This window comes from Nocardioides pacificus, from assembly GCF_054775955.1.
In genome coordinates this window covers 185,065-239,441 of sequence record NZ_BAAHCI010000015.1, presented here as the reverse complement: position 1 = coordinate 239,441, position 54,377 = coordinate 185,065, and the positions used below count along the sequence as shown (strand labels likewise).

Here is a 54,377-nt window from a genome sequence, read left to right as displayed (position 1 = left end):
GCGGTTTCCCCGGTCGACCGGGGAAACCAGATGTTGTCGGCCGAAACTTCGCCCGACAAGTTCAGCGATCCCCGGTCGACCGGGGAAACCGACACCCGCAGCCTCCTCGAACATGCGTTCGATCCGCGCTACGCTGGTCGGGTGGACTTCCAAGGGACACTCTTCGCTGCTGATCCGCAGACCCCGAGCGTGCTGCCGCTGGCGGGCGCCGTCGAGCGTACGGCGCTGAGCCGCGGCGCGTGGGTCGACGTACGACGCGACTGGGTCGCCGGGGCCGACGAGCTCTTCGAGGCGCTCGTCCACGAGGTGCCGTGGCGCGCCGAGCGCCGGGAGATGTACGACCGGGTGGTCGACGTGCCGCGGCTGATCCACACCTACGGGATCGGGGCACCGCTGCCGCACCCGGTGCTGGACGAGGCGCGCGACGCGCTGTCGGACTACTACCGCCCGGAGCTGGGCGAGCCGTTCCTGACCGCGGGCTGCTGCTACTACCGCGACGGGCGCGACTCGGTGGCCTGGCACGGCGACACGTTCGGGCGGGGGCGCACCCAGGACACGATGGTCGCGATCATCTCCGTGGGCGACCCGCGGCGGCTCACGCTGCGTCCGCGCGGCGGGGGCGGCGGCTCCACCGGCTTCACGATGGGCCACGGCGACCTGCTGGTCATGGGTGGCTCGTGCCAGCGCACCTGGGAGCACGCGGTGCCCAAGGTCGCGCATGCCGGACCGCGGTTGTCGGTGCAGTTCCGGCCGCGCCACGTCTTCTGACCCGCCTGGTGCCGACAGCGGCGTCGGGGGTGAGGACCACCCCCGACGCCGGCGTCAGCACGAGCAGCAGCTGGAGCGCCGCCGCTCCCGCCGGCTCAACCAGATCACCAGCCCGATCGCCGCGAGCACGGCGACGCCCTGCTTGGCGTAGGTCCTGGCCAGGATCGGCAGCACCGTCGCGCCCAGGTCGAGGGCCTCGCCCTGCGGTCCGGCGCCCACCTTGTCGGACGCGCGACCGGGGTCGGCCGGCCTGGCCGACGGAGGTGCGGCCGGCGCCGAGGGCGCCGAGGGCGCCGCGGGCGCCGGAGGGGCCACCCCAGCGGGCGGTGCCCCGGCTCCCGCCCCCACGGCCTCCGCCGCCGCTGCAGCCACGGGAGTCTCCGCTCCCGCGCCACTCTCCTGCCCGGCAGGCCCGCCCACCTTGTCCTGGAGGCAGTCCACGAACTGGTGCAGCAGCTTCTCGCTGACCTCCTGGATCACCCCGCGGCCGAACTGCGCCGGCTTGCCGGTGATCGCGAGGTCGGTGACCACGGTGACCTTGGTGCCTGTCCCCTCGCCCGCCATCGTCGCGACGACGTCCGCCCCCGCCGTGCCGTTGCCGCGCTTGTCCTTGCCCTTCGCGGCGATCTTCATGACGTGGGCGGCCTCGTCCTTGTCGACGAAGGTGCCGGTGCCGTTGTAGACGAGGGCGATCGGCCCGAGCTTGACCTTCACCGAGCCGTGGAAGCTGTCGCCCTCCACCGAGGTCACCACCGCGCCGGGGAAGCAGGTCGCCACCGACTCGATGTCGTTGAGCGCGGCCCACGTCTCCTCGACGGACGCCGGGACGGTGAACTCGTGCGTCAGCTCCATCGGCTCACACCCCCGCGGCGGCGAGTACGGCGCGTCGGGTGAGCACCGTGGCCAGGTGGCGGCGGTAGTCGGCGTCGCCGTTGAGGTCGGAGGGCGGGTTGGTGCCCTCGGTCACGGCGGCCGCGGCGCGTCGTACGGCGTCGTCGGTCGCGGGCTGCCCGACCAGCGCCTCCTCCACCGCGCGGGCGCGCAGCGGCGTAGAGCCCATGTTGGTCAGGCCCACCCGCGCCTCGGCGATCGTGCCCCCCTCGGCGCGGACGGTCGCGGCGATCGCCACGATCGGCCACTGGTGGGCGACGCGCACGAACTTCTCGTAGTGCGCCCCCCAGCCGGTGTGCTTGGGCAGCCGGATCTCGGTGAGGATCTCGTCGTCGGCGATGGCCGTGGTCATGAAGTCCTCGAAGAAGTCGTCGGCGCCCACGGTCCGGGTGCCGCTCCCTCCCGCGATCACGAACTGCGCGCCCAGCGCCAGCGCGGGCGCACCGAGGTCGCCGGCCGGGTCGGCGTGGGCGAGCGCCCCGCCGAACGTTCCCCGGTGCCGGATCTGGGCATCGGCCAGGTGCACGATCGCCTTGCTCACCAGCGCGGCGTGCTGGGCGACGAGCGGGTCCTTGCCGACCTGGTCGTGCGTGGTCATCGCACCGATGACGATCGCGTCGCCGTCGTCGCGGACCCCGCGCAGCGACTCGATGCGGCGCAGGTCGATCACCATCTCCGGGGCGTTGAGGCGCATCCGGAGCACCGGGAGCAGGCTCTGCCCCCCGGCGATGATCTTGGCGTCGTCGCCGTGCTCGGCGAGCAGGCCGAGGGCCTCCTCGACGGTGGCGGGGGCGGCGTAGTCGAACTGGGCGGGGATCACTGGCCTGCTCCGTCCGTGCGGTCGGCGGTCCCGGACATGCCGGTTCCCGTGTCGAAGTGAGGCGCTGCCGCCTCGGTGGTCGGGTCCTGCGCCCCGGCCGAGCCCTCCTGGATCGCCCGCCAGACCCGCTCCGGGGTGCAGGGCATCCGGATGTCGCGCACGCCGTACGGCTTGAGGGCGTCGACGACCGCGTTGACGACGGCCGGCGTGGAGGCGATGGTGCCGGCCTCGCCGACCCCCTTGGTGCCGAGCGTGTTGGTCAGCGCCGGCGTGGTGGTGTGGTCGACGTCGAAGCTGATCGTGTCGGCCGCGGTCGGCACGAGGTAGTCCACGAACGACGCGGAGACCAGCGTCCCGGACTCGTCGTGCACGGCCTCCTCCCACAGCGCCTGGGCGATGCCCTGGACCAGTCCCCCGTGCACCTGGCCCTCGACGATCAGCGGGTTGATCACGTTGCCGATGTCGTCGACGCAGGTGTACTTGCGCATCTTCACGGCGCCGGTCTCGGTGTCGACCTCCATCGCGCACAGGTGCGTGCCGTGGGGGTAGTTGAAGTTCTCCGGGTCGAAGGTCGCGTCGCAGTCCAGCGACGGCTCGACGCCGTCGGGCAGGTTGTGCGCGGCGAACGTCGCGAGCGCCACCTCGGCCATCGCCAGCCCCTTGTCGGTGCCGCGCACCGAGAGCCGCCCGTCCTTGAACTCGATGTCGTCGACCGCGGCCTCGAGCAGGTGGGCCGCGATCGGCTTGGCCTTCTCGATCACCTTGTCGGCCGCCCGGACCAGCGCCTCGCCGCCCACGACCAGCGAGCGCGAGCCGTAGGTGTCGAGCCCCTTGTGCGAGACCATCGTGTCGCCGTGCAGCACCTCGACGTCCTCGAACGCCACGCCGAGCCGGTCGGCGACGATCTGGCTGAACGCCGTCTCGTGGCCCTGCCCGTGGGCGGAGGCCCCGGTGGTCACCTCGACCTTGCCCGTCGGCAGCATCCGCACCGAGGCGTGCTCCCAGCCGCCCGCGCCGTAGTCGAGCGAGCCGAGCACCCGCGACGGCGCGAGGCCGCACATCTCGGTGAACGTCGAGACGCCGATGCCGAGCTGGATCGGGTCCTTGGACTCGCGGCGACGGGCCTGCTCGGCGCGCAGCTCGTCGTACCCGAAGTGCTCCTTGGCGAGCGCGGTGGCCTTCTCATAGTTGCCGGAGTCGTACTCCAGCCCGGCGACCGTGGTGAACGGGAAGTCCTCGTGGCGGATCCAGTTCTTCTCCCGGATCTCCAGGGGGTCGACGCCGAGCTCGTCGGCGAGCTCGGTCATGATCCGCTCGATCGCGAACGTCGCCTCGGGCCGGCCCGCGCCGCGGTAGGCGTCGGTCCAGGTCTTGTTGGTCAGCACCGTCTGCACCGCGAAGTGGTAGGCGGGGAACTTGTAGATCGCGTTGAACATGAACGCGCCCAGGACCGGTACGCCGCCGCCGACGAGCGAGACGTGCGAGCCGAGGTCGGCGAGCAGCTCCACCTTGAGGCCGGTGACGCTGCCGTCCTTCTCGGCGGCGAGGGTGATCTTCTGCCACTGGTCGCGGCCGTGGTGGCCGGCCATCAGCGACTCCGAGCGCGTCTCGGTGTACTTCAGCGGCTTGCCCAGGCGCCGGGCCAGGATGAAGGTGATGAACTCCTCCGGCGTGGTCTGCAGCTTGCCGCCGAACCCGCCGCCGACGTCGGGGGCGATCACCCGGATCTTGGCCTCCGACACCCCGGTGACCGCGGCGAGCAGGAAGCGCAGGATGTGCGGGATCTGGGTGGCCGACCACATCGTGGTCTGCTCGCCGGTCGGGTCGACGACCACCGAGCGCGGCTCCATGAAGGCGGGGATCAGCCGCTGCTGGCGGTACTCCCGCTCGAGCACGATGCCGTCGGTGCGCGCCTTGGCGATCGCCTCGTCGGCGGAGCTGCCGGTGCCGGCCTCGGCGGAGTCGAAGACCCACAGCGCGGACTTGTTGGTGCCGAGGTCGGGGTGGGCCAGCGCACCGCCGTTCTCGGGGGTCGCCGCCGCGGCCGCCTTGAGCTCGAGCGCCGCGGGCAGCTCCTCGTAGTCGACGTCCACCAGCTCCGCGGCGTCGCGCGCCTCGGCCGCCGTACGCGCCACGATCACCGCGACGATCTCGCCGGCGAAGGTCACCCGGTCGACCGCGACCGGCGGGTGGTCGGGGGTGACCTGGTCGGGCGTGATCGGCCAGGCGTTGGGCAGCGAGCCCTGCTCGTCGGCGACGTCGCGGCCGGTGATCACCGTGACCACGTTGGGCGCGGCCTTGGCGTCGGCGGTCTCGATGTTGGTGATCCGGGCGTGGGCGTAGGGGCTGCGCACCATCGCGAGGTGCAGCATCCCGGTGAGCTGCATGTTGTCGGTCCAGCGGGTGCGTCCGGTGATCAGCCGCTGGTCCTCCTTGCGGCGCCGGTCGCGGCCGATCTCCTTCTGGGGCGCGACCTGGGGCTCGTCGGTGACGGTCATCAGGCCTGCCCTCCCGCGCTCGTGCCCTGGGCCGCCGCGTGCTGCACGGCCTTGACGATGTTGTGGTAGCCGGTGCAGCGGCAGAGGTTGCCCTCGATGCCCTCGCGGATCTCCTGCTCGCTGGGGTCGGGGTTCTCGTTGAGCAGGTCGACGCTCTGCATGATCATCCCTGGCGTGCAGTAGCCGCACTGCAGGCCGTGGCACTCGCGGAAGGCCTCCTGCACGGGGTGCAGCTGCCCGTCGGTGGCGAGGCCCTCGATCGTGAGCACCTCCGCGCCGTCGGCCTGGACGGCGAGCACGTTGCACGACTTCACGCTGCGCCCGTCGAGGTGCACGGTGCACGCCCCGCAGTTGCTGGTGTCGCACCCGATGACGGTGCCGGTCTTGCCGAGCTTCTCGCGCAGGTAGTGCACGAGCAGCATGCGGGGCTCGACGTCGTCGGAGACGTTCGATCCGTCGACGGTGAGGTTGATCCTGGCCATGAGCGGCTCCCTGGAAGCGGTCCGGCTGATGAGGTGGACGAGAGGTCGGCGACGTGTGACCGCAGTCACACAGCCGCAGGCTAGCCGCGCAAGGTTGGCCGAAGGTTGGAGCGCCCCGCCCCGAGCCCCGTCCCCGGCTCCGGCGCTCAGCGACGAGCCGCGGCCAGCCGGCCCTTCAGCAGCGGCTTCGCCGGGTGGGCGCGCTGCCCGAGCGTGGCGAGGGCGACCTCCACGACCTCCACGTCGTACGGCGCGCGCTCGGCGTAGCGGAGCACGGCCCCCGGCTCGGGGTCGGCCAGCAGCGCCTCGCGCACAGCCACCGCGACGTAGTCGGCGAGCTCGTTGAGGGCAGGCGAGGCGGTGCCCGGCAGCAGGTCGCCCCGGTAGGCCTCGACGGCGTCGGCGACCCGGCCGTGGCGCACGCAGTGCAGCACCTCGTCGACGTCGGTCTCGACGGGCAACATCAGCCGGTAGGGCCGCGAGGCGAGCTGGCCACCGAGGGCCTGGCGCAGGTGGGATACCTCCGCCTTGAGCGTGGACAGGGTGACGGTCGAGTCGCCGTAGACCAGGGCGTGCAGCTGCTCGAGCGAGAGCCCCTCCGGGTGCAGTGCGAGCAGCGCCAGGACCTCGGTCTGGCGGCGGTTGAGCAGCAGCCGCCGGCCGTCGAGGGTCGCCTCGGCCCGGCCGAGCAGGTGCAGCACGAGCCCTGCCTCCTCGGCGCTCCCGCGGACCACCTCGAGAGCGTCCCGTCGAGGCGGCTGGAACACCGGCTGGGGCATCGCGGTCTCGATCAGCCGGGCCAGCACCCGGGCGGTGGCCAGCCCGATGGGGTGGGTCCGGTCCCAGGTGGTCGAGAGGTCGACGACGCCGATCGGCGAGCCGGTGACCGGGTCGTGCAGCGGCGCGGCCCAGCACACCCAGTTGTGCACGATCGGGGCGTAGTGCTCGGCGCTGAACACCATCGCCGGCGCGTTGTGGCGCTGCGCCAGGTCGAGGGCGTTGGTGCCGACGCTCGCCTCGTCCCAGCGTCCGCCGGCGACGAAGTTCACGCTCTCCGCCTTGCGGCGCATCACCCGCCCGCCGTACGTCCACAGGATGCGGGTGCGCGCGTCGGTCACCGCGAGGACCAGGTCGCCGTCCTCCGCCGTACGCCGCAGCTCGTCCTCGACGCGGGCGACGGCGCGCTGCAGCGGGGAGTCGCGCCAGCGCTCGGCGAGCTCGGTCTCGTCGGCCATCGGGGCCTCGCGGACCTCGGCGGGGACGGTGCCCCCCGAGCGGCGCCAGCTGCTCAGGATCTCCGGACGCACCTGCGGCAGGGCCTGCGGACCACCGGGCCCCTCAGCGCCTGCGACGAAGTCGGACCAGGCGCGCACGACTGCGCGTCGACGGGCGTGGAGCTCGCTGCGTGTGTCCACCGTGGGACCTCCCGGGGCGTGTGACCCCGGTCACGGTAGCGCGCTGTCCCGGATCCGGTCGACCTGCAGCAGCAGCTGGTCCAGCGAGGCGAGGAACGTCCCGCGCGACCAGGCCCCCGGCAGCGTGGTGTGGTAGTAGAGCCCCTCGCCGATCAGCATGATCGCCTCGGCGGCATGGGTGTCGCCGACCTCGCTGCGGATCAGCTCCAGCCAGTCGCGGTGCACCTCGCCGAGCGCCTCGACCGCAGAGGCGTGCCCGGCCTGGGCCAGGCGCAGGACCGCACCGAAGTAGGTGTCGAGATCGGTCCCGGTGAGGCCCGAGGTGCGCACGTAGTGGCGTGCCGGCCCCTCCTCGGCGGTCGCCATCGCCTCGAGATCCTCGTCGACCACCTCGCGCAGCCGCACGAGCACCGCGTCGGCGAGCGCCTCCTTGGAGGGGAAGTGGTAGAGCAGCCCGCCCTTCGAGACCCCGGCACGAGCGGCGGTCGCCTCGAGCGTCGCACCCCGGTCCCCCTCCTCGCACAGGAGCGTGGCATAGGCGTCGAGGACCTTGACGCGAGCGTGCGGCGGGCGGGACATGGCAGGACCCTATCGGTGGTCAGCGTCACCCCGTCGGCATTCTTTAATCAACCGTCCAGACGGTACAGTTATCGGGTTGTTCCCCCGCTTGAGAGTCGCAGGACCGTCCCACCATGACCACGCTCGACGTCGCGCTGCGCGACGCCTCCCCTCGCTCCGCTCGCCCTGTCCGCCCGCGCCTCGCCGGCCGACCCCGCACCGCTCGGCCCCGCACCGCTCGGCCCCGCACCAGCCAGCCCCGCACCACCCAGCCGGGCGCGGGTCGTCGCTGGGCGGTGCTGGCCGTGCTGATGCTCCCGGTGCTGCTGGTCTCGGTGGACAACACCGTGCTGAGCTTCGCGGTGCCGGCGATCACCCGGGCGCTGGGCCCGTCGAGCACGCAGGTGCTGTGGATCATCGACATCTACCCGTTGGTGCTGGCGGCGCTGCTGATCCCGATGGGCAGCCTCGGCGACCGGATCGGCCGCCGACGGCTGCTGCTGCTGGGCGCGGTCGGCTTCGCGGCGACGTCCGCCGCAGCGGCGTTCGCGCCCACCGCCGGCGCCCTCGTGGCCGCTCGCGCCCTGCTCGGCGTCTTCGGCGCGATGCTGATGCCGGCGACGCTGGCGCTGCTGCGCAACGTCTTCACCGACCCCGGCGAGCGACGCCTGGCGGTCGCGATCTGGGCGACCGGGTTCTCCGGCGGCGCAGCGCTGGGCCCGATCCTGGGTGGCTGGCTGCTCCAGCACTTCTGGTGGGGATCGATCTTCCTGCTCGCCGTGGTCATGCTGGTCCCGCTGCTCATCGCCGCCCCCCTGCTGGTGCCGGAGTCCCGCGACCCGCGCCCCGGACCTGTCGACCCGGTCAGCATCGTGCTGATCGTCGCGGCGATGCTGCCGGTCGTCTACGCGATCAAGCACGCTGCCACCTCGGGCTCGTGGCTCGGCCCGACGCTGCTGGTCATGGCCGGCATCGCCGCGGGCGCGATCTTCGTGCGCCGCCAGCTGGCGCGCGCGACCCCGATGCTCGACGTGCGCCTGTTCGCCAACCCGGTCTTCTCCGGCGCGCTGCTGGTCAACATGTTCAGCCTGTTCGCGTTCGTGGGCTTCCTCTACTTCCTCGCCCAGCACCTCCAGCTGGTCGCGGGCATGGGTCCGGTCGAGGCGGGCGTGTGGCTGCTGCCCGGGCTCGCCTTGACCGTCGTCGCCGGGCTCGCGGTGGTCCCGCTGGCGCGCCGCTTCTCCCCCCGCTCGATCGCCGTGGCCGGCCTTGCGTCGAGCTCCGCGGCGTACGCCGTGGTGGCCGCGGCCGGACACACCGGCTCGGCCGTGGTGCTGATGGTCGCCTTCTGCCTGCTCGGGATCGGCGTCGGCCTGGCCGAGACCGTCGCCAACGACCTCGCCCTCTCCGCGGTCCCGGCGACCAAGTCGGGGGCCGCCTCGGCGATCTCGGAGACGGCGTACGAGATCGGGGCGGTGCTCGGCACCGCCGTCCTCGGCAGCATCCTCAACGTCGCCTACAGCCGGGGCGTGGACGTGCCCGCGGGCCTCAGCGCTGCGCAGGCCGAGGAGGCCCGCGCGACGCTGGGTGGTGCGACCGAGGTGGCCGGCGACCTGCCGGCGGCCGCCGGCGACGCGCTGCTGCGCTCCGCGGCGCACGCCTTCGACTCCGGCGTCACCGCGACCGCCGCCATCGCCTTGGCCGTCACCGTCGCCACGGCGGTCGTGGCGCACCGGGCGCTGCGGGTGCGCACCGCTACAGCTGCAGGTGGAGCCGCAGCGCGTCGTCGAGCTGCACCATGACACCCGCTGGGACACGGCCGAGCGCGGCGCCCAGTCGTTCGACCGCGAGCGAGCGGACCTGCTCGGCCTGCGCCTTGGAGTCCTGACGCAGACCGGTCGCCACTGCGGGAAGCAGGACCTGGAACGGAAGGACCCGCTCGACGTTGCTGGTGATCGGCACAACGGTGACTACCCCACGACCAAGCCGCTCCGCGACGGCGTTCGCCCGGTCGTTGCTGACGATCACCGCCGGTCGCTGCTTGTTCGCCTCGCTGCCGCGCACCGGATCCAGGTCGACGAGCCGGATCTCACCGCGCAGCATCGCCGACCCCGTCCGCCGCGGCCGCACCCCACGCGGCCTCGTCGCCCGACGACTCCCACTCCTGCCACGCGGCCTCGTAGTCCTGCTCCAGGTCGGGCAGGCGCAGCATCCGCACTGCGTGGCGCAACGCGGCGGACCTGGACGGCAGGCCCGCGGTGCGGACGTACTCGTCCAGGACGGCGACATCTTCGTCCGGCAGGCTGACACTGAGCTTCATACCGCGATCCTACTTCGGTACTACTCCTCCCGGCGCCTCAGTCGCCGTGGATGCGTCCCTGCGTGGCGGCCAACGGCTCACCCGACCCGCCCCAGCGCCGGGCGATGATCTCCGCAGCGATGCTGACGGCCGTCTCCTCCGGCGTCCGCGCGCCGAGGTCGAGACCGATCGGCGAGGACAGGCGGGCCAGCTCGACCTCGCCGAGCCCCTTCTCGCGCAGCCGGGCCAGCCGGTCGTCGTGGGTGCGTCGCGAGCCCATCGCCCCGACGTACGCGACGTCGGGCAGGTGCAGCGCCACCTCGAGCAGAGGTACGTCGAACTTGGGGTCGTGGGTGAGCACGCAGATCACCGTGCGACCGTCGATGCGGTTGCCGGCCACCTCCCCCTCGAGGTAGCGGTGCGGCCAGTCCACGACCACCTCGTCGGCGTGCGGGAAGCGGGTGTTGGTGGCGAACACGGGGCGCGCGTCGCACACGGTGACGTGGTAGCCGAGGAAGCTGCCGACCCGGGCCACGGCGGCGGCGAAGTCGATCGCCCCGAACACCAGCATCCGCGGCTTCGGCGCGAAGGCCCACACGAAGACACGCATCCCCTCACCGCGGCGCTCGCCGTCGGGGCCGTAGCCGAGCACCTCGCTGCGGCCCGACGCGAGCAGGCCGAGCGCGTCGTCGTGCACGGCGGCGTCGGCACGGGGGCTACCCAGGGAGCCGCTGCGCTCGACGACCTCGGTGGTCGAGTCCTCCGGGCGGATCAGCATCCGCCGGCCCACCCACGAGGGGTCCGGGTGGTCGACGATCGTGGCGACGGCGACGGGGCGGCCGGCCTCGAGGTCGGCGGCGATCTCGCCGAGCTCGGGGAACGTCTCGCGGCTGACCTTCTCGACGTAGACGTCGAGGATGCCGCCGCAGGTCAGCCCGACCGCGAAGGCGTCGTCGTCGGAGACGCCGTAGCGCTCCAGCAGCGGAGTGCCGCTCTCGGCGACCTCCTGCGCGGCCTCATAGACGGCGCCCTCGACGCAGCCGCCCGAGACCGACCCGACGGCCGTCCCGTCCGGGCCGACCAGCATCGACGCGCCGGGCGGGCGCGGCGCCGACCGGAAGGTCGCGACCACCGTGCCCATGCCGATCGTCTCGCCGGCCTCCCACCAACGCATCAGCTCCGGAAGGACCTCACGCACGGGACACCACCTCCACCAGCTCCGTGTACGTCGCGAGCGAGTGGCCCGCGAGGAAGTCGTCGACGTGCGGCAGCACCGCCACCACGCCCTGCTGCACCGGCTCGTAGCCGGCCTTGCCGCGGTGCGGGTTGACCCACACCACCCGGTGCGCGAGCCGGTGCAGGCGCGCCATCTGCTCGGCCAGCATCGCGGTGTCGCCCCGCTCCCAGCCGTCGCTGCAGACGACGACCATCGCGCCTCGGGCCAGCCCACGCGCACCCCACCGGTCGAGGAAGATCTTCAGCGACTCCCCCAGCCGGGTCCCGCCCGACCAGTCCGGCACGGTCTCACCTGCCGCGACCAGCGCCCGCTCGGGGTCGCGCAGCCGCAGCGCCTCGGTGATGCGCGTCAGCCTCGTCCCGACCGTGAAGACCTCCACGTCTCCCTTGCTCACCCGCCCGCCGGGTCCACGCGTCGTACTGCTGGCGGAGGCGAAGCGGTGCGCCAGGCGCAGCAGCGCGTCGGCGTAGGCCTCCATCGAGCCCGACACGTCGAGGAGCAGCACGACGCGGCGCGCCCGCAGGCCACGGCGGCGCCGGATCACCTCGGCGGGCTCCCCCATCCGGCGCAGGCTGGCGCGCAGGGTGCGCGAGGCGTCGATGTCGCCGCGGCGCCAGGTGCGGTGCCGGGCCGTACGACGCGTGGGGGGCTGCGGGTGCAGGCGCGCGAACAACGCGGAGAGGCGCCGCTTCTCCGAAGCCGACATCGTGGCGACGTCGCGGTGGCGCAGGATCTCGACGGCGCTGGCGGCGGCACGGATGACCTCGCTGTCGCTCTCGCCGTCACCCTCCTCCGGGTCGCGCTCGGGGAGGTCGGAGAAGACGGGCGCGGCCTGCTCGTCGGATGACTTCGGCCGGGGCAGCCCCTCGCGGGCGTTGAACCACGCCTCGAAGACCTGGTCGTAGCGCTCGAGGTCCTCCGGGCTCCCGCACAGCGTGGCGCGACCGGCACGGTAGGTCGCCGGCCGGTCGTCGAGACCGACGATGGCCACGGCGTCGAGGAAGGTGTGCGCGCGGTCCTGGGTGACCGGCACCCCGGCGGCGCGCAGGGCCCGGGCGAACCCGAGCAGGATCGCGTCGGCGCCGGTGGGCGCGGGGGCGACGGAGGCAGCCATCAGCCCGCCAGCATCCGGTCGAGCGCGGCGCGGACGCGGTCGCCGTCCTCGCGATACTTGACCAGCGCGCCCAGCGTCGCCGAGGCGGTCGCGAGGTCGAGGTCCTCGGCACCGAGCATCGTGAGCGCCCGGGCCCAGTCGAGGGTCTCGGCGACGCCCGGAGGCTTGAGCAGGTCGTCGCGGTCGCGCAGCTGCTGGACGGCGACGACCACCTGGCGCGCCAGCGTCTCGGAGACCTCGGGGGCGCGGGTGCGCAGGATCTCGACCTCGCGCTCGAGGCCGGGGTGGTCGATCCAGTGGTAGAGGCAGCGCCGCTTGAGCGCGTCGTGCAGCTCGCGGGTCCGGTTGGAGGTGAGCACCACGATCGGCGGGGTGGCCGCCTTGACGGTGCCGACCTCGGGGATCGTCACCTGGTAGGTCGAGAGCACCTCCAGCAGGAACGCCTCGAACTCGTCGTCGGCGCGGTCGACCTCGTCGACCAGCAGCACGGCCGGGCTGGCCTGCAGCGCCGCGAGCACGGGCCGGGCCAGCAGGAACCGCTCGCTGAAGAGGCTCTTCTCGGCCTCCTCGACGTCGAGCCCCGCGGCGCCGGTCGCCTCGAGTGCGCGCAGGTGCAGGATCTGGCGCGGGAAGTCCCAGTCGTAGAGCGCCTGGGTGGCATCGATCCCCTCGTAGCACTGCAGCCGGATCAGCGGCACGTCCAGCACCTCGGCCAACGCCTCGGCCAGCGCCGTCTTGCCGGTCCCGGGCTCACCCTCGAGCAGCAGCGGGCGCTGCATCCGCAGCGCGAGGAACGCCACCGTCGCCAGCGACTCGTCGGTGACGTAGCCGGTCGCGCTCAGCCGGCGCTCGATGTCCGCCGGGTCCACGACGGAGGCGGCGCTGAGAGGAGTGGGCTGCATCCGGCAAGGCTACTCAGCCCCACGTTGGATCGAGGTTGGCAACAGATGACGAACCCACCCCGCCGAGTCGGCGCTAGCTCACGTCGTACAACGCCCGAGTCGGCGCAAACGCACCCCGCACAACGCCCGAGTCGGCGCTAATGCGCACCGTACGACGGCTGAGTCGGCGCTCATGCACACCTCAGCGAGCGTCCACGTCTCTGCCCGTGGCCAGGTCGCCGCACTCCACCAGCTCGACGGCGCGCCCCGCGAGGTAGTCGCGCGCGCCCCGATCGCCGGTCGCACTGCTGGCCACCCCCGCCCAGTGCTCGCGACCGAGGAGGACCGGGTGCCCAGGCACCGCGTCGTACGACGCGCGCCGCAGCGTCGCGGGACCACTCCCAGGTGCGAGGACCCGACTCACGACCTCTGCGCCCACATCCGGCAGGTCGACGAGCGAGACCAGCACGGCGTCAGCATCCTGGCCCGGCAGACCGGCTCCGAGCGCCTCGAGCCCCGCACGCAACGAGGCGCCCATCCCCTCGGCCCAGTCGGGGGCGACCACGACGTCGACGGGAGAGCCCGCAGCAGCGAGCAGGGCACGTGCCTGGTCACTGGCGGCGCCCAGCACGACGGTCACCTCGGCGCAGCCACCCAGCCGCAGCGCCGCGACGCTGCGCAGGAGCCAGGAGGTGCCGTCGGCGTCGTGGACCAGCGCCTTCGGCGTCCCCATCCGGCGCCCGGCACCGGCCGCGAGGAGGAGTCCGGTCGTCACGCCTCCACCCTCACACAGGGTGCCCAGACCCGGGTCGCTGATGTTAGATAAACCCAACGTTCAATCGGAATTACCTAGCAAACCGCCTTGAATCTCCAACAGTCCGGGACTAGCGTCGCTGGCATGGCACCACGAAGCCGCAAGGACGCGGCGAGACCCATCCACAACCGCGTGCCGGTCCTGCGCGCCGAGCTCAGGCTGTCTCGCGCCGAGCTCGCCGAGCGCGTGGGAGTGAACCCCCAGACCATCGGCGCGCTGGAGCGCGGCGACCACTACCCGAGCCTGCAGCTGGCGATGAGCATCTGCGAGGTGTTCGACGTGCCGATCGAGGCCGTGTTCAGCCGGGCCCCGTTCGCATCGGTGAGCGCCGCCTATCGGCAGCCGGACCCCAGGGAGGACCCGACATGAGCAGCCAGACCATCACCGGAGCACAACGACGCGCACTCGCGCCGAAGGCGGCGCTGCTCGGCGCGATCGCCTGGCTCGCGTTCATCGCGCTCACCGCAACCGGACACCCCTACGGCTGGCCCGGGATCGCAAGCCTGGTGATCCTCTTCGCCGCCTGGATCGGGTGTCGCTTCCTGATCGGCGACATCGCCGAGCGTCGGGCCGACGAGGTGGATGAGTACGAGCTCGAGCAGCGCCAGAGCGCCCGCAACGTCGGCCATCTCCTCGCTCTCGGCTCCCTGGCCGCGCTCTACGTGCTGGCCACGATCGCGCACCGCCTGGACGAGCACGGCCGCCCCGCGCTGCTCGAGCAGCTGAGTCCGCTCGTGTTCGCCGCGCTCCTGCTCGCCGCCGCCGCTCCGTCCTTCCTGCTCGCGTGGCGCACGCAGCGTCGCAGCCCCGACCTCGACGACGCAGACCTGTGATGGGCGACCGGACGGCTGGGGCCCGACTGGGGGCTCTGCCTCGACTGCATGGGCCCGGCATCATGGAGTCATGGACGCCACCGACCGCCTCCTCGAGGAGCGGATCCTGGAGCTGCTGGCGGCCCGCCGCGACGGCGCCACCATCTGTCCGTCCGAGGCGGCGCGCGCCGTCGGTGGCGAGCAGTGGCGGGAGCTGATGCCCCCGGCGCGGGCGGCCGCCGCCCGGCTGGTCACGGCCGGCGAGGTCCACGTGACTCAGGGCGGGGTCGTCGTCGACCCGGCCGATGCCGTCGGGCCGATCCGCATCCGGCGCGCCTGACGCGGCGCCCGCGCACGCGACGTACCGAGAAGACGGCGCTCAGGCACACGACGAACGGGCTGAGCCGGCGCGCCTGCGCCGACTCAGCCCGTATCCACTGCGCACTTGCGCCGACTCGCATGTGAAACTGCGCCGACTCGGCTGTGAAGATGCGCCGACTCGGCTGCTAGCGGGGGCCCACCTTGTCCCAGCCGCGGCGCGGGGTGTGGCTGCCGAGCTGCTGGTCGTCGCGGCTGCGGTAGACGATGTACGGACGGGTCAGGTAGCCCACCGGGGCACTGAACACGTGGACCAGCCGGGTGAACGGCCACAGCGCGAAGAGGCCGAAGGCGGTCAGTGCGTGCAGCTGGAACCCGATCGGCGCCTCGGCCATCAGGGAGGCGTCCGGGCTGAAGGCGAGGAACGAGCGGTACCAGACCGAGACGCCCTCGCGGTAGTTGTACTCCCCGCCCAGGGTGAAGATCGAGCCCGCGATGGTGTTCCACATCCCGAGGAAGATCACCACGGCGAGGAAGGCATACATCACCTTGTCCATCGCCGTGGTCGCGGAGAAGACCGGACCCACGGTGCGGCGGCGATAGATCAGGATGACCATCCCGACCACGGCCGCGATGCCGGCGATGAGGCCGCCGATGACCGCGACGTAGTGGTAGAGGTGGTCGTCCATGCCGACCGCCTCGGTCCACGAGCGCGGGATCAGCAGGCCGATCACGTGCCCGCCGACCACCCCGAGCATCCCGAAGTGGAACAGCGGGGAGCCCAGCCGCAGCATCCGGTCCTCGTAGAGCTGCGAGGACCGTGTGGTCCAGCCGAACTTGTCGTAGCGGTAGCGCCAGAAGTGCCCGACCACGAAGGTCGCCAGGCACAGGTAGGGGATGACCACCCACAGGAACTGGTCCATCTCAGACTCCTCGCTTGGACGCGCCGGCTGCGGCGGAGGGCATGGCAGGCATGGTGGGCAGACCCAGGTCGACCGGACCGCCCGGCCCGCTCGAACCGGCCGGTCGGTAGCGCGGGTCGGTGAGCGCGGCGTCGAAGCCGGGGGCGCCGTACGGCGTCAGCCCGACCTCCTCGTCCGGGGGCCCCTCGGCGGCCAGCTTGCGCACCATCTCCATGTCGTCGCCGTCGATGGCCGGGAGACCGGCGCAGACCGCCGTCACCAGGTCGGCGTACGGCGATCCGAGGTCGGTGAGCGAGATCCGGAGCAGCTCCAGGCCCGCGCGATGGTCGATCAGCAGCCGGCGTCCCGCCTCGAGGTCGGCGGTGGCCGCGAACTCCAGGACCACGGCCAGGTGGTCGGGAAGCTCGGAGTCGCCCAGGTCCAGCCCGGCGGCCATGTAGGTCTGCTTGAACCGCAGCAGCGCCATCCCCCGCTTGCGGGTGTCCCCGTGCAGGAAGTAGGTGAGGAACAGCGTGCAGCGGCGCCGGGTGTCGAACGTCTCGACGTAGTCGACCTGGAGCTCCCCCAACGGCGTGCCGCGACGGTGCGCGAGGAAGCGCGACAGCGGCTCGGCGACCACCGGGGGCAACTGATCGACCACCCCCTCGATGACGTCCAGTGGCTGGGACTCGTCGGGGTAGTCGATCAGCAGCGAGACGGCCTGCCAGGTCGCACACACGGTGGCCTCGTCGAGCCCGGCCGCCCGTCGACGCCGGCTGCGCAGCAGCGAGGCCATCAGCTCGGGCCCCCGGTGCCGCCGGTGCCACCGGTCAGCCCGGCGTCCGCCGACTCCGGGCTCGCGTCCGGGCGGGGCGGGAAGAGCCCGCTGGGCACTCCCTTGCCGTCCCAGTTGAGCAGGTTCACCCGGGTCTCCTTGTCGTCGGGCGAGGCGAGCGTGTCGGAGGTCTGCCGGTCGCGCAGCATCTGGAAGTTCTCCACCGCGACCGGCACCGGCCGCCCGGAGCCCTCGCCGAACGGACCGGAGTCGTACATCCCCGGGCCGCCGTCGAAGTCCAGCGAGCACTCGGTGGCCAGCTCCTCGAGCGCGTGCGCCTGCTCGGCGTGCGCGGACGGGATGACATAGCGGTCCTCGTACTTCGCGATCGCCAGCAGGCGGAACATGTCGTACATGGTCTCGCCGTCCATCCCCACCGCGGCGGGGATGGACTCGTCGGGGTCGCGGCCCAGGTTGATGTCGCGCATGTAGGCACGCATCGCGGCGAGCTTGCGCAGCACCTTGTCGACCGGCTCGGGGTCACCGGCGGTGAAGAGGTTGGCGAGGTACTCGACCGGGATCCGCAGCGTGTCGATCGCGGCGAACAGGTTGCCGTGGTCCTCGGCGTCGTGGCCGGTGTCCTTGATGACGTCGACCACCGGCGACAGCGGCGGGATGTACCAGACCATCGGCATGGTGCGGTACTCCGGGTGCAGCGGCAGCGCGACCTCGTACCTGTTGATCAGCGCCCACACGGGCGAGCGCTTCGCCGCGTCCACCCAGTCCCCGGGGATGCCGGCGGCCTCGGCGGCGCGCTGCACCTCCGGGTCCTCAGGGTCGAGGAAGCACTCGCGCTGCGCCATGTACAGCGCGTGCTCGTCCTCGATCGAGGCCTGCTCGAGCACCTTGTCGGCGTCGTAGAGCACCAACCCGATGTAGCGCAGCCGGCCGACGCAGGTCTCCGAGCAGACCGTGGGGATGCCGACCTCGATCCGCGGGTAGCAGAACGTGCACTTCTCGGCCTTGCCGGTGCGGTGGTTGAAGTAGATCTTCTTGTAGGGGCAGCCGGACACGCACATCCGCCAGCCGCGGCAGCGGTCCTGGTCGACGAGGACGATGCCGTCCTCGGAGCGCTTGTAGATCGCCCCGCTCGGGCAGGACGCCGCGCACGACGGGTTGAGGCAGTGCTCGCAGATCCGCGGCAGGTAGAACATGAAGGTCTCCTCGAACTCCATCTTCACCTTGTCCTCGATGCCCCTGATCATCACGTCGCGCGCCGCGTGCTCGCGGGAGCCACCGAGGTCGTCGTCCCAGTTGGCCGACCACTCGACGTTCATCGTCTTGCCGGTGAGCAGCGACTTGGGCCGGGCGACGGGGAAGTTGTCGGTCGCCGGAGAGTTCGTCAGCGTCTCGTAGTCGTAGGTCCAGGGCTCGTAGTAGTCATGGATCGACGGCAGCTTGGGGTTCGAGAAGATCGTGGCGAGCTTCTTGAAGCGTCCCCCCGCCTTGAGCGTGAGGCGGCCGCGCTTGTTGAGGGTCCAGCCGCCCTTCCACTCCTCCTGGTCCTCGTAGGTCCGGGGGTAGCCGAGGCCCGGACGGGTCTCGACGTTGTTGAACCAGACGTACTCCGTGCCGGCGCGGTTGGTCCACGCCTGCTTGCACGTGACCGAACAGGTGTGACACCCGATGCACTTGTCGAGGTTCATCACCATGGCCATCTGGGCCATCACGCGCATGTCAGTACTCCACCTTCGTCGTCCGCTTGCGGATGGTCGTGACCTCGTCGCGGTTGTTGCCGATCGGCCCGATGTAGTTGAAGAAGTACGCCAGCTGGGCGTAGCCCCCCACGATGTGGTTCGGCTTCATCAGGATCCTCGTCAGGCTGTTGTGGATGCCGCCGCGCTTGCGGTCCCGCTCGGTGAGCGGGACGTCGATGAGCCGGTCCTGGGCGTGGTGCATGAACACGGTGCCCTCGGGCATCCGGTGGCTGACGATGGCCCGGGCCGCGACGACGCCGTTGCGGTTGACCATCTCGATCCAGTCGTTGTCGGCCACGCCGATCTTGGAGGCGTCGCGGTCCGACATCCACACCGACTGCCCCCCGCGGGACAGCGAGAGCATGAACAGGTTGTCCTGGTACTCGGAGTGGATCGACCACTTGTTGTGCGGGGTCAGGTAGCGCACCGCCACGCCGAGCTCGTCGACCGTGCCCACCTCGGGCTCACCGAACAGGTGCGTCATGTTCAGCGGCGGCCGGTAGACCGGGAGCATCTCGCCCATGCCGAGGAACCAGTCGTGGTCGACGTAGAACTGCTGGCGACCGGTGAGGGTGTGGAACGGCTTGCGCCGCTCGATGTTGATCGTGAACGGCGAGTAGCGCCGCCCGCCCGACTCCGAGCCCGACCACTCCGGCGAGGTGATCACCGGCACCGGCTGGGCCTGGGTGTCGGCGAAGGTGATCTGCTTGCCCTCGTGCTCGGCGGCGAGGTCGGCGAGCTTCTGGCCGGTGCGCCTCTCCAGGAACTTGAACCCCTGGGTGGCCAGGTGGCCGTTGGAGACACCGGCCAGGTGCAGCATGGCGTCGGCCATCTGCACGTCGGTCTCGACCTTCGGCTGGCCGTCGCCGGCGCCGCCGCGGGCCACCCCGTTGCGCTTGCGCAGGATCTCGACCTCGCGCTTGACGTCGTAGGCCACGCCCTTGGTGAGCATGCCGACCTTCTCCAGCAGCGGCCCGATCGAGGTCATCTTCTCGTAGATCGCGGTGTAGTCGCGCTCGGCCACTGCGATCACCGGCATCGTCTTGCCGGGGATCGGCTCGACCTCGCCGGTGCGCCAGTCCTTGACGACGCCGTGCTCGGAGGCCATCGCCTCCGGGGTGTCGTGCCACAGCGGCTTGGCGACGACGTCCTTGCGGGTGCCGAGGTGGTCGACGGCCATCTCGGAGAACCGCTTGGCGATGGTCTTCCACGCATCCCAGTCGGACCGGGTCTGCCACGGCGGAGCGATCGCGGGGTTGAACGAGTGCACGAACGGGTGCATGTCGGTCGTCGACAGGTCGTGCTTCTCGTACCAGGTCGCGGCGGGGAGGATGACGTCGCTGAAGAGCGTGCTGCTGGTCATCCGGAAGTCGATGGTCATCAGCATGTCGAGTTTGCCCTCGGGGGCCTCGTCGGCCCAGCGCACCGACTCCGGCCGGTGCTCCGGCGAGGCCTCCTTCGCCGTCGCGGCGCTGTCGGTGCCGAGCAGGTGACGCAGGAAGTACTCGTTGCCCTTGGCCGAGCTCCCGAACAGGTTCGAGCGCCACAGCGACAGCACCCGCGGGTGGTTCTCCTCGGCCTCCGGGTCCTCGACGGCGAACTTGAGCCGGCCCTCCTTCAGCTCCTGCGCGACGTAGGCCGGCGTCTCCATCCCGGAGGCGACGGCGTCGTCGGCGAGCGTCAGCGAGCTGCGGTCGAACGTCGGGTAGCTCGGGCTCCAGCCCAGGCGGACCGACTGCGCGAGCAGGTCCATCACGGTCTTCCCGGCGAAGATGCCCGTGCCGGCGTCGAGGTCGTCGGCGCTGAACGTGTCGTAGCGGTACTGCGAGGTGTTGACGTACCAGTACGCCGTCTGGTTCATGTGCCGCGGCGGCCGGTGCCAGTCGAGCGCGAAGGCCATGTGCTGGAAGCCCATGATCGGGCGGATCTTCTCCTGCCCCACGTAGTGCGCCCAGCCGCCGCCGTTGCGGCCCTGGGTGCCGGTGATCGTGGTGAGCAGCAGGATCGCGCGGTAGATCTGGTCGGAGTGGAACCAGTGGTTCACGCCGGCGCCGAGCAGGATCATCCCGCGGCCCTCGGTGTCGATCGCGTTCTGCGCCCACTCCCGCGCGAGCCGGGTGACCTGGGCCGCCGGCACGCCGGTGTGCGTCTCCTGCCAGGCGGGGGTGGCCGGCACCGACGGGTCGTCGTACGACTCCGGCCAGACGCCGGGCAGGCCCTCGCGGCGCACGCCGTACTGCGCGAGCAGCAGGTCGAGCACCGTGGTCACGAGCCGGTCGCCCACCCGGGCCACGGGCACGCCGCGGACCTCGTGCGCGACCTTGCCGTCGGCCCCGTCGAAGCGGGGCAGCTCGACGGCGACGCTCTCGGCGACCCCGCCACTGACACCGCCGTCGGCGGTGGGGTACATCGTGAGCGCGGGGTCGATGTCCTCGAGGTCGAGGTGCCACTGGCCGACGCCCTCGTCGCCGTAGCGGTGGCCTATCGAGCCCTTGGGGATGCGCACCTCGCCGGTGCCCGCGTCGATCACGGCCGGCTTCCACATCTGGTTCTCCTCGCCGCCCTCGGCGTGGCCGATGTCGCCGGCGACGAGGAACTTGCCCGGCCGGTAGCGGACCTCGCCGTCGGCGCCCCCCTCGGTGGTCGAGCCCCCCTCGGTGGTCGAGCCTGTCGAGACCCGCTCGAGCGTGACCAGGTGCGGCAGGTCGGTGTACTGCTTGTTGTAGTCAGCGAAGAACTTCGGCAGGGAGTCGACGAAGTACTCCTTGAGCAGGACGTGGCCCAGGCCCATCGCCAGAGCGCCGTCGGTGCCGGGGGCGGGGTTGACCCACTCGTCGGCGAACTTCACGCTCTCGGCGTAGTCGGGGGCGACGGCGATGACCTTCTGACCGCGGTAGCGCGCCTCGGTCATCCAGTGCGCGTCGGGGGTGCGGGTGACCGGCACGTTGCTGCCCCACATGAACAGGTAGCCGGCGTCCCACCAGTCGCCCGACTCGGGGACGTCGGTCTGGTCGCCGAACATCTGCGGCGAGGCGTTCGGCAGGTCGGCGTACCAGTCGTAGAACGACAGCATCGGCGCGCCGATGAGCTCGAGGAACCGGGAGCCCGAGGTGTAGGAGACCGGCGACATCGCCGGGATCGGGGAGAAGCCTGCGATCCGGTCCGGGCCCCAGCGCTTGATGGTGTAGACGTGCGCGGCGGCGACCATCTCGGCCGCCTCGTCCCAGGTCGCGCGGACCAGTCCGCCCTTGCCGCGGGCCTGCTTGTAGCGGCGCGCCTTCTCCGGGTCCTGCACGATGGAGGACCAGGCGACCACCGGGTCGCCGTACTGCCGCCTGGCCTCGCGGTACATCTCCAGCAGCACGCCACGCACGTAGGGGTAGCGGACCCGGGTGGGCGAGTAGGTGTACCAGGAGAACGCCGCGCCACGAGGGCAGCCGCGCGGCTCGTACTCCGGCCGGTCGGCACCGGCGCTCGGGTAGTCGGTCTGCTGGGTCTCCCAGGTGATGATCCCGTCCTTGACGTAGACCTTCCACGAGCACGACCCCGTGCAGTTGACGCCGTGCGTGGAGCGGACGACCTTGTCGTGGCTCCAGCGGTCGCGGTAGAAGGAGTCCGCCTCACGTCCACCCGTGCGGTGCAGGCTGCGCAGGTCCGCGCTGACCGTGGCCTTGGTGAAGAAGCGCCGGCTCTTGACGAGCGCCTCGGCGAACCCGCCGTCCATCCCTGCCTTCTTGCCCTGCTTGCCCTCGGGCTGGACGTCTGTGCTCACGTGGTGTTCCTTGCCTCAGGGGCCCAAGGACCCGATCTGCCGGAGTGTGAAGCGGACCCTTAGCCGTGCGAGTTCGGGACGTACGTCCCTATAACCACGGAGGGGAGTCCACCGATGCTTGTCGTCGTTCGCCTTAACCTTGCGGCCCCCATGCAAGCAGACCGGAGTCACAATGTCAGCCTCCCCACCGAGCACATCGGCCACACCAGCCACCGACCCGGCGCCCGTTCCCACGGGCGCCGGTCGCGTGCTGACCCTCTCCACGATCGCGTTCACGCTGATGTTCGCCGCGTGGATGATGTTCGGGATCCTCGGGATCCCGATCCGTGACGAGTTCGACCTGACCGACGTCCAGCTCTCGTGGCTCTCCGCCGTCGCGATCCTCAACGGCTCGCTGTGGCGCCTGCCCGCCGGCATCCTCGCGGACCGTTTCGGCGGCCGGATCGTGTTCACCGGCCTGCTCGTGGCCACCGCGGTCTTCTCCTTCCTGGTCTCCCAGGCCGGCAGCTACGGGATGCTGCTGGTGCTCGCCTTCGCCGTCGGCTTCGCCGGCAACGCGTTCACCGCCGGCATCGCCTGGAACTCCGCGTGGTTCCCCCGCCACCACCAGGGCTTCGCGCTCGGCGTCTTCGGCGCCGGCAACGTGGGCGCCTCGGTCACGAAGTTCATCGGCCCGGTGCTCATCAGCGGCACCGTCGGTGCCACCTACTTCGGCTTCATCGAAGGTGGCTGGCGCCTGATCCCGGTCATCTACGCCGTGCTGCTCCTGGTCATCGCGATCCTGCTCTGGGTGGCCACCCCCCGCCAGGACCGCAAGCCCGGCGCCGGCCGCCCCATCGGCGAGCAGCTGGTGCCGCTCAAGCAGATCCGGGTCTGGCGCTTCAGCCTCTACTACGTCGCCGTCTTCGGGGCGTACGTCGCGCTGTCGTCGTGGCTGCCGAAGTACTACGTCGACAACTTCGACATCTCCTTGACCAAGGCGGCGCTGCTCACCGCGACGTTCATCTTCCCGGCCAGCCTGCTGCGCCCGCTGGGCGGCTGGTTCTCCGACAAGCTCGGCGCGCGTCGGGTCATGTACTGGACCTTCGCGATCATGCTGGTCACGACCTTCCTGCTGATGATGCCCAACGGGCACGTCGTCGTGGAGGTCTCGGAGAAGAAGAGCGCCTCCGGGATCGCCGAGGTCCTGCCCTACTCGATCGGCCTGTGGCCGTTCGTCGCCCTGGTCTTCCTGCTCGGCTGCTCGATGGGCATCGGCAAGGCCGCGGTCTACAAGCACATCCCCGAGTACTTCCCGGGCGAGGTCGGCTCCGTCGGCGGCCTGGTCGGGATGCTGGGCGCGCTCGGCGGGTTCTTCCTGCCGCCGCTGTTCGCCTACACCACGTCCTGGACGGGCCTGCCGTCCTCGACCTTCTTCGTCCTCTTCCTGCTGACTCTCGTGTGCACCGTTTGGATGCACTGGACGGTGGTACACATGCTCCACCAGCAGTCCCCTGAGTTGGCAGACCACTTCGAGACGCCCAACGCCATGGAGGCACGAGTCTGATGACCGCATCCACCCCACCCACCGCAGCCGCCGGTCGTGCCGGCAAGGAATGGCTGCAGGACTGGGATCCGGAGAACGAGGAGACCTGGGACAAGGCTCTCGCCTGGCGCAGCCTGTCGATCACGACGTTCACGCTCACCCTGGCGTTCGCCTCCTGGTTCATCGCCAGCGCGCTGGCACCGAAGCTGACCAACCTCGGCTTCGACCTCACCAAGGACCAGCTCTACTGGCTCGTCGCGCTCCCCGGCCTCTCCGCCGGTCTGCTGCGGCTGGTGTGGATGGTCCTGCCGCCGATGCTCGGCACCCGCAAGCTGGTCACGCTGACCACGCTGCTGCTGCTCTTCCCGCTCATCGGCTGGGCGATCGCGGTGCAGAACCCCGACACGCCGTACTCCACGCTGCTGATCCTGTCCTTCATGTCCGGCATCGGCGGCGGCGCGTTCTCCGGCTTCATGCCGAGCACGTCGTACTTCTTCCCCCGACGGATGCAGGGCACCGCCCTCGGCCTCCAGGCCGGCATCGGCAACTTCGGCGTCTCGCTCGTCCAGTTCGTGACGCCGTGGATCATCGGCTTCTCGATGATCGGGTTCCTCGGCAAGGCCCAGACCGAGTCCTTCCCGGGCAAGCCGTCGCAGGACGTGTGGTACCAGAACGCGACCTACGTCTACGTCCCCTTCGTGATCATCGGCGCGATCCTCGCCTGGACGATGCTCAAGAGCGTCCCGATCAAGGCCAACGTGCGTCAGCAGTTCGACATCTTCAAGAACCAGGACACCTGGTGGATGACGCTGCTCTACATCATGACCTTCGGCACCTTCGCCGGCCTGTCCGGTCAGTTCGGCCTGATGATCAAGAACCTCTACGGCGGCGGCAACACCGAGATCGCCAAGATCCTCTCCGACGGCACCACCCAGCTGCTCATCGAGGGCTACTCGCTGCCCGACCCGGTGAAGTTCGCCTTCCTCGGCCCGCTCATCGGCGCCGGCGCCCGCGTCGCCTTCAGCCCGCTCACCGACAAGTTCGGCGGGGCCAAGTGGACCCTGATCAGCGGCATCGGCATCCTCGCCTCGATCATCTACACGAGCATGCACCTCACCCCCGACACCAGCTCGGCTGCGGCCCTGGACGCGGACTTCGACAAGTTCCTCTACGGGATGCTCGCGATCTTCCTGTTCAGCGGCATCGGCAACGCCTCGACGTTCAAGCAGATGCCGATGATCTTCGAGCGCCGCCAGGCCGGTGGCGTCATCGGCTGGACGGCCGCAATCGCCGCCTTCGGGCCGTTCTTCTTCGGAGTCGGGCTCACGATCATGGCCCCTGAGACGTTCTTCTACATCGGCGCCGCGTTCGCAGTGATGTGCATCGCGATCACCTGGGTGCGCTACGCCCGTCCGGGAGCGCCCAAGGCCTCCTGACCCACCTAGGCTGCGAGCCGCTGGCTGGACCGGTCGACCGGATTCAGCCAGCGGCTCGCATCATTTCCCGGGTTTTACTACTGTTGGACCCGTGGAAAATGCAGCATGGTTCCCGTCGGACCGGCCCGCCGGCTTCGGCCCCCGCCTGGGCGGCACCCCGCGCCCCCTCTCCCCCGCCCGCGCCGCGATCCTCGCCAAGCTGCGCGACCAGCCCGATCCGACGACCCAGGCCGCGATCGTGTCGGCCACGGGCCTGCACGGCAACACCGTCCGCGAGCACCTCGACGGGCTGGTGCGCCGCGGGCTCGTGCGCCGCACCCGGGCGCTGCCCTCCGGACGCGGTCGTCCCGCCTGGCTCTACGAGATGGTCGCCGAGGAGCCGCAGCGCTCGGAGTACGCCGGGCTCGCCTCGGCGCTGGCCGTCAGCATCGCCAAGCACAGCCCCGACCCGCAGCGCGACGCCGCCGAGGCCGGCGAGGCCTGGGGACGTCAGCTGGCCGGCGACCGGGGCGCCGCTCCGGTGGCTCCCGAGGCGGCGCGCCAGCAGGTCGTGGACCTGCTCGACGACCTCGGCTTCGACCCCGAGACCCAGGACGAGCAGCCGGAGAACGTCCGGCTGACCCGCTGTCCGCTGCTGGAGGCCGCCCACCGCCAGCCCGACGTGGTGTGCAGCGTCCACCTGGGCCTGGTCCGCGGCGTGCTCGCGGAGTACGGCGCGAACGCGGAGGGCAGCGCGCTGCTGCCGTTCGCCGAGCCCGGGGCCTGTCGTCTCGTCGTACCGCCCGTGCCACCGGCGGCGCCTGACCCCGTCTCGCCTGGCACCGTCTCTGCCTGACACAGGCAACAGGGCCCCGGTCCGAAGACCGAGGCCCTGCTGTGTGGTGCTAGTGGAGCGTCGGACTCAGAAGTCCATTCCGCCCATGCCACCGGACGGGTCGCCGCCCATGGGCGCCGCCTTCTCCGGCTTGTCGGCCACGACGGCCTCGGTGGTGAGGAACAGCGCGGCGATCGACGCGGCGTTCTGCAGCGCGGAGCGCGTCACCTTCGCCGGGTCGATGATGCCCTCGGCGATCATGTCGACGTACTCGCCGTTGGCCGCGTTGAGACCGTGACCGGGGGTCAGGTTGCGCACCTTCTCCGCCACGACGCCGCCCTCGAGGCCGGCGTTGATCGCGATCTGCTTGAGCGGGGCCTCGGTGGCCTTCAGCACGATGTTCGCGCCGGTGGCCTCGTCACCCTCGAGCTCGAGCTTCGGGAACACGATCGCGGCGGCCTGGACGAGCGCCACGCCACCGCCGGCGACGATGCCCTCCTCGACGGCAGCCTTCGCGTTGCGAACGGCGTCCTCGATGCGGTGCTTGCGCTCCTTGAGCTCGACCTCGGTGGCCGCGCCGACCTTGATGACCGCAACGCCGCCGGCCAGCTTGGCCAGGCGCTCCTGCAGCTTCTCGCGGTCGTAGTCGGAGTCCGACTTCTCGATCTCGGCGCGGATCTGGTTGACCCGTCCCTCGATCTGGCCGGTGTCGCCCGCGCCCTCGACGATCGTGGTCTCGTCCTTGGTGATGACGACCTTGCGGGCCTGGCCGAGGAGCTCGATGCCGGCCGACTCGAGCTTGAGGCCAACCTCCTCGGAGATGACCTGGCCACCGGTCAGGATCGCGATGTCCTGCAGCATGGCCTTGCGGCGGTCACCGAAGCCCGGAGCCTTGACGGCGACGGACTTGAAGGTGCCGCGGATCTTGTTGACGACCAGCGTGGACAGAGCCTCGCCGTCGACGTCCTCGGCGATGATGACCAGCGGCTTGCCGGACTGCATGACCTTCTCGAGCAGCGGCAGCAGGTCCTTGACGTTCGAGACCTTCGAGTTGGCGATCAGGATGTAGGGGTCCTCGAGGACCGTCTCCATCCGCTCGGGGTCGGTCACGAAGTAGGCCGAGATGTAGCCCTTGTCGAAGCGCATCCCCTCGGTGAGCTCGAGGTCGAGCCCGAAGGTGTTCGACTCCTCGACGGTGATGACGCCTTCCTTGCCGACCTTGTCCATCGCCTCGGCGATGATCTCGCCGACCGTGGTGTCAGCAGCGGAGATCGAGGCCGTGGAGGCGATCTGCTCCTTGGTCTCGACGTCCTTGGCCATGCTCAGCAGCTGAGCGGAGACCGCCTCGACGGCCTGCTCGATGCCGCGCTTGAGGCCCATCGGGTTCGCACCCGCGGCCACGTTGCGCAGACCCTCGCGGACCATGGCCTGGGCCAGAACGGTCGCGGTCGTCGTGCCGTCACCGGCGACGTCGTCGGTCTTCTTGGCAACTTCCTTGACCAGCTCGGCGCCGATCTTCTCGTACGGGTCCTCGAGCTCGATCTCCTTGGCGATGGACACACCATCGTTGGTGATCGTGGGAGCGCCCCACTTCTTCTCGAGGACGACGTTGCGGCCCTTGGGACCGAGAGTGACCTTGACGGCGTCGGCGAGCGTGTTCATTCCACGCTCGAGGCCGCGCCGGGCCTCCTCATTGAAAGCAATCAGCTTCGCCATGTCTCCTGCGATTCCTTCACGCTAGAGAGTGTCGGACCGGGTCGTTGCCCGCGACGGACGATCTGGCCGTACCGGCGGACCCTTCCCGCCGACGCTGCAGACCTCAACTTGCCGGTCCGGTATCTGTCACTCTCATCATGAGAGTGCCAACGTCATGTTTAGCACTCGACCCCAGAGAGTGCAAAGCGATCAGGCGAGGAGGGACGTCACCAGATCGGCGAACGCGTCGGCGTTCGCGGGGACGATGTCGAGGTAGAGGCCCGGCTCGATCAGCTCGAGCTCGCTGACCACCGACTCCCCTCCGTAGGACATCAGGTCGACGCGGCCGTAGGTCAGCGGACGACCCAGCCGGCGGGCGGCGACCGCCAGGGCTCGCTCGGCGGCCACGGCCAGCACCGGGTCCAGGGCGACCGGCCGCGACGACCCGCCGTACGCCCCGTGCACGCGGATCTCCTCGCCCGCGTGCAGCTTGTCCACCTGGGAAACCGCGCGCCCGTCGAGCACGAAGACCGAGCTCTCGCCGGTGGTCCGCACGGACTCGACCAGCGGCTGGACGACCCACGGACCGGCGCTCAGCCCGGCCAGGCGCTCGTCGTCGGTGCTCTCGGCGACCACCACGCCGACGCCGCCGGCCCCGGTGCGCGCCTTGACGACCACCGCGCCGTACGCATCGATGGCCGCCTGCAGCCCCGGCCGCAGGTCGGCGTCGTCGAGCGTGGCGGTAGGGACGACCGGCACAGCGTCGGCGAGCTCAGCGAGGTAGGCCTTGTCGGCGTTCCACGTGAAGACGTCAGCCCCGTTGAGCAGCGTGGTCTGCTCGTCCACCGCCGCGGCCCAGGCGAGGAACTCCGGCAGCCGCCGGTGGTAGTCCCACGTCGACCGCACCGCCACCACGTCGGCCCCCGCCCAGTCGACGCCGGCGTCGTCCCAGCACACCCACTGCGCCTCGACGCCGCGAGCCGCGAACGCCGTCACGAGCAGCTCTCCCGCCGGCTCGCCGTCGGGAAGCAGCGGGAACGTCACGAGCAGGACGGTAGGCATCTGGTCAGGGTAGGGGGCGTCGGTTTCCCCGGTCGGCCGGGTAAACCTGACGTTGTCGGCCGATACTTCGCCCAACAACGTCAGCGATCCCCGGTCGACCGGGGAAACCTGCAGCACCTCACCCCGCCCCCACCGGCGCGTGATGCCCGAACGGCACGACGCCGTCGACCCCCAGTGCCGCGAGCACCGAGGGCAGCATCGCCTTGGCGGTGCGCTTGTAGCCCAGGGCGCTGGGGTGGAAGCGGTCCAGGCTGAACATCTCGTCGGGGTTCGTGATGAAGAAGGGGCCCACGACGTCGCTGAGGGTGATCACCCGCGCCCCGAGGCGCAGCGCCGCGTCGCGCTGCGCGACCGCGAGCTGACGCGAGGCCCGCGACCCCAGGGCCCGCAGCGGCTGGGGCACCGGGCGGAGCATGCCCAGGTCCGGGCAGGTGCCGACGACGACACTGCAGCCGCGCTCCTGCAGGGCGCTCACGCACTCCTCGAGGTGCCGCACGGAGGTGGCCACCGGGACCCGGTGGGTCACGTCGTTGCCACCCACGACGATCACCGCGACATCGGCTCGGAAGTCACCGGGCAGCGCCGCCAGCTGGTCGGCCAGCATGCTGCTCTCGGCGCCCACCCGCGCCGCGGTCGTCAGGCGTACGGCGCGCTGCGTGCGCTTGGCGACCTTGCGGGCCAGCCGCGCCCCGAGGGTGCCCCGGGCCTCCTCGGCGCCCAGTCCGGCCGCGATCGAGTCCCCGACCAGGAGCAGGTCCAGCGGGTCGCCGTACCGCGACTTGTAGACCCGGTCGGCCAGCAGCGCCTCCTCGCCCAACGGCTTGCCGATCACGGCGCGGGCGACCGCGGCCTGGCGGCGCAGCACCGAGCGCGCGCCGTACCCCAGCCCGACGCCGGCCACGCCCGCGACGAGCGCGGACCCCAGCACGATCCTTCCGGGTTCTCCCACCGGACCGTTCAACCAGAGCAGGCTGAACCCGCCGACAACCCCGAGTGAACGGGGGCGGTCGATCTGCAGGCAGGGGCCGGGGCGAGGGGCCGGCGCTGTGTACAGTCGGCGCGTCCTGCCGCCACCGAAAGAGGTCCCGAGTGGAGCGCCACGAATTCCTCTCGATCCTTCACGAGCGGATCCGACCCCGCACCTATGTCGAGACCGGGATCGACCGCGGACAGAGCCTCCAGCTCTCGCGGGTCCCGAGCGTGGGCATCGACCCGGACTACGCGATCCAGGCCGAGCTGCAGGCCGACGTCCATCTCGCTCGGATCGGCAGTGACGAGTTCTTCGCACGTCGCCGGCCGCTGGCGCACCTGCCGATCCCCGTGGTCGACCTCGCCTTCATCGACGGCATGCACCTCGCGGAGTACGCCCTGCGCGACTACCTCGCCGTCGAGCGCTTCAGCCACCCCTGCTCGGTGATCGTCTTCGACGACATGCTCCCGCGATCGGTCGAGGAGGCGAACCGCAAGCGGACCACCCGCAACTGGACCGGCGACGTCTACAAGGCGGCGGAGGCGCTACGCGCTCTGCGGCCCGACACGATCGTCCTGGAGGTGGACACCCAGCCCACCGGCGTCGTGGTGGTCCTCTGCCCGGACGCCTCACGCAAGGGCGTGCTGCCGGGGTACGACGACTGGCTCGAGGCCGCTGTGGCGCCTGATCCCCAGGCCGTGCCCGAGGCTGTGCTCACCCGCTCTCGGGCGCTGGCTCCCGCGTCGCTCCTGGCCAGCCCGGGATGGGAGAGGCTGGTGGCGTTGCGCGCCGAGGCTCCCGGCGTCGCCGCCGAGGGCGTCCGACGGGCCTTCTCCCACCTGCTCTGACGTCAGCGCCGCACTGCGCGCAGGCGGCGTACGACGGATCCCGCGAGCGGGCGAAGACGAGGGAGGGCGACTCCCAGGCGCGCCCCGGGGCCGTGCTCGGCGCTCTGCTCGATCGCGGCCGACCGTGGCCGTGGGTGCGGCTCTGGCAGCCGCGACTCCGTGCTCTGCGCCCCCCACAGCAGGACGACGGGCCGCTCCCCCTGCACCAGGAGGCGGGCGCCCACCCGCCGACGCCCCTCCCCCTCACGCAGGATGATGTCCCAGATGCCGTCGGACAGCTCCGCCCGCGGCGCCCGAGCGACGAGACGGCGGTCCGCTCCCGCCACCAGCTCACAGGTGCCGCGCACGCGCCGGGTGCGGTCGCCGCGGGTCCTGCGCAGGGTGAGCGCCAGCTGCTCACCGGTGATGTCGTCGCTCGGGTCCCGCAGCACCAGCTCCACGTCGTCACCGCGCCGCCGCGCATAGCTCGACACGAGGTCGATCGCAGCCTGGGGCGGCAGGGACTGACCCACGATGATTCTCCTCTGTGACGGTGCTGCGTGATCCGGGGCTGCGTCCGGTCAGCCTACCCACGCCGGCACCGGCCGATCGCCGCCACCACGGCGAGCCGTCGTGGTCGGCTCGTCACATGCCCGGAGCCCCCAGCCGCTCCGTGAACCAGTGGCTCGTCACCCGACTGACCGCGTCGAGGGCCCCCGGCTCCTCGAAGAAGTGACCGGCCCCCGGCACGACGACCAGCTCGTTGAGGGACCCGAGCCGGTGCTGCGCCTGCTCGTTGCCTGTCAGCACGTCGGTGTCGGCCCCGCCCACGACGAGCAGGGTCGGAGCACTGACCTTGGGCAGCCGATCTGCGGCCTGCTCGAGCTGGCCGCCCCGCGAGACCACGGCCCGGATGCCGGCAGCCGGATCCGACGCCGCCACGAGTGCGGCGGCCGCCCCGGAGCCGGCCCCGAACAGCCCCACCGGAAGTCCCGCCGTGCGGGGGTCCAGCGCCAGCCACCGGCACACGGCGACAAGACGCGCCCCCAGGGCCTCGACGCCGATGTCGGCGCCCTCGGCCGCCTCGTCGGGGGTGAGCATGTCGAGCAGCAGCGTGGCCAGCCCGAGGTGGCACAGCTCCTCGGCGATGTGCCCGTTGCGCGCGCTCGACCGATCGCTGCCGGCCCCATGAGCGAAGACGACGATCCCCGCGGCGGCGGGCGGAATGGTCAGCAGGCCCCCCAGCCTGTCTCCCTGCGTCAGCTGCGACGTCAGGTCCGACCGCGCCTCGGGGAGCACGGACACGACGGGGACGTGCACGTCCGCGCAGGTGCGCCCGGCCGGCCCTTCGGTGAGCACGCGGGTCACGTCGTCGTCGGAGACCTGCTCGAAGTCGACGTACCACTCACCGACGCTCGAGAACGTCGCGGGCGTGCCGAGCACGACCACCTCGTCGGCGAGATCCGCGAGCAGCTCCACCGCGTCCGAGGAGGCGACCGGCGCGGTGACGACGACCCGGCGCGCCCCCTCGGCGAGCACCACCCGGCAGGCGGTCTGCATCGTGGCGCCGGTGGCCATCCCGTCGTCGACGAGCACCACCACCCGGCCCGCGAGCGCGACCCGGGGCGCACCGCGGCGCCACCTCCGCGCCCGGCGGGCGACCTCGGCGTCCTCGCGACGACGGGCGTCGGCGAGATCGTGGCCTGCGATGTGCTGCTCGGCGATCACCTGCTGGTGGTGAATGACGACGCCGCCCTCGCCGACCACGCCCATGGCCAGATCGGGCTGTCGGGGCACGCCGAGCTTGCGGACGACGACGACGTCGAGGGTGGCGCACAGTCCGCGCGAGACCTCGGCCGCGACCGCGACGCCGCCGCGCGGGATCCCGAGCACCACCGGGTCCTCGTGTCGCAGGTGGGCCAGGGCGGCGGCCAACCGCCGGCCGGCGTCCTCCCGATTCAAGAAGACGGTCATGCTGCGTGCCTCCAGTCCCCGGGCCGGCCCTGCAGCGCCACACCCGGGGCCGTCCGGCACCTCCAGCGTGCCTCCGCACCCCACCCCTGCTCCCAGGGGCGAAGGTCACCGTCGGCCGGCCGTTGGTCGCCGCCTGCTGCCCCTGCGACACGGGACCAGGGGACGGGACCGACGAAGCCCGTCAGCCGCCGGCGACCGCCGGGATCACCGAGATCTGGGCGCCGTCGGGCGTGGGCGTCGCCAGGTCCTCGAGGAAGCGCACGTCCTCGTTGCCGACGTACACGTTGACGAAGCGGCGCAGCTGGCCCGCGTCGTCGAGGATCCGCGCCCGGATCCCGGCATAGCTGGACTCCAGGTCGTCGAGGACCTCGCTGAGCGTGGCGCCCTCGGCGCTCACCTCCGACTCACCTCCGGTGTAGGTGCGCAGGATGGTGGGGATGCGGACGGAAACGCCCATGTGCGTGGCTCCTCTGGGGTGCGGGGGGTCGGTCAGGCGAGGCCGGTGGCCGCGAACGCGGCGTACGACGGCGCGATCGTGGCGGCCGGACCGACCTGGTCGGAGATCGCGTCGAGGGTCTTCAGACCCATGCCGGTGTTGATGACGACGGTCTCGAGGGTGGGGTCGAGCTGGCCGGTCTCGACCAGCTTCTTGAGCACGGCGACGGTGGTGCCGCCCGCGGTCTCGGTGAAGATGCCCTCGTTGCGGGCCAGCAGCAGGATGCCCGCGCGGACCTCGTCGTCGGTGACGTCCTCGACGGCTCCACCGGTACGGCGGCAGATGTCGAGCACGTAGGGCCCGTCGGCCGGGTTGCCGATCGCCAGCGACTTGGCGATCGTGTCCGGGCGGACCGGGCGGACCACGTTCTTGCCGTCCTTGAACGCGACCGACACCGGCGAGCAGCCCGTGGCCTGCGCGCCGTAGATCTTGTAGGGCCGGTCCTCGACCAGGCCGAGCGTGATCAGCTCCTGGAAGGCCTTGTCGACCTTGGTGAGCTGCGAGCCGGACGCGACGGGGATGACGACCTGGTCGGGCAGCCGCCAGCCGAGCTGCTCGGCGATCTCGTAGCCCAGGGTCTTGGAGCCCTCGGCGTAGTAGGGCCGGACGTTGACGTTGACGAACGCCCAGCCGTCCTCCTCGCCCGCGATCTCGGAGGCGAGCCGGTTGACGTCGTCGTAGTTGCCGTCGACGGCGACCAGCGAGTCGGTGTAGACCGCCGAGTTGACCTGCTTGGGCTTCTCCAGGTTGGACGGGATGAACACCACCGTCTTGATCCCGGCCCGAGCACCGGCCGCCGCGACGGCGTTGGCGAGGTTGCCGGTCGAGGGGCAGGCGAACACCTTGCTGTGGAACTCGCGGGCCGCCGACAGGGCGCAGGCCACGACGCGGTCCTTGAAGGAGTTCGTCGGGTTCGTCGAGTCGTCCTTGACCCACAGGTTGTCGATGCCGAGCTCGCGACCGAGATTGTGCGCCTTGAGCAGCCGGGTGAAGCCCGGCTCCATGTTGGGGCTCTCCTCGATGTCGTCGGGCACCGGGAGCAGCGCCTTGTAGCGCCAGATGTTGCGCGGACCGGCCTCGATCTCCGCCCGGGTGACGGCGGGGAAGGCGTAGGCGATCTCGAGGGGGCCGAAGCACTCCGGACAGGCGTAGTGGGGGCCGAGAGCGATCTCGTGGCCGCACTCGCGACAGGCGAGGCCGGTCGCGTTGCCGAAGGCGCCTTCGCGCAGAACAGGGGTGCCGGACTGATCGGTGGGACGAGCCTCGAGCTCGACCGACGTGTCAACAGCGCTCATGAGTGACCTCCTCCTCATCTTCCCCGCGACGTACCTCGCCGTGGGCGGAATTAGCACCGTTTCCACGACTGCCGAAGCAGGGAGAACGTGGCGGTTGCCGGGACTTCACTGGGCCGTTCCCTCAGTCCCTCTCGATGAGCTTCCGCAAGAGTACGGTCGCCGTCTCAACATGTGCACACGCCGTCCACAATTCGAGACGCACTCCCGTGAGTCGGCGCTAACGCGTACCCCTCAGAACGCGCTTGCGCCGACTCGACCGCCGTACGACGTGCGCTTGCGCCGACTCAGCGGGCGGCGAGGGCGTCGGCGGTGAGCTGGCGCAGCAGCTCCATCACGCCGTCGGGACCCTTCACGACGACGTCCGCGAGCTCGAGCAGCGCGCTCTGCTCGTCGGAGGCCGAGCAGACCAGGAGGGTGGCCTTGCCCGCGTCGCGCAGCTCGGCGACCGCCTTGAAGGCCTCGACGTCGCCGAGGTCGTCGCCGGCGAAGAGGAAGCCCTCGGCGCCGACCTCCTCGGCGATCAGGTGGACGGCGTTGCCCTTGTGCATGCCGGGCGAGCGCACCTCGACCACGTTGCGCCCCGGCTCCACCGCCAGGCCGTGCTTCTCGGCCAGCTCCGAGACCGGGGTGAGCAGCCGCGCGAACGAGCCGGCCGGGTCGGGAAGCCGGCGGGTGTGCACGGCGACGCCGAGCCCCTTCTCCTCGACGAAGGCGTCGGCCGCGCCGACGCGGCGCAGCGTGGCCGGGAGGGCGGCGATGAACGACGAGAGACCGTGCGGCGGGCGCGGGGAGACCACCCGGCGGTTGGTCGAGGACCAGCGCTCGTTGCCGTACTGACCGAAGAGGTAGAGCTCGCGGCCGACGTCGCCGAGCTGGTTGCCGACCTCGTCGAGACCGCCCAGCGCGAGCGCCTGCCGGGCGGGCCGGCCGGTGATGACCGCGATCGCGAGCACCGCCTCGGCCAGGTCGACCAGGACGCCCGGGGCGTCGGCGTGGATGTGGGCCTCGGTGGGGTCGTCGACGATCGGCGACAGCGTGCCGTCGAAGTCGAGACCGACCACGGTCGACGCGGCGACCCGGACCAGGGCGGCGTAGCGCTGCTCGCCCTCAGGGGAGGTGAACTCCATGGAGACAGCCAATCACGGAACCACCCGTCGCGCGGACCCGGACTGGAGCGGTCCCGGCCCGGATCAGCTGTAGTCGGCGGTGAGGATGACCGTGAGCCGGTCGAAGCGCATCGGGGCCACCGCCGGCATCAGTCGCTTGACGCCCAGGTCGCGCGCCAGCATCGTGGCGGCGTCCTTGAGGCGCGGCGGGAAGTAGACCGTCGAGGCCGGGATGGTGCCGACCCAGTTGTCGGAGCCGACGACCTGCCACCCGGCGCCGGAGGCCTTGGTGGCCGTCGAGCCGGCGAGCCCGGTGATGCCGGAGTTGTTGAAGATCTCGACGTAGACCTCGCCGCGCTTGACGACCGGGGCCTTCTTCTCGGGCTTGGGCTTCGTCGTGGCCGGGGCCTCGCTCGGCGTCGGGGACTCAGAGGGGGACGGCTGCTTGGAGACGATCTGGACGGTCTCGTCGTTGTCGCCGTCCTGGGTGGCGACGAAGGCGATGCCGGCCATGGCGACGGCGATCACGCTGAGCATCACGAGCGGGGACGGCAGCGCCACGCCGCGCTCGTCACGTCGGGGAAGGAAGGTCATCGAAGATCTCAGACGTCGAAGCCGAGGCGGCGGGCCGAGCGCTGGCGCTGGCGGGCGGCGCGCAGCCGACGCAGCCGGCGCACCAGCAGCGGGTCGGCCTCGAGGGCCTCGGGCTTGTCGATGAGGGCGTTGAGCACCTGGTAGTAGCGCGTCGACGACATGTCGAACTTCTCGCGCACCGCCTGCTCCTTGGCGCCGGCGTACTTCCACCACTGGCGCTCGAACTCCAGGATCTCGCGGTCCCGGTCGGACAGGCTCTGCTCCGGGGCCTCGTGCCCCTGGAAGGCGTTTGCGGCGTCCATGGAAGGTCTCCCCAGGAATGGGTGCGGTGGATGAATGCGGTGTGGCGTGAGTCAGTGCTGCTGGGAACCCCACTCTAGGCGACGAACCACAACGGTGTCATTCGTTCGGCGCGGCGCGGCGCCGGGTCTGGCCCACCGCCGCACTAGCCTCAGGTCATGACCACCGACACCGACGTGCGCTGGGGGATCCTGGCCACCGGCAAGATCGCCCACACCTTCGCCCGCGACCTCGCCGCCACACCCGGCGCCCGCCTGGTCGCGGTCGGCTCCCGCAGCGTCGAGCGCTCCCAGGAGTTCGCCGACGAGTTCGACACCGGCTCGGGGGCGGACTCCGACGGCGGCTCGATTACGGCGTACGGCTCCTACGCCGAGCTCGTCGCGGACCCGGACGTCGAGGTCGTGTACGTCGCGACGCCGCACTCGCGCCACCTGGCCGACGCCCGCCTGGCGCTCGAGGCCGGCAAGCACGTGCTCTGCGAGAAGCCGCTGACGCTCAACGTCGCCGAGGCCGAGCAGATGGTGGCGCTGGCCCGCGAGCGGGGCCTGTTCCTGATGGAGGCGATGTGGACGGCCTGCCACCCGCTCGTCAAGGAGCTGCGCAGCGTCCTGGCCACCGGCCGCCTCGGCACCCCCCGCGCGCTCCACGCCGAGCTCGGCTTCCGCGTCGACGCCTCCGAGGACGACCGGATGCTCAACCCGGCCCTGGGCGCCAGCGCCCTGCTCGACATGGGGATCTATCCCCTCACCTTCGCCCACCTGCTGCTCGGCCCCGCCGAGGAGCTGCGCGCCAGCGCCACCCTCTCGGACGCCGGCATCGACCTCGACGTCGCCATGACCGGGCGCTACCCCGGCGGCGCGCTGGCCACGATGTCGGCGTCGATGACGTCGTGGTCGTCGCGGGCGGCCGCCATCGCGACCGACCTGGGCCGCATCGACATCGTCGACTTCCACCACCCGACGTCGATCACGTTTACGCCGTACGACGCACGCGGCGCGGACGCCGCCGGTCACGCCGAGCCGGTTGCCATCACCACCGAGGAGCCGGTGCTGGGCCAGGGCTACGGCAACGAGATCGCCGAGGTGGGCCGCTGCCTGCGCGCCGGGCTGGTCGAGAGCCCGCTGGTGCCCCACGAGCAGACGCTGACGCTGATGCGCCAGCTCGATGCGATCCGCGCGCAGATCGGCGTGGACTTCCCCGACGGCCGCTGAGCAGGTCGCCGGGCAGGTCGCTGGGCAGGCCGCTGGACCCGACTCACTCGGCACGCGGGGCCGCCCCTCCCCCGCCACGACCCGACGTGAGAGATTCCCGCCATGGATCAAGGACCGCCGCCCGGGCACAGCCACGCGCACGGGCGCCCGCCCGAGGTCGAGGTCGGCCGCACGGCGCGGATCGTGCTGCTCGCGTTCCTCGCGCTCGCCGGCCTGGGCACGGTGCTGGGACTGCTCCTGCTCTGGCCGGCCGACGACGAGGTCCCCGAGGCGGTGGCCTACGCCGCCGAGGGGGTCTCGTTCACCTCGGCCGAGGTGGTCTCGCTGGGGCCGCCCTGCCCGGTGATCTCCTCCGAGGACGGGGGCACCGCCCCTGCCGCCGACTGCAACCGGCTGGTCTCGGACGTGGACGGCGAGGAGGTCACGCTCACCGTGCCGTCCGAGGTGGCCGACTCGGGGCTGCGCGAGGGGGACACGGTGAAGCTGATGCTGATCCCCGCCACGGCCGAGCGCGCCGCGTCGTACGGCTACATCGGGATCGAGCGACCGCTGCCGCTGACCGCGATGGCGATCGCCTTCGTCCTGGTCGTCGCGCTGGTGGCCCGGGTCCGCGGTCTTCTCGCGCTGGTCGGGCTGGGCATCGCCGGGGCGACGCTCGCGTGGTTCATGCTGCCCGCCCTGCTCGCCGGGGAGAACGGCGCGGCGGTGGCGCTGGTGGGGTCCTCGGCGATCATGTTCGTGGTGCTCTACCTCGCCCACGGGATCTCCCTGCGGACCAGTACGGCGCTCGCCGGGACGCTGCTCGGGGTCCTGGTGACCGCCCTGATCGGGTGGTGGGCGGTGGGCGCGACCCGCCTGTCGGGCGTGAGCGACGAGACGGCGATGGCCCTGGTCTCGCAGGCCCCCGACATCAACTTCCAGGGGCTGCTCACCGCCGCGGTGATCATCGCCGGCCTCGGCGTGCTCAACGACGTGACGATCACCCAGTCGTCCGCCGTGTGGGAGCTGCGATCCGCCGCCCCCGAGATGTCGCGGGCGAGCCTGTTCGCCAGCGGCATGCGGATCGGACGCGACCACATCGGCTCCACGATCTACACGATCGTCTTCGCCTACGCGGGCAGTGCGCTCGCCCTGCTGCTGCTCCTCTCGCTCTACGACCGACCGCTGGGTCACGTGCTCCTCGACGACCCCATCGTGGAGGAGATCGTGCGGACCCTCGCCTCGGGCATCGGCCTGGTGCTCGCCGTCCCCATCACCACCGCGATCGCCGCGCTGACCGTGTCAGGAGCTCCGCAGGGCCGTGTCGCCCGGAAGCACTGATTGTCTCGAAGCACTAGGGTGGCTGGCGTGACGCACATCGGCACGGCAGACCTCGTCATCGTGGCCAACCGTCTGCCCGTGGATCGGGTGACCAACGCCGACGGGAGCCTGGGCTGGCGCCGCTCCCCCGGCGGCCTGGTGAGTGCGCTGGAGCCGGTGATGCGCGCCAACGACGGCGCCTGGATCGGCTGGCCCGGCGGCGACGAGGAGGAGCTTGACCCGTTCGTCGACGACGGCCTCTCGCTGGTCCCGATCTCGATGAGCGCGCAGGAGATCGAGGAGTTCTACGAAGGCTTCTCCAACGGCACCCTGTGGCCGCTCTACCACGACCTCGTGGCCAAGCCGGAGTTCCACCGTGAGTGGTGGGAGTCCTACGTCGTGGTCAACCGCCGCTTCGCCGAGAAGGCCGCCGAGCTGGCCTCCGAGGGCGCGACCGTGTGGGTCCAGGACTACCAGCTGCAGCTGGTGCCGCAGATGCTGCGCGACCTGCGTCCCGACCTGCGCATCGGGTTCTACCTGCACATCCCCTTCCCGCCCGCCGAGCTCTTCCAGCAGCTGCCGTGGCGTCGTCAGCTCCTCGAGGGGCTCCTCGGCGCCGACCTGGTCGGCTTCCAGCTCCCCGGCGCGGCGCAGAACTTCATCCGCCTGGTCCGCCAGCGGGTCGGACACAAGACGCACCGCGACATGGTCTACCTGCCCGACGGGCGCTCGGTGAAGGCGCACGCGTTCCCGATCTCGATCGACGTCGACGGCTTCGAGGAGCTGGCCCGCTCCGAGGGCGTCGAGAAGCGCGCGCAGGAGATCCGCGACGCGCTCGGCAACCCCCGCAAGATCCTGCTGGGCATCGACCGGCTCGACTACACCAAGGGCATCTTCGCCCGGCTGCGCGCCTTCAGCGAGCTCCTCGCCGAGGGCCGACTCGACGTCGAGGACGCGGTCTTCGTCCAGGTCGCGACCCCGTCGCGCGAGCGTGTCGAGCAGTACCGCATCCTGCGCGACGACATCGACCGCCTGGTCGGCCGGATCAACGGCGACCTGGGCCGGATCGGCACCCCGGCGATCTCCTACCTGCACTCGTCCTACCCGCGCGAGGAGATGGCCGCGCTCTACCGCGCCGCCGACATCATGGTGGTCACGCCCTTCCGCGACGGGATGAACCTCGTCGCCAAGGAGTACGTCGCGTGCCGGCTCGAGAACGACGGCGCCCTGGTGCTCTCCGAGTTCGCCGGCGCCGCCGAGGAGCTGCGTCAGGCGTGGCTGGTCAACCCCTACGACATCAACGGGATGAAGTCCGCGCTGATGGAGGCCTACGAGGCGCCGCCCAAGGAGATCACCCGGCGGATGAAGGCGATGCGCAAGACCGTTGGCGAGAACGACGTGTCCAAGTGGGCCAACCGCTTCCTCGAGGAGCTGGCCGCCACCCGGCCCGACCACGGCAAGGTGGTCCGCCCCGCCCGACGCAGCTAGCCGACGCAGCTGGGCCCGTGCCCTCAGTCGGTGGGGGGCGACTCCGAGCCGGGGACGCGGGGCTGCATCAGGCCGGCGACGTCCTGGACGATGCCCGGCCCGAGCGTGCCCCAGCCGGGCTGGTAGCCGTAGACCTCCGACAGCGGCGACATGCCCTTCTGCCCGTCCATCAGGTCCACGTCGTCGGGGGTGATCAGTCCCGGGTGCGCCACGCCCACGGCCTCGGAGATCTTGAGCAGGTCGCGGCGCAGCGAGACGAGGTAGTTGGCGACGCGTACGCTCTTCAGGTCCGGGTCCAGCCCCCGGACGTAGCGCGGGTTCTGGGTGGCCACGCCCACCGGGCAGTGGTCGGTGTGGCACTTCTGGGCCTGGATGCAGCCCATCGCCAGCATCGCCTCCCGGCCGACGTTGACCAGGTCCGCGCCCAAGGCGAAGGCGACCACGGCGTTCTCGGTGATGCCGAGCTTGCCGGCGCCGACGAAGGTGACCTCGTCGGCCAGGCCGGCGGCCGCGAACCGCTTGTAGACCTCTGAGAACCCGACGCGGAACGGATAGGCGACCGCGTCCGCGAAGATCATCGGCGCCGCCCCGGTGCCACCCTCGCCGCCGTCGATGTTGACGAAGTCGACACCGCGCTCGCGCGAGCTCATCAGCGAGACCAGCTCGTCCCAGAAGTCGAGGTTTCCGACGGCCGACTTGATCCCGACCGGAAGACCGGTGGCGTCGGCCACGAGCTCGACGAAGTCCAGCATCGAGTCGACGTCGTGGAAGACCTGGTGCCGGCTGGGCGAGGCGCAGTCCACCCCGGCCTTGATCCCACGGATCTCCGCGATCTCGTCGCTCACCTTGGCTCCCGGCAGCATCCCGCCGAGCCCCGGCTTGGCCCCCTGGCTGAGCTTGATCTCGATGGCGCGCACCGGCGCGGACTCCACGACCTGCTTGAGTCGCTCGAGGTCGAAGTTGCCGTCCTCGTCGCGGCAGCCGAAGTAGGACGTGCCGATCTGGAAGATGATCTCCCCGCCGTGGCGGTGGTACGGCGAGAGCGCGCCCTCGCCGGTGTTGTGCAGCGTTCCGGCGATCGCCGCTCCCCGGTTGAGCGCCTCGATCGCGGCGTGCGACAGCGAGCCGTAGCTCATCCCGGAGATGTTCACGACCGACGCCGGGCGGAAGGCGTGGCGCCGTCCCCGGGCCCCGCCCATCACCTTGGCGCCGGGCAGCGGCACGCCCTCCTCGGTGTGCGGGTGCGTCGCCGGCCCCTGCCCGGTGAAGGTCCGGTGCTTGATCACGGGATAGCCCACGACCCGCTCGACGTCGTTGTCGGTGCCGAACCCGAAGTAGTTGTTCTCGAGCTTGGAGCTGGCATAGATCCAGCTGCGCTGGTCACGGCTGAAGGGGCGCTCCTCGTCGTTCGAGGTGACGATGTACTGCCGCAGCTCGGGCCCGACCCGCTCGATGAGGAACCGCCCGTGCCCGATGATGGGGAAGTTGCGCAGGATCGCGTGCTGCCTCTGGCGCAGGTCGTGCACACCGATCGCCCCCAGCGCGCCGAGCGCCGCCGTACCTGCTGCTGCCGTCCGCTTCCACTTCATGACACCGTGTCTATCCCACGGTCCAAGCCCGCCGAGCCGCAGATGCATGAGGCGCGTCAGATGCCACGAGAAGGTGCAGCATGGATCTGATCCCCAAGCCCGACCAGGTGGTCGCGGCCGCCAGCAACGTCGCGCACAAGGTGCTCTACGGCGGGATCGCCGATCTGCGGCCGATGCCGCGCACGCTCGTCGACGAGGGCGAGCTGCGGGAGATCTACCACTACCGCCCCCGCGCCGGCGTGCCCGCGACCGGCGACCCGGTGCTGCTGGTGACGCCGCTGGCGGCGCCGAGCCTCTGCTTCGACCTGCGTCGTGGCTGCTCGCTGGTCGAGCACCTCGTGGACCAGGGCCGCCCGACCTACCTGGTGGAGTACGGCGAGGTGTCGTTCCGCAACCGCGCGCTCGGCATGGAGCACTGGATCGACGAGGTCGTCCCGACCGCGATCCGCGAGGTGTCCGCCCACGCCGGCGGACGTCCGGTGCATGTCGTGGGCTGGAGCCTCGGCGGGATCTTCGCGATGCTCACCGCTGCCGACGGGCCGGACCTGCCGATCGCGTCGCTGAGCATCGTCGGCTCGCCCGTGGACACCCGGCAGGTGCCGATCATCGCGCCGTTCCGGCCGCTGCTGAACCTCACCGAGGGGCGCGGACTGATCACCCGCAGCTATCAGGCGATGGGCGGCGCCCCCAAGCCGCTGGTGCGCTGGGCCTTCCAGGTGTCGTCGATCCAGAAGCTGGTGACCAAGCCGCTCGCCGTGGCCACCCACCTCGACGACGCCGACTTCCTCGCCCAGATCGAGGCCGTCGACCGCTTCACCGCCAACATGATCGCCTACCCCGGGCGCACGTTCGGGCAGATCTACCACCGCTTCATCAAGGGCAATGCGCTGCGGCGCGGCTCCTTCCCCCTCGGGACCCGCACCATCGACCTCGCCGAGATCGCGGTGCCAGTGCTGGTCTTCGGCGGCGACACCGACGGCATCGCGCCGGTGCCCGCAGTCAAGGCCGTGGTCCCGCTGCTGACGGGGGCCCCCGAGGTCCGCTTCGAGGTCGTCCCCGGCGGACACCTGGGCATGATCGCCGGGCGCCGGGCGCGGGACACGACCTGGCGTCTGCTCGACGAGTGGTTCGAGAAGTGGTCGGACCGGTAGCCGGCCCGACACCGGACCGTCATCTCCAGGTGCTGGTGCTCCCCGTGCTTTCGCGGCACGATCTGTTCCCAAGGGGCCCTCGCGGCCCGTTCTCGGGAACCTCAGGAGCACACCCATGCGCAGACGCGCTCTCTCCGTCCTGTCCGCCCTTCTGCTGACGATGGCCGCGCTGGTCGGCGTCACGTCGGTGACCAGCGCCCCGGCGATGGCCGACGGCTGCTACAGCTGGAGCCGCAACCTCGCCCCGGGCGCCACCGGCGCCGACGTCACCGAGCTCCAGGTCCGCGTCGCCGGCTGGGCCGGGTACGGCGTGAACTTCGGCATCGACGGCAGCTACGGGCCGGCCACGACGACCGCCGTCCGCAACTTCCAGAGCGCCTACGGCCTCACTGCCGACGGCCTCGCCGGCCCGCAGACGTTCGCGAAGATCTATGCGCTCCAGGACGACGACTGCTCCACCGCGAACTTCACCTGGGCCGAGGTCGACGGCGGCTGCGGCGCGGGCGGCTACAGCGGCGGCTCGGTGAGCGCGGCCCAGGTCAAGGAGAACCTCGAGCGTGCGATGTGGCGCGCCGAGGCGTTGCGGCAGCGCCTGGGCAACAAGCCGCTGCGGGTGACCTCGGGCTTCCGGTCCCAGGCCTGCGACAAGTCGGTCGGCGGCAGCGGCTCCGGCCAGCACACCTACGGCCGGGCGTTGGACTTCACCGGCATCGGCGGGACCCCGTCGTTCTGCCAGATCGCGCAGGGCGCCCGCTACACGGCCTTCAACACGATCCTCGGGCCGGGCTACCCCGGTCACAACGACCACACCCACGTCGACATCCAGCCCAACCGGGTCTTCTGGGACGCTCCCAACTGCGGCATCTGATCCCACCTGCCTGATCCCACCCACCGGGGGGTGGACGTCGCTAGGGTGCGACCCATGTCACTCGACGTCCTCCCCCGCGGGGTGCGGCTGGGCTACGGCTCGGGCTCGGTCGCCACCGGCGCCTTCGGGACCGTGCCGGGGCTGATGCTGCTGCCGTTCCTCACCGACAGCCTCGGCATCGCCGCGCTGTGGGCGGGGTTCATCGTGTTCCTGCCGAAGTTCTGGGACGTCGTGCTCAACCCGATCGCCGGGCGGATCAGCGACCGCACCCAGGACCCGCGCGGGCCACGCCGCCCCTGGCTGCTGCGGGCCGGGCTGACGCTCTCGGTCTGCTTCGCGCTGATCTTCGCCGGGCCGGCCTGGGACTCCTCGGTCGCGGAGGCCGCGTGGGTGCTGGTCTTCTTCCTCGCCGCAGCCACGGCCTACGCGTTCTTCCAGGTCCCCTACGTCGCGATGCCGGCCGAGATCACCGACTCCTACGACGAGCGCACCCGGCTGATGACCTGGCGGGTGGCGATCCTCGCGCTGACGATCCTGGTGGCCGGCGCCTCGGCGCCGCTGATCCGCGACGGCATCGGCGGGCGTGACGGCTATCGCGCGATGGGCGTCGCGATGGCCGCGCTGATCGCGCTCGGCGTCGTCCTCTCCTATCGCGGCACCCGCCGCGCCCCGGTCGGCACCACCGCCCCCGGCACCGGGACCCTGCGCGAGCAGCTCGCGGTCGTGGCGGGCGCGCGCGACTTCCGGCTGCTGCTGACGACGTTCGTGCTGCAGGCGCTGGCGGTGGGCTGCATGCTGGCCGGCGTCGACTACGTCGCCGGCGACGTGCTCGAGCGCCAGGGCGCCTCGACCATCCTCTTCGTCTGCTTCGTCGGGCCGGCGCTGGTGCTCACGCCGCTGTGGGCGCGGATCGGGCAGCGGATCGGCAAGAAGCGTGGGTACGTCGCGTCGTCGCTCTTCCTGGCGGCCGGCGCCGGTCTGCTCGTGATGGCCTCGTGGATGCCTGCCGCCGGAGTGTTCGGCGCGACCGCGCTGGTCGGCGTCGGCTACGCCGGCTGCCAGGTCTTCCCGATGGCGATGCTCCCCGACGCGGCGGCGGTCGACGCGCGTCGTACGGGTGAGAACCGGGCGGGGGTCTACACCGGCGTCTGGACGGCGGGCGAGACACTTGGCCTGGCGCTCGGGCCCGGGGTCTTCGCCGTGCTCCTGGCCACCGGCGGCTACGTCTCCTCCACCGACGGCGACGCCGTCCAGCCGGACTCCGCGGTGGCGGCCATCGTGCTCGGCTTCTCGCTGCTGCCCGCGGTCCTGATCGTCGTCAGCCTGCTGTGGCTGGCCCGCTACTCCCTGGACGCCGCGTCGGTCGACGCCGCGTCCGCCCCCACCGAGAGGACCTCCGCATGAGCGACGCCCTGGCCCGACTGCGCGAGCTGCAGACCGGCGACCTGCCGGTGCACGGCGGCCGGACGCTGGCCTACGTCTACGACTCGGGGCTCGCGGACGTGGACCGGATCGGGCGCGAGGCGGTGGCGGCCTACGCCGGGTCCAACGGCCTCGACCCGACGGCGTTCCCGAGCCTGCTGACGATGGAGAACGAGCTGGTCGGCTTCGCCTGCGACCTGCTCGACGCTCCGGCGTCCGCGGTCGGCACGGTGACGTCCGGCGGCACGGAGTCGGTGCTGCTGGCGGTGCAGGGCGCGCGCGACGCGCGCCCCGACATCGCGCGCCCGCGGATGGTGATCCCCGAGACCGCGCACGCGGCGTTCCACAAGGCCGCGCACTACTTCGGCGTCGAGGCGGTGATGGTGCCCGTCGGCCCCGACTTCCGCACGGTGCCCGCGGCGATGGCCGCGGCGATCGACGACGACACGGTGCTGGTCGTGGTCTCGGCGCCGTCCTACGCCCACGGGGTGGTGGACGCGGTGGCGGAGGTGGCGTCGGCCGCTGCTGCGCGCGGGGTGCGCTGCCACGTGGACGCGTGCATCGGCGGCTGGGTGCTGCCGTACGCCGCGCGGCTGGGGCGCGACGTACCCGCCTGGACGTTCGCGGTCGACGGCGTCACCTCGATCTCGGTCGACCTGCACAAGTACGGCTACGCCCCCAAGGGGACCTCGCTGCTGCTGCACCGCAACGCTGCGCTGCGCCGCCCGCAGTACTTCTCCTCGGCGCGCTGGCCCGGCTACACGATGCTCAACACCACGATGCAGTCGACGAAGTCGGGCGGGCCGCTGGCCGGGGCGTGGGCCGTGGTGGAGACGCTGGGCGACGCCGGCTACCTGACGCTGGCGCGAGAGGTGTTCGCGGCGGTGGACGCGATCGTGGCCGGGCTGGTCGCGCTCCCCGCGCTGCGGCTGGTGGTCTCCCCCGACTCGACGCTGATCGCGCTGGCGACCGACGGGTCGTGCGACGCCTTCACGGTGTGCGACGAGATGGCCGCGCGAGGCTGGTTCGTGCAGCCGCAGATGACCCACGGCGATCAGCCCCCGACCATCCACCTGTCGGTGAGCGCCGCGACGCTGCCGCACGTCGACGAGTTCCTGAGCGCCCTGCGGGCATCGGTCGACGCGGCGGTCGCCGCCGGCCCGGTGAGCGTGGACCCCGGGATCGTCGCCTTCATCGAGGCGCTCGACCCTGCCGCGCTGAGCGACGACGACTTCGACGGGCTGCTGGCCGCCGCCGGGCTCGTGGGGGGCAGCAGCGAGGACGGGGGCGGGGGCTCGCTGGCGATGCCCGAGCGGATGGCTGAGGTCAACGCGCTCCTCGACGTGGCGAGCCCCGCGATGCGCGAGGCCCTGTTGGTGGCCTTCCTCGACCGCCTGGCCCGCCCCACCCGCTGACGGGTCGGTCAGAGACCGCCGAGGTCGTCCGGGACGATCAGCGCGTCGGGGTCCTGGCGCAGCGGCATCGCTTCGACGGCCGCCCGCGTCAGCGCCGCGTTGGCCTTGACGATCAGCGCCCGCTGGCGCTGCCCGGTCGCGTCCCAGGAACCGGGCTTGCGGTGGTCCATCATCGAGCGCGCGGCCTCCTCGGCGGCCGCGGCGTACTCCTCGTCGCTGAACTGCGGCGTCGCCCCCACCGTCGGCCGCTCGGGCAGCGCCAGCAGGGCGGGCAGCACCATCTCACCGGCGGCGGCCTTGTGGTTGTACTTGTCGATGGGCGCCTGCGCGTCCCACGACGCGTCCGCGCCGCCGCGCCGCCACGGCGCCCGCTTCGCGACGTACAGCTGGCGGGCGACGGCCTCGACGGCGACGGTCATCTCACGCTCGGTGAACTTCATGGTCAGCGATTCTCCTGTACGACGGAAGCGGGGCGGTCGCACGGGTCACGCCAGGGGCGCAGGGCCGACGCCCGACTTCTCCTCACGGGTTCTGCTGAGGGCGGCCGTAGTTGCGCCGCACCGCCGCGTCGACGACATCGGCGAGCTGATCCTCGCTGAGGACGCGCGGGGTGCCCAGCGCCGAGGCCCGGCAGTGGAGCTGGCACAGCCATTCGAGGAGCAGCGCGCGCTCGATCGCCTGGCTCAGCGTCGCCCCGTGCGCGACCGAGCCGTGGTTGGCCATCAGGGCGGCGGAGCGCCCAACGAGGGCGTCGCGGACGGCGAGCGCGAGCTCCTGCGTGCCGAACGTCGTGTAGGGCGCGACCCGCACGGTGCCACCGAGCAGGAGTTGCTCGTAGTGCATCACCGGCAGCTCGTCGAGCACGCACGCCACCGCGGTGGAGTACGGCGCGTGGGTGTGAACGACTGCTCCTGCAGCGGGGTCGGCGTCGTACACCGCGAGGTGGAGGTCGAGCTCCGAGGTCGGACGCAGCGAGCCCTCGACCACCTTCCCGGACAGGTCGACGAACGACACGTCCTCGGGACGGCAGCCGTGCAGCACGACACCGGTCGCGGTCACGGCGACCAGCTCGCTGGCGACCAGCAGGCTGACGTTGCCCGCCATACCGATCAGCAGCCGCTCCTCGGCCAGCCGGCGGGCGGCCGAGGCGACGGCCCGGCGTGCGTCACGTCGAGCCTCCCGCCCGGCCCCGAAGCGGTGAGCGATCTCGTCGTTCATCAGCTGACTCCCTCCAGCCGCCGGGGTGCCCCTCAGGTGCCTCGTCGGCTCCACCTGCGAGCTCCATGTCTACCGCTGACCCGCCGGAAGTGCACGCGCGACGGGACCGGACGCGCCGGAGGTCGACGATCGCTCGCGGGCAACCCGGCACAATGTCGCCCGTGAGCGCACTGGCAGGACTCGTGGACAAGGGCCTGGTCGCCCCCGACTGGGCCGAGGCCCTGGCCCCGGTCGACGACCGGATCGGGGCGATGGGGCTCTTCCTGCGCGAGGAGCTCGCAGCGGGTCGGCCCTATCTCCCCGCCGGGGACCAGGTCCTGCGCGCCTTCCAGCGCCCGCTGGCGCAGGTGAAGGTGCTGATCGTCGGCCAGGACCCCTACCCGACGCCAGGCCACCCGATCGGACTCAGCTTCGCCGTCGCGCCCGACGTACGCCCCGTTCCGCGCAGCCTCACCAACATCTACACCGAGCTCGGCACCGACCTGGGCATCGAGCCCCCCGAGCACGGTGACCTGACCGCCTGGTCCGACCAGGGCGTGATGCTGCTCAACCGCGTGCTCACCGTGCGCCCCGGCGAGGCCGCCTCGCACCGCGGTCGCGGCTGGGAGGAGGTCACCGAGTGCGCGATCCACGCCCTCGCCCGCCGCGGCGGCCCGCTCGCCGCGATCCTCTGGGGCCGCGACGCCCAGAGCCTCGCCCCGATGCTCGGCCCCGTCCCGTGGGTCTCCTCGCCCCACCCGTCCCCCCTGTCGGCGAGCCGCGGGTTCTTCGGGTCCCGGCCGTTCAGCCGGGTGAACGCTCTCCTGGAGCAGCTCGGGGGTACGACGGTCGACTGGCGGCTGCCCGTCGCACCACCTGCGTAGTTGAAACTTGAACTATTCTCGGGCACACTGGAGCCATGACCACTCCCATGCCCGCCCTGTACATCGGCCACGGCGCCCCGCCGTTGCTCGACGACCCGATCTGGTCGGGGCAGCTGGCGGCGTGGGCGCGCGACCTGCCCCGCCCCAAGGCCGTGCTGATCGTGTCGGCTCACTGGGAGTCGGCGCCGATCTCGCTGAGCGCCTCGCAGGCGCCGCTGGTCTATGACTTCGGCGGCTTCGACCGCAAGTACTACGCGATGACCTACGAGACGCCCGACGCCACCGCGCTGGCGCAGCGGGTCGCGGCGATGATGCCGGCGGGCGAGCCGGTCCACCAGCACTCCTCGCGCGGCCTCGACCACGGCGCCTGGGTCCCGCTGCGGATCATGTATCCCGACGCCGACATCCCGGTGCTGCAGATGTCGCTGCCGACCCACGACCCGGAGCGCCTGCTCGCGCTCGGCGAGCGGCTGCGCCCGCTGCGCGACGAGGGCGTGCTGATCATCGGCTCGGGCTTCCTCACCCACGGCCTGCCGTTCCTCAAGGAGTTCCGCATCGAGGCCGCCGCCCCCGGCTGGTCACGCGACTTCGACGCCTGGGCCGGGGAGGCGCTGGCCCGCGGCGACGTCGACACGCTCGCCGACTATCACCACCGCGCCCCGGGCATGCCCTACGCGCACCCCACCGTGGAGCACTACTCGCCGCTGTTCGTCACCCTGGGCGCGGCCACCGACCCCGGCACGCCGGGGACCCAGGTGATCGACGGCTTCTGGATGGGCCTCTCGAAGCGCTCGCTCCAGGTCGCCTGACTAGGGCGCACCTCGCAATGTGCAGCCCCTCGCTGGTCGAGCAGGTTGCGCAGCAACCGACGTCGAGACCCACCAGCCCCCTCGCTGGTCGAGCAGGTTGCGCAGCAACCGACGTCGAGACGCCACCTGTAACCCGCCCCCTGTGGACAGTTAGTGGGCCGCCAGAAAAACTTTCGAATACTGTCCACAATCCGAGACCAGACCAGGTCAAACAAGGGGTCAATGTCGGTGCCGCCTGTTTGAGTGATCTCTATGGCGACCACCCCGAACGGCCCCGACGACACCGCACCCGGTGCCATCGGTGCGCTCGGTCTGGCCGACCATGCCTTGGCCGGGCTGGACGCCGTGCTGTGGGCCAGCCGCCCTGTCGATGACCTCCTCGAAGGCGTCGCCGCGTTGGAGGCCATACGCGCCCACGTCGCTGCCCTCGAAGCCGAGATGCTGGCCGAGGTCCACGCCCGCGCCGCCGCGAAGACCGAACTCGCCTGGGCGTCGACCGGGGACTGGTTCACCCACCTCGCCGGCCTGCGCCGCGCCCAAGGCAAACGGGCGGTCGACCACGCCGGCCTGTTGCGCGGTGAGCGCCGCGCCACCCTCGAAGCACTACGGCGCGGGGACGTGTCACCCGAGCAGGCAGCGGTGATCGTGGAGGCCATCGAGCAGCTCCCCACCAACCCGACCCTCCGCGCCGAAGCCGAAGCCCTGTTGTTGGCGGAGGCCGGGGTCTTGGATGCCTCCGAGCTCGCCAAAGCAGCCCGCCACCTCATCCACGTCATCGACCCTGAGCGCACCGAACGCGACCTCGAGAAAGCTCTGGACCGCGAGGAGCGCGCCGCCCACCTCAACCGGTTCCTCTCCATCGTCGACGACGGAGCCGGCGGCGTCCGCGTCAAAGGACGCGGATCGGTCGAGGACGCCGCCATCCTCAAAGCAGCACTGCTGCCGTTGACCAAACCCCAGCCTGCGCTCGCTGACAGCACCCAGGACGACGACGGCTGCAGTGGTGAGGTCACCGATCCGCGTGACCACGGTGCCCGGTTGTGGGACGCGCTGATCCAGAACGCACAACACGGACTGGACACCGACCAGGCCCCCGAGTGCCACGGCGCCCGGCCGCGGGTCACCGTCACCATCGACTACCAAGCTCTGATCGGCCACCTCAACCGCACCGCACCTGTCACGCTCGAGGGTGGGATCGACTGGCCGCTGCTCGGCCTCGACACCAACGGCGTCACCACCGGACTCGCCGCGGACCTCGCTGCCGGGCTCGGGGTCACCGACGAAGGACTCGTCATGTCCGCGGCCACCGCGCGACGTCTGGCGTGTGATGCCGACATCATCCCCGTCGCCCTCGGCGGCCCGAGCGAACAGCTCGACGTCGGGCGGACCCACCGCCTGGTCACCCCCGCGCTGTGGCGAGCCCTCGTCGTACGCGACCACCACTGCGCGTTCCCCGCCTGCACCCGACCCCCGGTGATGTGCCACGCCCACCACATCACCCACTGGGTCGACGGCGGCCCCACATCCTTGGACAACATGGTGCTGCTGTGCGGACACCACCACCGCACCATCCACCACACCCCCTGGAAAGTCAGACTCAACCCCAACGACGGGCTGCCCGAGTTCCAGCCACCACCACGACGCCGACACCGAGACCCCGACCGACCACCAGCCCAGCCACCTGACTGGGTTCGGCACCGACCACGCCGCGAATAGCACTTGGAGATCTCGACGTTGGGCGCTGCGCGCCCTGCTCGATCAACGAGGGTCGGGGGGATCTCGACGTTGGGCGCTGCGCGCCCTGCTCGATCAACGAGTCGCGCGCGCCCTGCTCGATCAACGAGGGCCGCGGGACCCAGTCGGGCGCTAGCGGATCCCCAGCTTCCGCATCATCGCCAGCCCCTGCAGCTGCTTCTTCGCCGCGTCCGCGAACGGCACGTCGTCGGGCGTCTGCATGACCTGCTTCTTGAGCACGCCGATGTTCTGGCAGTCGGTGTACTTCAGCAGCCCCTGGTCGCCGTGCCGCGCGCCGACGCCGGACTGCTTGACCCCGCCCGAGGGCGTCCCCTTGGAGGCGTACGCCGTGGCGAGGATGTCGTTGACGTTGACGTTGCCGGCCTCGATCCGCTTGGCGACCCGGATCGCGTGGTCCAGGTCGGCGCTCCACACGCTGGCGTTGAGCCCGTAGTCGGTGTCGTTGGCCAGCCGGATCGCCTCCTCCTCGGTGCGGTAGCGGTGCAGGGCGACCACCGGCCCGAACGTCTCGCACGAGCCGGTCAGCATGTCCGTCGTGACGCCCTCGAGGATCGTCGGCTCATAGAACGCCGGCCCGATGTCGGGTCGGGTGCGACCGCCGGTCAGCACCGTCGCCCCCTTGGCGACGGCGTCGTCGACGTGGGAGGCCACCCGGTCACGGTGGTCGACCGAGACCAGCGAGCCGACCTGCGGCCCGAAGTCGTACGCCGCGGCGATGCGCAGCCCCGTGGTCTTGGCGACGAAGCGGGCCTTGAACTCGTCGTAGACCGAGTCGTGGATGTACATCCGCTCGATGTGCATGCAGATCTGGCCGGTGTTGCCGAAGGCGCCGAAGACCGCCGCCTCGACGGCCTCGTCGAGATTGGCGTCGGGCAGCACGATCATCGGGTTCTTGCCGCCCAGCTCGAGGCAGCAGCCGATCAGGTTGCGCCCGGCGCGCTCGCCGATGGTCCGCCCGGTGGCGGTGGAGCCGGTGAACATCACGTAGTTGGCGTTGTCGATCAGCGTCGGCCCGACGTCGGGGCCCTCGCCGCACACGACCTGGAGCAGACCCTTGGGCAGCCCGGCCTCCTCGAGCAGCGCGAAGCCGTAGAGCGGGGACAACGCGGTCTTGTTGTCGGGCTTGACCACCACGCCGTTGCCGGCCATCAGGGCGGGCATCGCGTCGGAGAGCCCGGTGGCGAAGGGGAAGTTCCACGGCGCGATGATCCCGATGACCCCCTTGGGCTGCCGGATCTCCATCGACGAGGACACCATCGGGATCGGGCCGGGCCGCTTCACCGGACGCAGCAGCTTGGGCGCCCGGCGCAGGTAGTGGCTGATCACCATCGGGACGTCGCAGGTCTCCTCGAACGCCATCCGTCGGGCCTTGCCGCTCTCGGCCTGGATGAGGTCGACGATGGTCTCGTTGTGCTTGATCAGCAGCGCGTGGAAGCGCTTGAAGACCGCGAGGCGCTTCTTCAGCGGCCACTGCGACCACTCGCGCTGCGCGGCGCGCGAGGTCGCGAAGGCCTGGTCGATGTCGGCGGGCGTCGACTGCGGCAGTTCGACGAGGACCTCACCGGTGTAGACCTCGGTGAGCTTCCAGGTGCCGCCGGCGGTGGACGGCACCCGCGCGACCAGGCGCTGGAGGAACGAGTCGGTCAGGGAGGCGGGGCGCTGCAGGGCTACTGGTGCTGAGGTCATCTGAGAACTCCGGTATCAGCCGTTGAGGACGAGGTCGGCGCACTTGTCGCCGATCATGATCGAGGGCGCGTTGGTGTTGCCGCCGATGATCGACGGCATGATCGAGGCGTCGGCGACGCGCAGCCCCTCGACGCCGCGGACCTTGAGGTCCGGACCCACGACGGCCCGCTCGTCGACGCCCATCCGGCACGACCCGACCCCGTGGTAGACGGTGGTGGCGCGGTTGAGGACCTCCGCGCGCATGGCCCGTGCGTCGTACTCCTTGCCGGGGTGCATCTCGCTGACCACGTTGTCGCCGAAGGCGGCGCTGCGCATGATCTCGCGGATGATCTCGACGCCCTCGACCAGCACGTCGCGGTCGGACTGCTCGGCGAGGTAGTTGAAGTCGATGAGCGGGGCGGAGCGCGGGTCCGGGTTGGCGAGCCGGACGGTCCCGCGGCTCTTGGGGTAGATCAGCGTCGACATCACCGTCAGGGCGGTCCGGGTGTCGACCTTGTGCCGCACCGGCGCGTCCTGGTTGGGCGAGGGGTAGGCCCAGGGCAGCACGTGGATCTGCAGGTCGGGCACGTCGGTGGCCTGCGAGGTGCGCACGAACGCGGTCGACTCGAAGACCGAGTTGGCCAGGAACGACGACGCGGTGCGCGTGAGCTCGCGGGCCAGCCCCTTGGCGAAGTAGGCCGGGGTGCCGCGGTGCAGCGAGTTCTTCATGTGGAAGGTCAGCGGCACGAACATGTGGTCGTGCAGGTTGTCGCCGACCGGCAGGTCCGCGCGGACCGCGAGCCCCATCGAGTCCAGGTGGGCGGCCGGGCCGATCCCCGAGAGCATCAGCACCTGCGGCGACCCGAACACGCCGGCCGAGAGGATGACCTCCTTGCCGGCGCGGATCACCCGGCGCTCGCCGGACTTGTCGATCACCTCGACGCCGGTGGCGCGGCCGCTCTCGACCAGGATGCGCGCGACGTGCACCTCGGTCTGCACCGAAAGGGTGGGCAGCTCCTGGTTGTGGATGTAGCCGCGCGAGGCGCTGTAGCGCAGCCCGTGGTGGATGCTCTGCTGGAAGTGGCTCACGCCCTCCTGCGACTCCGCGTTGTAGTCGTGCAGGATCTTCACGCCGAGCGTGTCCGCGGTCGCCTGGTCGAACTGCTCGGAGGCCTCGGTGCGGCTCGTGTGCCGGGTGACCTTGATCGGCCCGCCGGCGCCGCGGTAGTCGTTCGCGCCGTCCTCGAAGTCCTCGACGCGCTTGTAGACCTCGTTGACCTCGTCGGCGCTCCACCCGTGGTTGCCCTCGGCGGCCCAGGCGTCGTAGTTGGCACGGTTGCCGCGCACCCACAGCATCCCGTTGACCGAGCTCGAGCCGCCCAGCACCTTGCCGCGCGTCTGCGGGATCCGGCGGCCG

The 54,377-nt window shown here is 71.4% G+C and carries 50 protein-coding genes and 1 riboswitch (1 of these 51 running past the window's edge); of the genes, 19 read left to right on the top strand and 31 right to left on the bottom strand.

What is annotated here, in order from left to right; translation table 11 throughout:
- Nucleotides 1-141 precede the first annotated feature (141 nt).
- A complete protein-coding gene (locus tag ACYU7L_RS19705; RefSeq protein WP_460800272.1) occupies nucleotides 142-768 on the top strand; it encodes an alpha-ketoglutarate-dependent dioxygenase AlkB in 627 nt (208 codons plus the stop codon).
- A gap of 54 nt (nucleotides 769-822) precedes the next feature.
- Here the strand turns inward: ACYU7L_RS19705 and ACYU7L_RS19700 are convergent, their stop codons facing one another.
- The 6 genes from ACYU7L_RS19700 to ACYU7L_RS19675 form a co-directional block, all read right to left on the bottom strand.
- Nucleotides 823-1,620, bottom strand: a complete 798-nt coding sequence (locus ACYU7L_RS19700) for an SRPBCC family protein (protein WP_460800271.1) — start codon at nucleotides 1,618-1,620, stop codon at nucleotides 823-825.
- 4 nt (nucleotides 1,621-1,624) lie between these two features.
- On the bottom strand, nucleotides 1,625-2,479 hold the full coding sequence (locus ACYU7L_RS19695; protein WP_460800270.1) for an FAD binding domain-containing protein: 855 nt from the start codon (nucleotides 2,477-2,479) through the stop codon (nucleotides 1,625-1,627).
- A complete protein-coding gene (locus ACYU7L_RS19690; protein ID WP_460800269.1) occupies nucleotides 2,476-4,977 on the bottom strand; it encodes a xanthine dehydrogenase family protein molybdopterin-binding subunit in 2,502 nt (833 codons plus the stop codon). The genes ACYU7L_RS19695 and ACYU7L_RS19690 overlap by 4 nt, the downstream gene beginning before the upstream one ends.
- Nucleotides 4,977-5,459: a (2Fe-2S)-binding protein gene (locus tag ACYU7L_RS19685; protein WP_460800268.1), complete on the bottom strand. Its 483-nt coding sequence runs from the start codon at nucleotides 5,457-5,459 to the stop codon at nucleotides 4,977-4,979. The genes ACYU7L_RS19690 and ACYU7L_RS19685 overlap by 1 nt, the downstream gene beginning before the upstream one ends.
- 146 nt (nucleotides 5,460-5,605) lie before the next feature.
- Entirely contained in the window at nucleotides 5,606-6,874 is a 1,269-nt protein-coding gene (locus ACYU7L_RS19680; RefSeq protein ID WP_460800267.1) for a transcriptional regulator, read from the bottom strand.
- A 30-nt stretch (nucleotides 6,875-6,904) separates the two neighbouring features.
- Nucleotides 6,905-7,453, bottom strand: a complete 549-nt coding sequence (locus ACYU7L_RS19675) for a TetR family transcriptional regulator (RefSeq protein WP_460800266.1) — start codon at nucleotides 7,451-7,453, stop codon at nucleotides 6,905-6,907.
- Nucleotides 7,454-7,566: 113 nt separating this feature from the next.
- Between ACYU7L_RS19675 and ACYU7L_RS19670 the strand changes: the two genes are divergently transcribed.
- A complete protein-coding gene (locus ACYU7L_RS19670) occupies nucleotides 7,567-9,234 on the top strand; it encodes an MFS transporter (RefSeq protein ID WP_460800265.1) in 1,668 nt (555 codons plus the stop codon).
- Here the strand turns inward: ACYU7L_RS19670 and ACYU7L_RS19665 are convergent.
- The 6 genes from ACYU7L_RS19665 to ACYU7L_RS19640 all read right to left on the bottom strand — a co-directional run bounded on the left by ACYU7L_RS19665 (nucleotide 9,188) and on the right by ACYU7L_RS19640 (nucleotide 13,738).
- Complete coding sequence (locus ACYU7L_RS19665; RefSeq protein WP_460800264.1) at nucleotides 9,188-9,535, bottom strand: type II toxin-antitoxin system PemK/MazF family toxin; 348 nt, start codon at nucleotides 9,533-9,535, stop codon at nucleotides 9,188-9,190. The genes ACYU7L_RS19670 and ACYU7L_RS19665 overlap by 47 nt on opposite strands.
- Complete coding sequence (locus tag ACYU7L_RS19660; protein WP_460800263.1) at nucleotides 9,522-9,752, bottom strand: ribbon-helix-helix domain-containing protein; 231 nt, start codon at nucleotides 9,750-9,752, stop codon at nucleotides 9,522-9,524. Before ACYU7L_RS19660 ends, ACYU7L_RS19665 begins: the two co-directional genes overlap by 14 nt.
- A gap of 37 nt (nucleotides 9,753-9,789) precedes the next feature.
- Nucleotides 9,790-10,929 (bottom strand): XdhC family protein, encoded by a 1,140-nt coding sequence (locus tag ACYU7L_RS19655; RefSeq protein ID WP_460800262.1) that lies wholly within the window; start codon nucleotides 10,927-10,929, stop codon nucleotides 9,790-9,792.
- Entirely contained in the window at nucleotides 10,922-12,082 is a 1,161-nt protein-coding gene (locus ACYU7L_RS19650) for a vWA domain-containing protein (protein ID WP_460800261.1), read from the bottom strand. The genes ACYU7L_RS19655 and ACYU7L_RS19650 overlap by 8 nt, the downstream gene beginning before the upstream one ends.
- The gene (locus ACYU7L_RS19645; RefSeq protein ID WP_460800260.1) at nucleotides 12,082-12,984 is read right to left on the bottom strand and encodes an AAA family ATPase; all 903 of its coding nucleotides are present in this window, start codon (nucleotides 12,982-12,984) and stop codon (nucleotides 12,082-12,084) included. The genes ACYU7L_RS19650 and ACYU7L_RS19645 overlap by 1 nt, the downstream gene beginning before the upstream one ends.
- 181 nt (nucleotides 12,985-13,165) lie before the next feature.
- Nucleotides 13,166-13,738, bottom strand: a complete 573-nt coding sequence (locus ACYU7L_RS19640) for a nucleotidyltransferase family protein (RefSeq protein WP_460800259.1) — start codon at nucleotides 13,736-13,738, stop codon at nucleotides 13,166-13,168.
- 123 nt (nucleotides 13,739-13,861) lie between these two features.
- Here ACYU7L_RS19640 and ACYU7L_RS19635 point away from each other — a divergent pair, with 123 nt between their 5' ends.
- The 3 genes from ACYU7L_RS19635 to ACYU7L_RS19625 all read left to right on the top strand — a co-directional run bounded on the left by ACYU7L_RS19635 (nucleotide 13,862) and on the right by ACYU7L_RS19625 (nucleotide 14,929).
- Nucleotides 13,862-14,146, top strand: coding sequence for a helix-turn-helix transcriptional regulator (locus tag ACYU7L_RS19635; RefSeq protein WP_460800258.1), 285 nt, complete (start codon nucleotides 13,862-13,864; stop codon nucleotides 14,144-14,146).
- Nucleotides 14,143-14,610, top strand: a complete 468-nt coding sequence (locus ACYU7L_RS19630; RefSeq protein ID WP_460800257.1) for a hypothetical protein — start codon at nucleotides 14,143-14,145, stop codon at nucleotides 14,608-14,610. Before ACYU7L_RS19635 ends, ACYU7L_RS19630 begins: the two co-directional genes overlap by 4 nt.
- Nucleotides 14,611-14,680: 70 nt before the next feature.
- Nucleotides 14,681-14,929 (top strand): DUF3253 domain-containing protein, encoded by a 249-nt coding sequence (locus ACYU7L_RS19625; protein WP_460800256.1) that lies wholly within the window; start codon nucleotides 14,681-14,683, stop codon nucleotides 14,927-14,929.
- A 166-nt stretch (nucleotides 14,930-15,095) separates the two neighbouring features.
- On the opposite strand, the gene narI is transcribed toward ACYU7L_RS19625, so the two are convergent.
- Genes narI through ACYU7L_RS19605 form a run of 4 tightly spaced genes read right to left on the bottom strand, consistent with a single transcriptional unit; the run spans nucleotide 15,096 to nucleotide 22,065 of the window.
- On the bottom strand, nucleotides 15,096-15,830 hold the full coding sequence (gene narI, locus ACYU7L_RS19620; RefSeq protein WP_460800255.1) for a respiratory nitrate reductase subunit gamma: 735 nt from the start codon (nucleotides 15,828-15,830) through the stop codon (nucleotides 15,096-15,098).
- A 1-nt stretch (nucleotide 15,831) separates the two neighbouring features.
- On the bottom strand, nucleotides 15,832-16,605 hold the full coding sequence (narJ, locus tag ACYU7L_RS19615) for a nitrate reductase molybdenum cofactor assembly chaperone (RefSeq protein ID WP_460800254.1): 774 nt from the start codon (nucleotides 16,603-16,605) through the stop codon (nucleotides 15,832-15,834).
- On the bottom strand, nucleotides 16,605-18,320 hold the full coding sequence (narH, locus tag ACYU7L_RS19610; RefSeq protein ID WP_460800253.1) for a nitrate reductase subunit beta: 1,716 nt from the start codon (nucleotides 18,318-18,320) through the stop codon (nucleotides 16,605-16,607). Before narH ends, narJ begins: the two co-directional genes overlap by 1 nt.
- 1 nt (nucleotide 18,321) lies before the next feature.
- The gene (locus tag ACYU7L_RS19605) at nucleotides 18,322-22,065 is read right to left on the bottom strand and encodes a nitrate reductase subunit alpha (protein WP_460801716.1); all 3,744 of its coding nucleotides are present in this window, start codon (nucleotides 22,063-22,065) and stop codon (nucleotides 18,322-18,324) included.
- Between the two features lie 295 nt (nucleotides 22,066-22,360).
- Between ACYU7L_RS19605 and ACYU7L_RS19600 the strand changes: the two genes are divergently transcribed.
- From ACYU7L_RS19600 to ACYU7L_RS19590, 3 genes are all read left to right on the top strand, one after another.
- Nucleotides 22,361-23,659, top strand: a complete 1,299-nt coding sequence (locus ACYU7L_RS19600; protein ID WP_460800252.1) for an MFS transporter — start codon at nucleotides 22,361-22,363, stop codon at nucleotides 23,657-23,659.
- A complete protein-coding gene (locus tag ACYU7L_RS19595) occupies nucleotides 23,659-25,074 on the top strand; it encodes an MFS transporter (protein ID WP_460800251.1) in 1,416 nt (471 codons plus the stop codon). Before ACYU7L_RS19600 ends, ACYU7L_RS19595 begins: the two co-directional genes overlap by 1 nt.
- Nucleotides 25,075-25,165: 91 nt before the next feature.
- Nucleotides 25,166-25,909, top strand: a complete 744-nt coding sequence (locus tag ACYU7L_RS19590; protein ID WP_460800250.1) for a helix-turn-helix transcriptional regulator — start codon at nucleotides 25,166-25,168, stop codon at nucleotides 25,907-25,909.
- A gap of 66 nt (nucleotides 25,910-25,975) precedes the next feature.
- On the opposite strand, the gene groL is transcribed toward ACYU7L_RS19590, so the two are convergent.
- The 3 genes from groL to ACYU7L_RS19575 all read right to left on the bottom strand — a co-directional run bounded on the left by groL (nucleotide 25,976) and on the right by ACYU7L_RS19575 (nucleotide 29,573).
- The gene (groL, locus tag ACYU7L_RS19585; protein WP_460800249.1) at nucleotides 25,976-27,604 is read right to left on the bottom strand and encodes a chaperonin GroEL; all 1,629 of its coding nucleotides are present in this window, start codon (nucleotides 27,602-27,604) and stop codon (nucleotides 25,976-25,978) included.
- A gap of 189 nt (nucleotides 27,605-27,793) precedes the next feature.
- Nucleotides 27,794-28,645, bottom strand: a complete 852-nt coding sequence (locus ACYU7L_RS19580) for an ATP-grasp domain-containing protein (protein WP_460800248.1) — start codon at nucleotides 28,643-28,645, stop codon at nucleotides 27,794-27,796.
- A gap of 118 nt (nucleotides 28,646-28,763) precedes the next feature.
- Nucleotides 28,764-29,573 (bottom strand): SGNH/GDSL hydrolase family protein, encoded by an 810-nt coding sequence (locus ACYU7L_RS19575; RefSeq protein WP_460800247.1) that lies wholly within the window; start codon nucleotides 29,571-29,573, stop codon nucleotides 28,764-28,766.
- A 161-nt stretch (nucleotides 29,574-29,734) separates the two neighbouring features.
- Between ACYU7L_RS19575 and ACYU7L_RS19570 the strand changes: the two genes are divergently transcribed.
- Entirely contained in the window at nucleotides 29,735-30,463 is a 729-nt protein-coding gene (locus tag ACYU7L_RS19570; RefSeq protein ID WP_460800246.1) for a class I SAM-dependent methyltransferase, read from the top strand.
- A gap of 2 nt (nucleotides 30,464-30,465) precedes the next feature.
- On the opposite strand, the gene ACYU7L_RS19565 is transcribed toward ACYU7L_RS19570, so the two are convergent.
- The 7 genes from ACYU7L_RS19565 to ACYU7L_RS19535 form a co-directional block, all read right to left on the bottom strand.
- Nucleotides 30,466-30,975 (bottom strand): hypothetical protein, encoded by a 510-nt coding sequence (locus tag ACYU7L_RS19565; protein WP_460800245.1) that lies wholly within the window; start codon nucleotides 30,973-30,975, stop codon nucleotides 30,466-30,468.
- Nucleotides 30,976-31,087: 112 nt separating this feature from the next.
- Nucleotides 31,088-32,416 carry a phosphoribosyltransferase family protein gene (locus ACYU7L_RS19560; protein ID WP_460800244.1) on the bottom strand — a complete coding sequence of 443 codons (1,329 nt, stop codon included), beginning with the start codon at nucleotides 32,414-32,416 and terminating at the stop codon, nucleotides 31,088-31,090.
- Nucleotides 32,417-32,597: 181 nt separating this feature from the next.
- Entirely contained in the window at nucleotides 32,598-32,873 is a 276-nt protein-coding gene (locus ACYU7L_RS19555; protein ID WP_460800243.1) for a MoaD/ThiS family protein, read from the bottom strand.
- A gap of 32 nt (nucleotides 32,874-32,905) precedes the next feature.
- A complete protein-coding gene (thrC, locus tag ACYU7L_RS19550; RefSeq protein ID WP_460800242.1) occupies nucleotides 32,906-34,207 on the bottom strand; it encodes a threonine synthase in 1,302 nt (433 codons plus the stop codon).
- 11 nt (nucleotides 34,208-34,218) lie between these two features.
- A riboswitch (SAM riboswitch) is annotated at nucleotides 34,219-34,348 on the bottom strand.
- A gap of 143 nt (nucleotides 34,349-34,491) precedes the next feature.
- Complete coding sequence (gene otsB / locus ACYU7L_RS19545; protein ID WP_460800241.1) at nucleotides 34,492-35,334, bottom strand: trehalose-phosphatase; 843 nt, start codon at nucleotides 35,332-35,334, stop codon at nucleotides 34,492-34,494.
- A gap of 63 nt (nucleotides 35,335-35,397) precedes the next feature.
- Complete coding sequence (locus tag ACYU7L_RS19540; protein WP_460800240.1) at nucleotides 35,398-35,907, bottom strand: LytR C-terminal domain-containing protein; 510 nt, start codon at nucleotides 35,905-35,907, stop codon at nucleotides 35,398-35,400.
- 8 nt (nucleotides 35,908-35,915) lie between these two features.
- On the bottom strand, nucleotides 35,916-36,209 hold the full coding sequence (locus ACYU7L_RS19535) for a DUF3263 domain-containing protein (RefSeq protein WP_460800239.1): 294 nt from the start codon (nucleotides 36,207-36,209) through the stop codon (nucleotides 35,916-35,918).
- 156 nt (nucleotides 36,210-36,365) lie between these two features.
- On the opposite strand from ACYU7L_RS19535, the gene ACYU7L_RS19530 reads away from it, so the two are divergent.
- From ACYU7L_RS19530 to ACYU7L_RS19520, 3 genes are all read left to right on the top strand, one after another.
- On the top strand, nucleotides 36,366-37,418 hold the full coding sequence (locus ACYU7L_RS19530) for a Gfo/Idh/MocA family protein (protein ID WP_460800238.1): 1,053 nt from the start codon (nucleotides 36,366-36,368) through the stop codon (nucleotides 37,416-37,418).
- A 102-nt stretch (nucleotides 37,419-37,520) separates the two neighbouring features.
- Nucleotides 37,521-38,738 (top strand): YibE/F family protein, encoded by a 1,218-nt coding sequence (locus ACYU7L_RS19525; RefSeq protein WP_460800237.1) that lies wholly within the window; start codon nucleotides 37,521-37,523, stop codon nucleotides 38,736-38,738.
- A 27-nt stretch (nucleotides 38,739-38,765) separates the two neighbouring features.
- Nucleotides 38,766-40,205 (top strand): alpha,alpha-trehalose-phosphate synthase (UDP-forming), encoded by a 1,440-nt coding sequence (locus ACYU7L_RS19520; protein ID WP_460800236.1) that lies wholly within the window; start codon nucleotides 38,766-38,768, stop codon nucleotides 40,203-40,205.
- A gap of 23 nt (nucleotides 40,206-40,228) precedes the next feature.
- Here ACYU7L_RS19520 and ACYU7L_RS19515 read toward each other — a convergent pair whose 3' ends face one another.
- Nucleotides 40,229-41,794 (bottom strand): glutamate synthase-related protein, encoded by a 1,566-nt coding sequence (locus ACYU7L_RS19515; RefSeq protein WP_460800235.1) that lies wholly within the window; start codon nucleotides 41,792-41,794, stop codon nucleotides 40,229-40,231.
- An 80-nt stretch (nucleotides 41,795-41,874) separates the two neighbouring features.
- Between ACYU7L_RS19515 and ACYU7L_RS19510 the strand changes: the two genes are divergently transcribed.
- From ACYU7L_RS19510 to ACYU7L_RS19495, 4 genes are all read left to right on the top strand, one after another.
- The gene (locus ACYU7L_RS19510) at nucleotides 41,875-42,945 is read left to right on the top strand and encodes an alpha/beta fold hydrolase (protein WP_460800234.1); all 1,071 of its coding nucleotides are present in this window, start codon (nucleotides 41,875-41,877) and stop codon (nucleotides 42,943-42,945) included.
- A gap of 115 nt (nucleotides 42,946-43,060) precedes the next feature.
- On the top strand, nucleotides 43,061-43,813 hold the full coding sequence (locus ACYU7L_RS19505) for a D-Ala-D-Ala carboxypeptidase family metallohydrolase (protein ID WP_460800233.1): 753 nt from the start codon (nucleotides 43,061-43,063) through the stop codon (nucleotides 43,811-43,813).
- A 54-nt stretch (nucleotides 43,814-43,867) separates the two neighbouring features.
- On the top strand, nucleotides 43,868-45,217 hold the full coding sequence (locus tag ACYU7L_RS19500; RefSeq protein WP_460800232.1) for an MFS transporter: 1,350 nt from the start codon (nucleotides 43,868-43,870) through the stop codon (nucleotides 45,215-45,217).
- Nucleotides 45,214-46,650, top strand: coding sequence for a pyridoxal phosphate-dependent decarboxylase family protein (locus ACYU7L_RS19495; protein WP_460800231.1), 1,437 nt, complete (start codon nucleotides 45,214-45,216; stop codon nucleotides 46,648-46,650). Before ACYU7L_RS19500 ends, ACYU7L_RS19495 begins: the two co-directional genes overlap by 4 nt.
- Before the next feature lie 8 nt (nucleotides 46,651-46,658).
- On the opposite strand, the gene ACYU7L_RS19490 is transcribed toward ACYU7L_RS19495, so the two are convergent.
- On the bottom strand, nucleotides 46,659-47,090 hold the full coding sequence (locus ACYU7L_RS19490; protein WP_460800230.1) for a hypothetical protein: 432 nt from the start codon (nucleotides 47,088-47,090) through the stop codon (nucleotides 46,659-46,661).
- A gap of 82 nt (nucleotides 47,091-47,172) precedes the next feature.
- Nucleotides 47,173-47,868, bottom strand: a complete 696-nt coding sequence (locus ACYU7L_RS19485; protein ID WP_460800229.1) for a class II aldolase/adducin family protein — start codon at nucleotides 47,866-47,868, stop codon at nucleotides 47,173-47,175.
- 161 nt (nucleotides 47,869-48,029) lie between these two features.
- Between ACYU7L_RS19485 and ACYU7L_RS19480 the strand changes: the two genes are divergently transcribed.
- From ACYU7L_RS19480 to ACYU7L_RS19470, 3 genes are all read left to right on the top strand, one after another.
- Entirely contained in the window at nucleotides 48,030-48,731 is a 702-nt protein-coding gene (locus ACYU7L_RS19480) for a uracil-DNA glycosylase (RefSeq protein ID WP_460800228.1), read from the top strand.
- Between the two features lie 35 nt (nucleotides 48,732-48,766).
- Nucleotides 48,767-49,540 carry a dioxygenase family protein gene (locus tag ACYU7L_RS19475; RefSeq protein WP_460800227.1) on the top strand — a complete coding sequence of 258 codons (774 nt, stop codon included), beginning with the start codon at nucleotides 48,767-48,769 and terminating at the stop codon, nucleotides 49,538-49,540.
- A 252-nt stretch (nucleotides 49,541-49,792) separates the two neighbouring features.
- Nucleotides 49,793-51,256: an HNH endonuclease signature motif containing protein gene (locus tag ACYU7L_RS19470; RefSeq protein ID WP_460800226.1), complete on the top strand. Its 1,464-nt coding sequence runs from the start codon at nucleotides 49,793-49,795 to the stop codon at nucleotides 51,254-51,256.
- Between the two features lie 150 nt (nucleotides 51,257-51,406).
- On the opposite strand, the gene ACYU7L_RS19465 is transcribed toward ACYU7L_RS19470, so the two are convergent.
- Nucleotides 51,407-52,981, bottom strand: a complete 1,575-nt coding sequence (locus ACYU7L_RS19465; RefSeq protein ID WP_460800225.1) for a succinic semialdehyde dehydrogenase — start codon at nucleotides 52,979-52,981, stop codon at nucleotides 51,407-51,409.
- A gap of 15 nt (nucleotides 52,982-52,996) precedes the next feature.
- Nucleotides 52,997-54,377: the 3' portion of a GMC family oxidoreductase gene (locus tag ACYU7L_RS19460; RefSeq protein ID WP_460800224.1), read on the bottom strand. It continues 242 nt past the right edge of the window; 1,381 of the gene's 1,623 nt are visible here — the last part of the coding sequence; its start codon lies beyond the right edge, outside the window — the gene reads right to left on this strand; the stop codon is at nucleotides 52,997-52,999.

Coding starts and splice junctions, on each gene's coding strand:
- ACYU7L_RS19690 (WP_460800269.1), bottom strand. CDS start 4,977: ATGACCGTCACCGACGAGCCCCAGGTCGCGCCCCAGAAGGAGATCGGC.
- ACYU7L_RS19660 (WP_460800263.1), bottom strand. CDS start 9,752: ATGAAGCTCAGTGTCAGCCTGCCGGACGAAGATGTCGCCGTCCTGGAC.
- ACYU7L_RS19700 (WP_460800271.1), bottom strand. CDS start 1,620: ATGGAGCTGACGCACGAGTTCACCGTCCCGGCGTCCGTCGAGGAGACG.
- ACYU7L_RS19630 (WP_460800257.1), top strand. CDS start 14,143: ATGAGCAGCCAGACCATCACCGGAGCACAACGACGCGCACTCGCGCCG.
- narH (WP_460800253.1), bottom strand. CDS start 18,320: ATGCGCGTGATGGCCCAGATGGCCATGGTGATGAACCTCGACAAGTGC.
- ACYU7L_RS19490 (WP_460800230.1), bottom strand. CDS start 47,090: ATGAAGTTCACCGAGCGTGAGATGACCGTCGCCGTCGAGGCCGTCGCC.
- ACYU7L_RS19595 (WP_460800251.1), top strand. CDS start 23,659: ATGACCGCATCCACCCCACCCACCGCAGCCGCCGGTCGTGCCGGCAAG.
- ACYU7L_RS19580 (WP_460800248.1), bottom strand. CDS start 28,645: ATGCCTACCGTCCTGCTCGTGACGTTCCCGCTGCTTCCCGACGGCGAG.
- ACYU7L_RS19665 (WP_460800264.1), bottom strand. CDS start 9,535: ATGCTGCGCGGTGAGATCCGGCTCGTCGACCTGGATCCGGTGCGCGGC.
- ACYU7L_RS19675 (WP_460800266.1), bottom strand. CDS start 7,453: ATGTCCCGCCCGCCGCACGCTCGCGTCAAGGTCCTCGACGCCTATGCC.
- ACYU7L_RS19525 (WP_460800237.1), top strand. CDS start 37,521: ATGGATCAAGGACCGCCGCCCGGGCACAGCCACGCGCACGGGCGCCCG.
- groL (WP_460800249.1), bottom strand. CDS start 27,604: ATGGCGAAGCTGATTGCTTTCAATGAGGAGGCCCGGCGCGGCCTCGAG.
- ACYU7L_RS19685 (WP_460800268.1), bottom strand. CDS start 5,459: ATGGCCAGGATCAACCTCACCGTCGACGGATCGAACGTCTCCGACGAC.
- narJ (WP_460800254.1), bottom strand. CDS start 16,605: ATGGCCTCGCTGCTGCGCAGCCGGCGTCGACGGGCGGCCGGGCTCGAC.
- ACYU7L_RS19515 (WP_460800235.1), bottom strand. CDS start 41,794: ATGAAGTGGAAGCGGACGGCAGCAGCAGGTACGGCGGCGCTCGGCGCG.
- narI (WP_460800255.1), bottom strand. CDS start 15,830: ATGGACCAGTTCCTGTGGGTGGTCATCCCCTACCTGTGCCTGGCGACC.
- ACYU7L_RS19560 (WP_460800244.1), bottom strand. CDS start 32,416: ATGACCGTCTTCTTGAATCGGGAGGACGCCGGCCGGCGGTTGGCCGCC.
- ACYU7L_RS19505 (WP_460800233.1), top strand. CDS start 43,061: ATGCGCAGACGCGCTCTCTCCGTCCTGTCCGCCCTTCTGCTGACGATG.
- ACYU7L_RS19540 (WP_460800240.1), bottom strand. CDS start 35,907: ATGACCTTCCTTCCCCGACGTGACGAGCGCGGCGTGGCGCTGCCGTCC.
- ACYU7L_RS19465 (WP_460800225.1), bottom strand. CDS start 52,981: ATGACCTCAGCACCAGTAGCCCTGCAGCGCCCCGCCTCCCTGACCGAC.
- ACYU7L_RS19500 (WP_460800232.1), top strand. CDS start 43,868: ATGTCACTCGACGTCCTCCCCCGCGGGGTGCGGCTGGGCTACGGCTCG.
- ACYU7L_RS19605 (WP_460801716.1), bottom strand. CDS start 22,065: ATGGACGGCGGGTTCGCCGAGGCGCTCGTCAAGAGCCGGCGCTTCTTC.
- ACYU7L_RS19530 (WP_460800238.1), top strand. CDS start 36,366: ATGACCACCGACACCGACGTGCGCTGGGGGATCCTGGCCACCGGCAAG.
- otsB (WP_460800241.1), bottom strand. CDS start 35,334: ATGGAGTTCACCTCCCCTGAGGGCGAGCAGCGCTACGCCGCCCTGGTC.
- ACYU7L_RS19470 (WP_460800226.1), top strand. CDS start 49,793: ATGGCGACCACCCCGAACGGCCCCGACGACACCGCACCCGGTGCCATC.
- ACYU7L_RS19535 (WP_460800239.1), bottom strand. CDS start 36,209: ATGGACGCCGCAAACGCCTTCCAGGGGCACGAGGCCCCGGAGCAGAGC.
- ACYU7L_RS19495 (WP_460800231.1), top strand. CDS start 45,214: ATGAGCGACGCCCTGGCCCGACTGCGCGAGCTGCAGACCGGCGACCTG.
- ACYU7L_RS19475 (WP_460800227.1), top strand. CDS start 48,767: ATGACCACTCCCATGCCCGCCCTGTACATCGGCCACGGCGCCCCGCCG.
- ACYU7L_RS19485 (WP_460800229.1), bottom strand. CDS start 47,868: ATGAACGACGAGATCGCTCACCGCTTCGGGGCCGGGCGGGAGGCTCGA.
- thrC (WP_460800242.1), bottom strand. CDS start 34,207: ATGAGCGCTGTTGACACGTCGGTCGAGCTCGAGGCTCGTCCCACCGAT.
- ACYU7L_RS19670 (WP_460800265.1), top strand. CDS start 7,567: ATGACCACGCTCGACGTCGCGCTGCGCGACGCCTCCCCTCGCTCCGCT.
- ACYU7L_RS19645 (WP_460800260.1), bottom strand. CDS start 12,984: ATGCAGCCCACTCCTCTCAGCGCCGCCTCCGTCGTGGACCCGGCGGAC.
- ACYU7L_RS19650 (WP_460800261.1), bottom strand. CDS start 12,082: ATGGCTGCCTCCGTCGCCCCCGCGCCCACCGGCGCCGACGCGATCCTG.
- ACYU7L_RS19555 (WP_460800243.1), bottom strand. CDS start 32,873: ATGGGCGTTTCCGTCCGCATCCCCACCATCCTGCGCACCTACACCGGA.
- ACYU7L_RS19635 (WP_460800258.1), top strand. CDS start 13,862: ATGGCACCACGAAGCCGCAAGGACGCGGCGAGACCCATCCACAACCGC.
- ACYU7L_RS19510 (WP_460800234.1), top strand. CDS start 41,875: ATGGATCTGATCCCCAAGCCCGACCAGGTGGTCGCGGCCGCCAGCAAC.
- ACYU7L_RS19625 (WP_460800256.1), top strand. CDS start 14,681: ATGGACGCCACCGACCGCCTCCTCGAGGAGCGGATCCTGGAGCTGCTG.